At 58.8% G+C, this 55506-nt stretch carries 62 protein-coding genes and 1 tRNA gene (2 of these 63 only partly in view); 47 read left to right on the top strand and 16 right to left on the bottom strand.

The window, feature by feature from the left end; all coding sequences use genetic code 11:
• From I9185_RS06260 to I9185_RS06130, 28 genes are all read left to right on the top strand, one after another.
• A protein-coding gene (locus I9185_RS06260) for a hydroxymethylglutaryl-CoA lyase (RefSeq protein WP_171631130.1) crosses the window boundary here: on the top strand, positions 1-821 show its 3' portion. The gene continues 31 nt to the left of window position 1, outside the view; the window shows 821 of its 852 coding nt (coding positions 32-852); the start codon falls outside the window, past its left edge; it ends in the stop codon at positions 819-821.
• Position 822: 1 nt separating this feature from the next.
• Positions 823-1605: a crotonase/enoyl-CoA hydratase family protein gene (locus tag I9185_RS06255; protein ID WP_210092587.1), complete on the top strand. Its 783-nt coding sequence runs from the start codon at positions 823-825 to the stop codon at positions 1603-1605.
• 194 nt (positions 1606-1799) lie between these two features.
• A complete protein-coding gene (locus I9185_RS06250; protein WP_210092586.1) occupies positions 1800-2165 on the top strand; it encodes an NADH-quinone oxidoreductase subunit A in 366 nt (121 codons plus the stop codon).
• Entirely contained in the window at positions 2156-2689 is a 534-nt protein-coding gene (locus tag I9185_RS06245) for an NADH-quinone oxidoreductase subunit B (protein ID WP_010442777.1), read from the top strand. The genes I9185_RS06250 and I9185_RS06245 overlap by 10 nt, the downstream gene beginning before the upstream one ends.
• An 11-nt stretch (positions 2690-2700) precedes the next feature.
• The gene (locus tag I9185_RS06240; RefSeq protein WP_210092585.1) at positions 2701-3306 is read left to right on the top strand and encodes an NADH-quinone oxidoreductase subunit C; all 606 of its coding nucleotides are present in this window, start codon (positions 2701-2703) and stop codon (positions 3304-3306) included.
• Positions 3306-3479 carry a hypothetical protein gene (locus tag I9185_RS06235; protein ID WP_010442775.1) on the top strand — a complete coding sequence of 58 codons (174 nt, stop codon included), beginning with the start codon at positions 3306-3308 and terminating at the stop codon, positions 3477-3479. The genes I9185_RS06240 and I9185_RS06235 overlap by 1 nt, the downstream gene beginning before the upstream one ends.
• On the top strand, positions 3479-3604 hold the full coding sequence (locus I9185_RS20535; RefSeq protein ID WP_256368965.1) for a hypothetical protein: 126 nt from the start codon (positions 3479-3481) through the stop codon (positions 3602-3604). Before I9185_RS06235 ends, I9185_RS20535 begins: the two co-directional genes overlap by 1 nt.
• Entirely contained in the window at positions 3604-4827 is a 1224-nt protein-coding gene (locus I9185_RS06230; protein WP_210092584.1) for an NADH-quinone oxidoreductase subunit D, read from the top strand. Before I9185_RS20535 ends, I9185_RS06230 begins: the two co-directional genes overlap by 1 nt.
• Entirely contained in the window at positions 4824-5300 is a 477-nt protein-coding gene (locus I9185_RS06225; protein WP_171631143.1) for a hypothetical protein, read from the top strand. Before I9185_RS06230 ends, I9185_RS06225 begins: the two co-directional genes overlap by 4 nt.
• Positions 5300-6457, top strand: a complete 1158-nt coding sequence (locus tag I9185_RS06220) for an NADH-quinone oxidoreductase subunit E (protein WP_209832593.1) — start codon at positions 5300-5302, stop codon at positions 6455-6457. Before I9185_RS06225 ends, I9185_RS06220 begins: the two co-directional genes overlap by 1 nt.
• A 30-nt stretch (positions 6458-6487) precedes the next feature.
• On the top strand, positions 6488-6709 hold the full coding sequence (locus I9185_RS06215; RefSeq protein WP_171115038.1) for a DUF5337 domain-containing protein: 222 nt from the start codon (positions 6488-6490) through the stop codon (positions 6707-6709).
• A 12-nt stretch (positions 6710-6721) separates the two neighbouring features.
• On the top strand, positions 6722-8020 hold the full coding sequence (gene nuoF, locus I9185_RS06210) for an NADH-quinone oxidoreductase subunit NuoF (RefSeq protein ID WP_171631150.1): 1299 nt from the start codon (positions 6722-6724) through the stop codon (positions 8018-8020).
• 5 nt (positions 8021-8025) lie between these two features.
• On the top strand, positions 8026-8442 hold the full coding sequence (locus I9185_RS06205; protein ID WP_210092583.1) for an MAPEG family protein: 417 nt from the start codon (positions 8026-8028) through the stop codon (positions 8440-8442).
• Positions 8443-8479: 37 nt separating this feature from the next.
• A complete protein-coding gene (locus I9185_RS06200) occupies positions 8480-8830 on the top strand; it encodes a hypothetical protein (protein ID WP_171631153.1) in 351 nt (116 codons plus the stop codon).
• A gap of 98 nt (positions 8831-8928) precedes the next feature.
• Positions 8929-9333 carry a DUF5333 domain-containing protein gene (locus I9185_RS06195; protein WP_210092582.1) on the top strand — a complete coding sequence of 135 codons (405 nt, stop codon included), beginning with the start codon at positions 8929-8931 and terminating at the stop codon, positions 9331-9333.
• A 5-nt stretch (positions 9334-9338) separates the two neighbouring features.
• Positions 9339-11360, top strand: a complete 2022-nt coding sequence (gene nuoG / locus I9185_RS06190; RefSeq protein ID WP_210092581.1) for an NADH-quinone oxidoreductase subunit NuoG — start codon at positions 9339-9341, stop codon at positions 11358-11360.
• The gene (locus I9185_RS06185) at positions 11357-11575 is read left to right on the top strand and encodes a hypothetical protein (RefSeq protein ID WP_171631160.1); all 219 of its coding nucleotides are present in this window, start codon (positions 11357-11359) and stop codon (positions 11573-11575) included. The genes nuoG and I9185_RS06185 overlap by 4 nt, the downstream gene beginning before the upstream one ends.
• Positions 11568-12605, top strand: coding sequence for an NADH-quinone oxidoreductase subunit NuoH (gene nuoH / locus I9185_RS06180; RefSeq protein ID WP_152458581.1), 1038 nt, complete (start codon positions 11568-11570; stop codon positions 12603-12605). The genes I9185_RS06185 and nuoH overlap by 8 nt, the downstream gene beginning before the upstream one ends.
• Before the next feature lies 1 nt (position 12606).
• A complete protein-coding gene (gene nuoI / locus I9185_RS06175) occupies positions 12607-13101 on the top strand; it encodes an NADH-quinone oxidoreductase subunit NuoI (protein WP_210092580.1) in 495 nt (164 codons plus the stop codon).
• Positions 13098-13508: a carboxymuconolactone decarboxylase family protein gene (locus I9185_RS06170; RefSeq protein WP_210092579.1), complete on the top strand. Its 411-nt coding sequence runs from the start codon at positions 13098-13100 to the stop codon at positions 13506-13508. Before nuoI ends, I9185_RS06170 begins: the two co-directional genes overlap by 4 nt.
• Positions 13505-14107: an NADH-quinone oxidoreductase subunit J gene (locus I9185_RS06165; protein ID WP_209832599.1), complete on the top strand. Its 603-nt coding sequence runs from the start codon at positions 13505-13507 to the stop codon at positions 14105-14107. Before I9185_RS06170 ends, I9185_RS06165 begins: the two co-directional genes overlap by 4 nt.
• 4 nt (positions 14108-14111) lie before the next feature.
• On the top strand, positions 14112-14417 hold the full coding sequence (gene nuoK / locus I9185_RS06160; RefSeq protein ID WP_005984024.1) for an NADH-quinone oxidoreductase subunit NuoK: 306 nt from the start codon (positions 14112-14114) through the stop codon (positions 14415-14417).
• A gap of 6 nt (positions 14418-14423) precedes the next feature.
• Entirely contained in the window at positions 14424-16574 is a 2151-nt protein-coding gene (nuoL, locus tag I9185_RS06155; RefSeq protein WP_210092578.1) for an NADH-quinone oxidoreductase subunit L, read from the top strand.
• Positions 16574-18118 carry an NADH-quinone oxidoreductase subunit M gene (locus I9185_RS06150; RefSeq protein ID WP_171167325.1) on the top strand — a complete coding sequence of 515 codons (1545 nt, stop codon included), beginning with the start codon at positions 16574-16576 and terminating at the stop codon, positions 18116-18118. The genes nuoL and I9185_RS06150 overlap by 1 nt, the downstream gene beginning before the upstream one ends.
• A 15-nt stretch (positions 18119-18133) precedes the next feature.
• The gene (nuoN, locus tag I9185_RS06145) at positions 18134-19576 is read left to right on the top strand and encodes an NADH-quinone oxidoreductase subunit NuoN (protein WP_210092577.1); all 1443 of its coding nucleotides are present in this window, start codon (positions 18134-18136) and stop codon (positions 19574-19576) included.
• A gap of 54 nt (positions 19577-19630) precedes the next feature.
• Positions 19631-20380, top strand: a complete 750-nt coding sequence (locus I9185_RS06140) for a biotin--[acetyl-CoA-carboxylase] ligase (RefSeq protein ID WP_171631171.1) — start codon at positions 19631-19633, stop codon at positions 20378-20380.
• A gap of 11 nt (positions 20381-20391) precedes the next feature.
• Positions 20392-21171 carry a type III pantothenate kinase gene (locus I9185_RS06135; RefSeq protein ID WP_171631173.1) on the top strand — a complete coding sequence of 260 codons (780 nt, stop codon included), beginning with the start codon at positions 20392-20394 and terminating at the stop codon, positions 21169-21171.
• On the top strand, positions 21168-22835 hold the full coding sequence (locus I9185_RS06130) for a ribonuclease J (RefSeq protein ID WP_210092576.1): 1668 nt from the start codon (positions 21168-21170) through the stop codon (positions 22833-22835). The genes I9185_RS06135 and I9185_RS06130 overlap by 4 nt, the downstream gene beginning before the upstream one ends.
• 10 nt (positions 22836-22845) lie before the next feature.
• Here the strand turns inward: I9185_RS06130 and I9185_RS06125 are convergent, their stop codons facing one another.
• Together I9185_RS06125 and I9185_RS06120 are read right to left on the bottom strand one after the other, a co-directional pair.
• The gene (locus tag I9185_RS06125) at positions 22846-23547 is read right to left on the bottom strand and encodes an NUDIX hydrolase (RefSeq protein ID WP_210092812.1); all 702 of its coding nucleotides are present in this window, start codon (positions 23545-23547) and stop codon (positions 22846-22848) included.
• A gap of 25 nt (positions 23548-23572) precedes the next feature.
• Entirely contained in the window at positions 23573-23971 is a 399-nt protein-coding gene (locus tag I9185_RS06120; RefSeq protein WP_171115058.1) for a DUF983 domain-containing protein, read from the bottom strand.
• Positions 23972-24190: 219 nt separating this feature from the next.
• Here I9185_RS06120 and I9185_RS06115 point away from each other — a divergent pair, with 219 nt between their 5' ends.
• The 4 genes from I9185_RS06115 to I9185_RS06100 are packed head-to-tail and all read left to right on the top strand — an operon-like array spanning position 24191 to position 26098.
• Complete coding sequence (locus I9185_RS06115; RefSeq protein ID WP_171631177.1) at positions 24191-24661, top strand: EF-hand domain-containing protein; 471 nt, start codon at positions 24191-24193, stop codon at positions 24659-24661.
• A 6-nt stretch (positions 24662-24667) separates the two neighbouring features.
• Positions 24668-25285: an RNA polymerase sigma factor gene (locus I9185_RS06110; protein WP_171631179.1), complete on the top strand. Its 618-nt coding sequence runs from the start codon at positions 24668-24670 to the stop codon at positions 25283-25285.
• Positions 25275-25628: a hypothetical protein gene (locus tag I9185_RS06105; protein WP_171631181.1), complete on the top strand. Its 354-nt coding sequence runs from the start codon at positions 25275-25277 to the stop codon at positions 25626-25628. The genes I9185_RS06110 and I9185_RS06105 overlap by 11 nt, the downstream gene beginning before the upstream one ends.
• A complete protein-coding gene (locus I9185_RS06100) occupies positions 25625-26098 on the top strand; it encodes a periplasmic heavy metal sensor (RefSeq protein ID WP_209832609.1) in 474 nt (157 codons plus the stop codon). Before I9185_RS06105 ends, I9185_RS06100 begins: the two co-directional genes overlap by 4 nt.
• A gap of 5 nt (positions 26099-26103) precedes the next feature.
• Here I9185_RS06100 and I9185_RS06095 read toward each other — a convergent pair whose 3' ends face one another.
• On the bottom strand, positions 26104-27504 hold the full coding sequence (locus I9185_RS06095) for a diguanylate cyclase (protein ID WP_210092575.1): 1401 nt from the start codon (positions 27502-27504) through the stop codon (positions 26104-26106).
• An 88-nt stretch (positions 27505-27592) separates the two neighbouring features.
• Here I9185_RS06095 and I9185_RS06090 point away from each other — a divergent pair, with 88 nt between their 5' ends.
• From I9185_RS06090 to I9185_RS06070, 5 genes are all read left to right on the top strand, one after another.
• Positions 27593-27877, top strand: coding sequence for a DUF3572 domain-containing protein (locus I9185_RS06090; protein ID WP_171631188.1), 285 nt, complete (start codon positions 27593-27595; stop codon positions 27875-27877).
• Between the two features lie 24 nt (positions 27878-27901).
• Positions 27902-28594 (top strand): HAD family hydrolase, encoded by a 693-nt coding sequence (locus I9185_RS06085; protein WP_210092574.1) that lies wholly within the window; start codon positions 27902-27904, stop codon positions 28592-28594.
• Between the two features lie 118 nt (positions 28595-28712).
• Positions 28713-30272, top strand: coding sequence for a trimethylamine methyltransferase family protein (locus I9185_RS06080; RefSeq protein WP_210092573.1), 1560 nt, complete (start codon positions 28713-28715; stop codon positions 30270-30272).
• A 118-nt stretch (positions 30273-30390) separates the two neighbouring features.
• Positions 30391-30978, top strand: a complete 588-nt coding sequence (locus I9185_RS06075) for a heme NO-binding domain-containing protein (RefSeq protein ID WP_171631195.1) — start codon at positions 30391-30393, stop codon at positions 30976-30978.
• Positions 30975-31967 (top strand): GGDEF domain-containing protein, encoded by a 993-nt coding sequence (locus I9185_RS06070; protein ID WP_210092572.1) that lies wholly within the window; start codon positions 30975-30977, stop codon positions 31965-31967. Before I9185_RS06075 ends, I9185_RS06070 begins: the two co-directional genes overlap by 4 nt.
• A gap of 37 nt (positions 31968-32004) precedes the next feature.
• Here the strand turns inward: I9185_RS06070 and I9185_RS06065 are convergent, their stop codons facing one another.
• From I9185_RS06065 to I9185_RS06030, 8 genes are all read right to left on the bottom strand, one after another.
• On the bottom strand, positions 32005-32703 hold the full coding sequence (locus I9185_RS06065) for a CbiX/SirB N-terminal domain-containing protein (RefSeq protein WP_171631209.1): 699 nt from the start codon (positions 32701-32703) through the stop codon (positions 32005-32007).
• A gap of 61 nt (positions 32704-32764) precedes the next feature.
• Positions 32765-33697 (bottom strand): AEC family transporter, encoded by a 933-nt coding sequence (locus tag I9185_RS06060; RefSeq protein WP_171227973.1) that lies wholly within the window; start codon positions 33695-33697, stop codon positions 32765-32767.
• 54 nt (positions 33698-33751) lie between these two features.
• Positions 33752-34549 carry an MBL fold metallo-hydrolase gene (locus I9185_RS06055; protein WP_171631213.1) on the bottom strand — a complete coding sequence of 266 codons (798 nt, stop codon included), beginning with the start codon at positions 34547-34549 and terminating at the stop codon, positions 33752-33754.
• Entirely contained in the window at positions 34546-35352 is an 807-nt protein-coding gene (locus tag I9185_RS06050; RefSeq protein ID WP_171615873.1) for a TatD family hydrolase, read from the bottom strand. The genes I9185_RS06055 and I9185_RS06050 overlap by 4 nt, the downstream gene beginning before the upstream one ends.
• Positions 35349-36470 (bottom strand): DNA polymerase III subunit delta', encoded by a 1122-nt coding sequence (locus I9185_RS06045; protein WP_210092571.1) that lies wholly within the window; start codon positions 36468-36470, stop codon positions 35349-35351. Before I9185_RS06045 ends, I9185_RS06050 begins: the two co-directional genes overlap by 4 nt.
• 3 nt (positions 36471-36473) lie before the next feature.
• Positions 36474-37100 (bottom strand): dTMP kinase, encoded by a 627-nt coding sequence (tmk, locus tag I9185_RS06040; RefSeq protein ID WP_210092570.1) that lies wholly within the window; start codon positions 37098-37100, stop codon positions 36474-36476.
• Positions 37097-38263, bottom strand: coding sequence for a D-alanyl-D-alanine carboxypeptidase family protein (locus I9185_RS06035; RefSeq protein WP_171631222.1), 1167 nt, complete (start codon positions 38261-38263; stop codon positions 37097-37099). Before I9185_RS06035 ends, tmk begins: the two co-directional genes overlap by 4 nt.
• Before the next feature lie 16 nt (positions 38264-38279).
• Positions 38280-39578 carry an SPOR domain-containing protein gene (locus tag I9185_RS06030; RefSeq protein ID WP_210092569.1) on the bottom strand — a complete coding sequence of 433 codons (1299 nt, stop codon included), beginning with the start codon at positions 39576-39578 and terminating at the stop codon, positions 38280-38282.
• A 202-nt stretch (positions 39579-39780) separates the two neighbouring features.
• On the opposite strand from I9185_RS06030, the gene I9185_RS06025 reads away from it, so the two are divergent.
• Together I9185_RS06025 and I9185_RS20530 are read left to right on the top strand one after the other, a co-directional pair.
• A tRNA-Ser gene (locus I9185_RS06025) sits at positions 39781-39870 on the top strand.
• Positions 39871-40032: 162 nt separating this feature from the next.
• On the top strand, positions 40033-40158 hold the full coding sequence (locus I9185_RS20530) for a hypothetical protein (protein WP_280922458.1): 126 nt from the start codon (positions 40033-40035) through the stop codon (positions 40156-40158).
• Between the two features lie 87 nt (positions 40159-40245).
• Here I9185_RS20530 and I9185_RS06020 read toward each other — a convergent pair whose 3' ends face one another.
• The 3 genes from I9185_RS06020 to I9185_RS06010 all read right to left on the bottom strand — a co-directional run bounded on the left by I9185_RS06020 (position 40246) and on the right by I9185_RS06010 (position 42639).
• Positions 40246-40812, bottom strand: coding sequence for a TetR/AcrR family transcriptional regulator (locus I9185_RS06020; RefSeq protein WP_210092568.1), 567 nt, complete (start codon positions 40810-40812; stop codon positions 40246-40248).
• On the bottom strand, positions 40803-41879 hold the full coding sequence (locus I9185_RS06015) for an NAD(P)/FAD-dependent oxidoreductase (protein WP_210092567.1): 1077 nt from the start codon (positions 41877-41879) through the stop codon (positions 40803-40805). The genes I9185_RS06020 and I9185_RS06015 overlap by 10 nt, the downstream gene beginning before the upstream one ends.
• 91 nt (positions 41880-41970) lie before the next feature.
• Positions 41971-42639: a cupin domain-containing protein gene (locus I9185_RS06010; RefSeq protein ID WP_171722980.1), complete on the bottom strand. Its 669-nt coding sequence runs from the start codon at positions 42637-42639 to the stop codon at positions 41971-41973.
• A gap of 599 nt (positions 42640-43238) precedes the next feature.
• Between I9185_RS06010 and I9185_RS06005 the strand changes: the two genes are divergently transcribed.
• From I9185_RS06005 to I9185_RS05990, 4 genes are all read left to right on the top strand, one after another.
• Positions 43239-44189, top strand: a complete 951-nt coding sequence (locus I9185_RS06005) for a glycine betaine ABC transporter substrate-binding protein (protein ID WP_245223418.1) — start codon at positions 43239-43241, stop codon at positions 44187-44189.
• Between the two features lie 78 nt (positions 44190-44267).
• Positions 44268-45305, top strand: coding sequence for a glycine betaine/L-proline ABC transporter ATP-binding protein (locus tag I9185_RS06000; protein ID WP_210092566.1), 1038 nt, complete (start codon positions 44268-44270; stop codon positions 45303-45305).
• Complete coding sequence (locus tag I9185_RS05995; protein ID WP_210092565.1) at positions 45298-46887, top strand: ABC transporter permease subunit; 1590 nt, start codon at positions 45298-45300, stop codon at positions 46885-46887. Before I9185_RS06000 ends, I9185_RS05995 begins: the two co-directional genes overlap by 8 nt.
• A gap of 54 nt (positions 46888-46941) precedes the next feature.
• Positions 46942-47922, top strand: a complete 981-nt coding sequence (locus I9185_RS05990; protein ID WP_210092564.1) for an arginase family protein — start codon at positions 46942-46944, stop codon at positions 47920-47922.
• Here the strand turns inward: I9185_RS05990 and I9185_RS05985 are convergent.
• Together I9185_RS05985 and I9185_RS05980 are read right to left on the bottom strand one after the other, a co-directional pair.
• Positions 47919-48887 carry an agmatinase gene (locus I9185_RS05985; RefSeq protein ID WP_210092563.1) on the bottom strand — a complete coding sequence of 323 codons (969 nt, stop codon included), beginning with the start codon at positions 48885-48887 and terminating at the stop codon, positions 47919-47921. The two genes, I9185_RS05990 and I9185_RS05985, sit on opposite strands and share 4 nt — an antisense overlap.
• Positions 48888-48960: 73 nt before the next feature.
• A complete protein-coding gene (locus I9185_RS05980) occupies positions 48961-50481 on the bottom strand; it encodes a trimethylamine methyltransferase family protein (protein WP_210092562.1) in 1521 nt (506 codons plus the stop codon).
• Between the two features lie 181 nt (positions 50482-50662).
• On the opposite strand from I9185_RS05980, the gene I9185_RS05975 reads away from it, so the two are divergent.
• From I9185_RS05975 to ppk2, 4 genes are all read left to right on the top strand, one after another.
• Positions 50663-53098, top strand: coding sequence for an FAD-dependent oxidoreductase (locus I9185_RS05975; RefSeq protein WP_210092561.1), 2436 nt, complete (start codon positions 50663-50665; stop codon positions 53096-53098).
• 90 nt (positions 53099-53188) lie between these two features.
• A complete protein-coding gene (locus I9185_RS05970; protein WP_171631246.1) occupies positions 53189-54160 on the top strand; it encodes a LysR family transcriptional regulator in 972 nt (323 codons plus the stop codon).
• Between the two features lie 222 nt (positions 54161-54382).
• Positions 54383-54991: a peroxidase-related enzyme gene (locus I9185_RS05965; protein ID WP_171631249.1), complete on the top strand. Its 609-nt coding sequence runs from the start codon at positions 54383-54385 to the stop codon at positions 54989-54991.
• Between the two features lie 261 nt (positions 54992-55252).
• Positions 55253-55506 carry the 5' end (the start) of a polyphosphate kinase 2 gene (ppk2, locus tag I9185_RS05960; protein ID WP_210092560.1) on the top strand. 670 nt of this gene lie beyond the right edge of the window, so only the first 254 of its 924 coding nucleotides appear in the window; it begins with the start codon at positions 55253-55255; the stop codon falls past the right edge of the window.

Raw genomic sequence — 55506 nt, 5'->3', positions numbered from 1 at the left:
GGCCGCGCGACGGGCTGCAAAACGAAAAACGCGAAATACCGGTCGCGGACAAGATCGCCTTGATCGACTGTCTCAGCCGGGCGGGGTTTCGCCGGATCGAGGTTGCAAGCTTCGTGTCCCCGAAATGGGTGCCGCAGATGGCGGGTTCCGCTCAGGTGCTGGGGGGGATCACGCGTGCGAATGGGGTGCGCTATGCCGCGCTGACGCCGAACATGCATGGCTATGGCGACGCGCTGGCGGCCAGGGCGGACGAGATTGCCGTGTTTGCCTCGGCCTCCGAAGGATTCTCGAAGGCCAATATCAATGCCTCCATCGCCGAGTCGATCGAGCGGTTCACGCCGATTCTGGAGGCGGCGCGCCATATCGACCTGCCGGTTCGTGGCTATGTCTCATGCGTTACGGATTGCCCATATGACGGTCCGACGCCGCCCGAAAAAGTGGCTGAGGTTGCTGATCGGCTTTTCGCGCTGGGCTGTTACGAGGTTTCGCTGGGCGACACGATAGGGCAGGGGACTCCGGACAAGGTTGCACATATGCTTCTGGCAGTGCGCGAGAGGGTTCCAGTGACGCGGCTGGCGGGGCATTTCCATGACACCAACGGGCGCGCGATCGACAACATCGATGCGGCATTGGCGCTGGGCGTGCGGGTGTTCGATGCAGCAGTGGGAGGGTTGGGCGGTTGCCCCTACGCCCCGGGTGCGGCCGGTAACGTGGCGACCGAGGAGGTTGCGGCACATTTGCATCGGCTGGGATACGAAACTGGCCTGGATATCGACGTTGTTGAAGAGGCCGCGCAGATGGCCAGGGCTTTGAGGGGCTGACATGTTTGAAACGATCACGATCTCGACGGATAGGCGTGGTGTCGCGACGCTCACCCTGAATCGGCCGGAAAAACACAATGCCATGTCGGGGCAGATGATCACGGAATTGACCGACGCCGCATCGCAACTTGGTCAGGATGACGCGGTCCGGGCGGTCGTTCTGGCCGCGGCGGGCAGGACGTTTTGTGCCGGCGGTGATCTGGGGTGGATGCAGGACCAGATGGCGGCTGACAAAAAGACGCGTTTTGTCGAGGCGCGCAAACTGGCCGAGATGTTGCAGGCTCTGAACACGATGCCAAAGCCTCTGATCGGGGCGTTGCAGGGCAATGCCTTTGGGGGCGGGGTGGGCATGGCGGCCGTGTGCGATGTCGCGATCGGGGTCGACAGTCTGATGATGGGGTTGACCGAAACGCGCCTGGGGCTGATCCCCGCGACAATTGGCCCCTATGTCATCGCCCGCATGGGCGAAGCCCGCGCGCGCCGGGTCTTCATGTCGGCCCGTCTGTTCGATGCGTCCGAGGCCGTTGATCTGGGCCTGCTGGCGAAAACCGTGTCGGCAGATCGGCTTTCGGAGGCCGTTGAGGACGAAATTCGCCCCTATTTGTCTTGCGCGCCCGGGGCGGTTGCCTCTGCCAAGGCGCTGGTGCGCGCTTTGGGGCCGCGCATCGACGATGCCGTGATCGATCAGACCATAGGCGAGTTGGTCGAGCGGTGGGAAACACACGAGGCACGCGAAGGGATCGCGGCGTTTTTTGAAAAACGAAAACCTGCATGGAATAAGTAGGTTTTACAAGGTTCCGCCATGCCAATGCCAAACGCCGGTGCTGCGATTCTATGCCGCGCTGTCAAGCGCAGGTTTGATCGCGAAGGGGGCTGTGTTCGGTTGACCCTCTGACCCCGCGGGGATAGAGAATGTCCAGTCAACACGCCAATTGACGGCGCACCCGGATCGGGGCATGCGCAGGAAAGGAGCTATTCGTGGAAGACCTGCTGCGGGAGTACCTCCCGATTCTGGTGTTTCTGGCCGTTGCCGTTGGCCTTGGGATCGTCTTGATTCTGGCCGCCGTCGTACTGGCCGTCCGCAATCCCGACCCCGAAAAGGTCAGCGCATATGAATGTGGTTTCAATGCCTTCGACGATGCGCGGATGAAATTCGACGTCCGATTCTATCTGGTTTCGATTCTGTTCATCATCTTCGATCTTGAAATTGCCTTCCTGTTTCCCTGGGCCGTCGGCTTCAAGGACATCAGCGATGCCGGGTTCTGGTCCATGATGGTGTTCCTGGGTGTTCTGACCATCGGCTTTGCCTATGAATGGAAGAAAGGGGCGCTGGAATGGGAGTGATGACAGGTGCAAACACCGCTGGCGTCGACAAAGAAGTCGCCACCCAGGCCCTGAATGCCGAGCTGCAGGACAAAGGGTTCCTGCTGACCTCGACCGAAGACATCATCAACTGGGCCCGTACCGGCTCGCTGCACTGGATGACCTTTGGTCTGGCCTGCTGCGCAGTTGAGATGATGCATACCTCGATGCCGCGTTATGATGCGGAACGGTTTGGCATTGCCCCCCGAGCGTCTCCGCGTCAGTCGGATGTGATGATCGTGGCCGGAACCCTGACCAACAAGATGGCGCCCGCGCTGCGCAAGGTCTATGACCAGATGCCCGAGCCGCGCTATGTGATCTCGATGGGGTCTTGCGCGAATGGCGGTGGGTATTACCACTATTCCTATTCCGTCGTACGTGGCTGTGACCGGGTTGTTCCGGTGGACATCTACGTGCCCGGATGCCCTCCGACTGCTGAGGCGCTGCTTTACGGTCTGATGCAGTTGCAACGCAAAATCCGCCGTACCGGCACAATTGTCCGCTGAGGAGAGAGCTGATGAGCGAAGCACTCAAGGAACTCGGCGCGCAGCTGGAAATCAAACGATCTGATTGCGTTCTGTCATGGGACGTGACCCATGGCGAACTGAACGTGGATGTGGCGCCGTCAAACCTTGTGGAATTCGTCGAATTCCTGAAATCCGACCAGAGCAGCAAATTCTCGTCGCTGGTAGATATCACGGGTGTGGATTACCCCGAACGCGCCAAACGGTTCGATGTCGTCTATCACTTCCTGTCGATGTACCAGAACCAGCGCATCCGGCTGCGGGTGTCGATCCGCGAGGATGACATGGTGCCCTCGATCGTCGATGTTCACCCCTCGGCCAACTGGTTCGAGCGTGAGGTGTACGACATGTTCGGCATCCTGTTCTCGGGCCACCCAGATCTGCGCCGCATCCTGACCGACTATGGCTTTCGCGGTCATCCGCTGCGCAAGGATTTTCCGACCACTGGCTATACCGAGGTCCGCTATGACGAGGCGCAGAAACGCGTCGTCTACGAGCCGGTCAGTCTCGTGCAGGAGTACCGTCAGTTTGATTTCATGTCCCCATGGGAAGGTGCGAACTACATTCTGCCGGGGGATGAGAAACAGGAGACCGAATAATGGGTGGCATCTGGTGGCTGATCCTGTCTGCGCTGACCATCATTCCGATGGTGAAGATATTGCCGTTCTTCGGGATCAACAAATACTGGTGCCTGCTGTGTCTGGTTCCCTTTGGCACGATCGCCCTGCTGTGGTGGGTCGGGCTTAAACTGCAAGAGCTGGAGCGCCGCTGATGGGTCTGGGGGAACTGATCGCGTTGGGGGCGCTGGGGGTTCTGCTGGCCGGGGCTGCTGCCAAAGCGGCCGAGGCGGAAAAGGTTCGGGTTCGGGCCGATGCGAAAAAGAAACGAGGGCGTTGATGGACGGCTCAAGATACGATGACGGCAGCACGGACGCGCTGAGCGGAGAACAGAAGATCCGCAACTTTAACATTAACTTCGGCCCGCAACACCCTGCGGCGCACGGGGTTCTGCGTTTGGTGCTTGAACTGGACGGCGAGATTGTCGAGCGCTGCGACCCGCATATCGGCCTGCTGCACCGCGGCACCGAAAAGCTGATGGAAAGCCGGACGTATCTGCAAAACCTGCCCTATTTCGACCGTCTGGATTACGTGGCGCCGATGAACCAGGAACATGCCTGGTGTCTGGCCATCGAAAAGCTGACCGGGGTTGACGTACCGCGTAGGGGTTCGCTGATCCGGGTTCTGTATTCCGAGATCGGGCGCATCCTGAACCACTTGCTAAACGTGACCACGCAGGCGATGGACGTGGGCGCGCTGACGCCGCCGCTGTGGGGTTTTGAAGAGCGCGAAAAGCTGATGGTGTTCTATGAGCGTGCCTGCGGTGCCCGTCTGCACGCCGCCTATTTCCGCCCCGGTGGCGTCCATCAGGACCTGCCGCCGGAACTGCTGGACGATATCGAGGCGTGGAGCCACGAGTTCCCCGCCGTTCTCGATGATATTGACGGTCTGCTGACCGAAAACCGCATCTTCAAACAGCGCAACGCCGATATTGGCGTCGTGACCGAGGATGACATCCAGAAATACGGCTTCTCGGGCGTGATGGTGCGTGGATCAGGTCTGGCCTGGGACCTGCGTCGCGCGCAGCCCTATGAATGCTATGACGAGTTCGAGTTCCAAATCCCCGTCGGCAAGAACGGCGATTGCTATGACCGCTACCTTGTCCGCATGGAGGAAATGCGCCAGTCGCTGCTGATCATCCGTCAGGCCATCGCCAAAATCCGCGAGTGCCCCGGTGACGTTCTGGCGCGCGGCAAGATCACCCCGCCAAAACGCTCGGACATGAAGACCTCGATGGAAAGCCTGATCCATCACTTCAAACTGTATACCGAAGGCTTCCACGTGCCGGCTGGTGAGGTCTATGCCGCCGTCGAGGCCCCCAAGGGCGAGTTCGGCGTCTATCTGGTCGCCGACGGCACCAACAAGCCTTATCGCGCCAAACTGCGCGCGCCCGGTTTCCTGCACCTGCAAGCCATGGACCACGTTGCCAAAGGCCACCAACTGGCCGACGTCGCCGCCATCATCGGCACCATGGACGTTGTGTTTGGGGAGATTGATCGGTGAGATGCTTTGCCCTGATTCTGGCCCTCGTGGCTGCCCTACCGGCGCAGGCCGCATCGACTCACCCGACGGCAAAAGTGCTGGAGGTTATGCGGGAAAACGGCTGTCGGCTGGATATTTCGCAAACCGAGGAGGCTTTTTCTGCGCGTGACCTGCGCCCCGAGGATGTCAGCGCCGTGATCAATTCCTGGGCCGAACGGGGGTTGGCTGGTCTGGACGGTCCCGTATTCGAGATTGCGCCTGCGATTTGCGGTGCGCATGGACTTGCGCCCGAGGATACGGCAAGGCGTGCCGACGCCTTATTTGACTTCGTGCGTTTGAATGGGTGCCGTATGGTCGAAGAAGAAGCCGAGATAAAATTGCGCCCCGCCGGTTTTACACAGGCCGAAACGCCTGATCTGATTGCCTTCCTTGTCGAACAAGGTCGCGCGCATCAGGACGCCCCCTATATCATCGTGATCGGAGATGCCTGCTAATGCTGCGCCGTCTGCACCCCGAACAACCCGAAAGCTTTGCCTTCACCGCTGCCAACCAGCAATGGGCCAAAGCGCAGATTACCAAATACCCCGAGGGGCGTCAGGCCAGCGCGGTGATCCCGCTACTCTGGCGTGCGCAGGAACAAGAGGGATGGCTGAGCCGTCCGGCGATTGAATCGGTCGCGGATATGCTGGGCATGGCCTATATCCGCGTGCTCGAGGTCGCCTCGTTCTACTTCATGTTCCAGCTGCAACCAGTAGGATCTGTGGCGCATATTCAGGTCTGCGGCACGACGTCCTGCATGATCTGCGGGGCCGAGGATCTGATCGCGGTCTGCAAGGAAAAGATCGCTGCCAAGCCGCATGAACTTTCTGCCGATGGCAAGCTGAGCTGGGAAGAGGTCGAGTGCCTGGGATCGTGCACCAATGCGCCGATGGCGCAGATCGGCAAGGATTACTATGAGGACCTGACCGCCGAGAGCTTTGGCAGGATCCTCGACGATCTGGTGGCGGGCAAGGTGCCGACGCCCGGTCCTCAGAATGGGCGTTACGCGGCCGAGCCGTTGAAAGGGCTTTCCAGCCTGTCCGAATATGAAGCCGGCAAGCCGAAATACAACGCGAGTGTTGAACTGGCGACAGAGCTTGGGGACACGGTCAAGCGTATCGACGGAACCGAAGTTCCGATCCTGACTCCTTGGCTTGGTAAGGATGGCAAAGCCGAAGCTTCCGGTTCCGCTCCTCAACCGCCGAAAAAGCCGGAGCCCGGCAAGACGGCGGCACAACAGAGTGGAACCAAAAAATCTACCCATACCGAACCGGCATCTCCCGAGGGCGCTGCGGCAAAGACGGATGGCCCAGACGTTCAGGAGACCCAGCCTAACACTCTAACCGCGGCACGTGACGGCAAGGCGGATGACCTTAAATTGTTGAAAGGCGTCGGCCCCAAGCTGGAAGAAACGCTAAACGAGCTGGGTTTCTATCACTATGACCAGATCGCGGCCTGGACGCCCGAACATGTGGCCTGGGTCGATGCGCGATTGAAATTCAAAGGCCGGATCGAACGCGATGGCTGGATCGAGCAGGCGACCAAGCTTGCTGCCGGTGAGGAAACCGAATTCGCCAAACGTGCCAAATCCGAGGGCACATACGAAGACTAGACGGATGCCCGTTCCGGGCTTCGGGGGAAGATGGACAAGGACAAGGAACAGGCCATAGCCCGCAAGGGCCGACATATCGGGGTGGTCATCGCCGTGACCATGCTGATCTGGCTTGCGATGAACCTGTTCATTGGCCCCGCGCTGGGTTTGACAACCCGGCATGCGCTGCTGTTTGATTTCGCCGCTCTGGCGGGATTCATCTATGCGGGCGTCAACATTTTTCAACTCTGGCGCATGCGTCAGGACAGCTGAAGGTAACACGCGATGCTGAAGGATCAGGACCGGATCTTTACCAACATCTACGGGATGCATGAACGCACGCTGAAAGGTGCGCAGGCCCGCGGGCATTGGGACGGCACTGCTGGCCTGATTGATAAAGGGCGCGACTGGATCATCCAGACGATGAAGGATTCCGGGCTGCGCGGACGCGGCGGCGCGGGTTTCCCGACCGGTCTCAAATGGTCGTTCATGCCCAAGGAAAGCGACGGGCGCCCGTCCTATCTGGTGGTCAACGCGGACGAATCCGAACCCGGCACCTGCAAAGACCGCGAGATCATGCGCCATGATCCGCATACGCTGATCGAGGGCTGCCTGATCGCGTCTTTCGCCATGAATGCCCACACCTGCTACATCTACCTGCGTGGTGAGTACATCCGCGAACGCGAGGCGTTGCAGGCCGCGATTGACGAGGCCTATGACGCGGGTCTGCTGGGCAAGAATGCCGCGGGCTCGGGCTGGGATTTCGACCTATTTCTGCACCACGGGGCGGGCGCCTATATCTGTGGCGAGGAAACCGCGCTGATTGAAAGCCTCGAAGGTAAAAAGGGCATGCCGCGGATGAAGCCGCCGTTCCCGGCAGGTGCGGGTTTGTATGGCTGCCCGACGACCGTGAACAACGTCGAATCCATCGCCGTCGTACCTACGATCCTGCGCCGTGGGGCGGATTGGTTCGCAGGTTTCGGCCGCCAGAACAACGCGGGCACCAAGCTGTTTGCGATCTCGGGTCACGTCAACAACCCCTGCGTCGTGGAAGAGGCGATGTCAATTTCCTTCGAGGAGCTGATCGAGACCCATTGCGGCGGCATTCGCGGTGGCTGGGACAATCTGCTGGCCGTGATCCCCGGAGGATCCTCGGTTCCGTGTGTGCGCGGTGAGAACATGCGCGACGCGATCATGGATTTCGATTATCTGCGCAACGATCTCGGCTCTGGGCTTGGAACGGCGGCGGTGATCGTGATGGACAGGTCCACCGACATCATCAAGGCGATCTGGCGCCTGTCAAAATTCTACAAACACGAAAGCTGCGGCCAGTGCACGCCCTGCCGCGAAGGCACTGGCTGGATGATGCGGGTCATGGACCGCCTGGTGCGCGGCGAGGCCGAGCTGGAAGAGATTGACATGCTGTTTGATGTGACCAAACAGGTGGAAGGTCACACGATCTGCGCGCTCGGCGATGCGGCCGCCTGGCCGATCCAGGGCCTGATCCGGAATTTCCGTGAAGAAATCGAAGACCGCATCAAGGCTCAGAAATCGGGCCGTATGGGTGCGATGGCGGCGGAGTGATCGGGATGGACATGTTTGCAGAATACAGCCACGCGATTTCATCGGTTGTGCTTTTCACGCTGGTGGTTCTGTTCCTGGCCCCGTTTTCAGCGCTGGCCAAGCAGGGCAAAGGCCTCGCGCCTGGGGCGACCCCTGAGCAGGACTATTCCGACCAGGCCTATCGACTGAACCGGGCCTATCTGAACGGAACGGAAACGCTTCCGGCGTTTGTGGCTGTTGTGACTGCGGCGGTATTGCTGGGCGTCAGCCCGGTCTGGGTCAATCTGCTGGCGTCTGTCGCATTGGTTGCGCGGTTGGTGATGCTGGTGGTGCACATCAAAGGCATAGGCAAGCCGAACAGTGGCCTTCGGTCCGTGCTGTATGTATTGGGCTGGGCCTGCATGTTTGTGATTGGGCTTATGGCATTGGTGGCGGCTTTCTGATGGCGTCCCGGCAGATGAGAACACGAAGAGGGATAGTATGAAGGCCTCAAGAACCCTTGTAGTCCTGCTGGCACTGGCAAGCGTGTCCGCCTGCGGCATCATCAAGCCGTCGGAAGATCGTATTCTGTTCGATGGAAAAGCGTTCAAGGCAAAGGCGAAGGCGGTCGACAAGAAAGCATCGCCAACGGACTTTACCGTTGTGGTAAAGGGTGCGTCCGCATCGCTGGACGGCGCACGTGAGGCCGGCCGTCATGAAGGAACCAAGTTTTGCGTGCAGAATTTCGGGTCTTCGCGGATCGATTGGAAAGTGGGGCCGGACACCGAACCGCAAAACCTGCGCATCAGTGATGATCAATTGACCTTTGCGGGAAAATGCCAACGGCCATGACGCGCGGTTTTGCATATCACGACACGGATTGCCGGCCGCTATTGCCTAGCAAGACCGGACCGGTTCGTTTTGGTGCGTCCAAAACGAAGGGAAAATCCATGTCTATTGCCAAATCACTTGCGCTGGCTACCTTGGTCACATTGCCTGCCGTTGCAAATGCGAAGCCGCCCTTGAGGGATGTCAAAGAGATCGACGACGAACTCTATTACATCGCGATCGCAAATGAAATTTCGGAATATTGCCCCTCGATCAGCGGGCGTCGATTGAAAGCGATCAGTGTGATGTGGGGGCTGCGCTCCAAGGCGAACAAACTGGGGTATACGGACACCGAAATCCGCTCTTACGTCGAATCGGATGCTGAAAAAGACCGGATGCGCGCCAAGGGCGAGGCGTATCTGGCTTCGAATGGCGTGACCTATGACAACCCCAACACATTCTGCACTCTGGGGCAGAAAGAAATCCAAAGAAACAGCGCCATTGGCGTTTATTTGAGGGCGAATTGAAAGCCATGTCTGACCTCCGCAAGATCAATATCGACGGACAGGAAATCGAAGTCGATGGCGCGATGACCCTGATCCAGGCTTGTGAACAAGCCGGGGTCGAAGTGCCGCGCTTTTGTTATCACGAGCGTCTGTCGATCGCTGGCAATTGCCGGATGTGCCTGGTCGAGGTCGTCGGCGGGCCGCCGAAACCTGCGGCCTCCTGCGCGATGCAGGTGCGTGACCTGCGTCCGGGGCCTGAAGGTCAACCCCCGGTGGTCAAGACGAACTCGCCCATGGTCAAAAAGGCCCGCGAAGGCGTGATGGAGTTCCTGCTGATCAACCATCCGCTGGATTGCCCGATCTGCGATCAGGGTGGCGAATGCGACCTTCAGGATCAGGCGATGGCCTATGGCATGTCCGGATCCCGCTTCAAGGAAGCAAAGCGGGCGGTCGATGATCTGGATCTTGGCCCGCTGGTTGGCACCGCAATGACCCGCTGCATCAGCTGCACGCGCTGCGTGCGCTTCACCACCGAAGTTGCCGGGATAACTCAGATGGGTCAGACCGGGCGCGGTGAGGATGCCGAGATCACCTCGTATCTGAACCAGACGCTGGATTCGAATTTGCAGGGCAACATCATCGATCTGTGCCCTGTCGGGGCGCTGACCTCCAAGCCCTACGCCTTTACTGCACGTCCGTGGGAATTGACCAAAACCGAAAGCATCGATGTGATGGATGCGTTGGGATCGAACATACGCGTCGATACCAAAGGCCGTGAAGTCATGCGTTTCCTGCCGCGCAATCATGACGGCGTGAACGAGGAATGGATCAGCGACAAGACCCGCTTTGTCTGGGATGGCCTGCGCCGTCAGCGTTTGGACAAGCCCTATGTCCGTAAAAACGGCAAGCTGCGCCCGGCCTCATGGTCCGAGGCGCTGACCAAGGCAGCAGAGGCGCTGAAAGGCGCCGAGAAACCCGCCGGTATCGTGGGCGATCTGGCTCCGGTCGAGGCGGCGTTTGCGCTGAAACAGATGATCGAAGGGCAGGGTGGTGTTGTCGAATGCCGTACCGATGGCGTAAAGCTTCCGGCGGGCAATCGTGGCGCTTACGCTGGCACCGCCGCGATTGAAGATATCGACACCGCGGAACGTATCCTGCTGATCGGTACCAACCCACGTGACGAAGCGCCTGTCCTGAACGCGCGCATCCGCAAGGCGTGGGCGCATGGGGCCGAAGTCGCTTTGGTCGGTCCTGCGGTCGATCTGACATATGAGTATCAGCATGTTGGCGATGATCGAACAGCGCTGCAAAAAGTTGTCGACATGGGCGGAGATGATGAGATCAAGGGAAAACGGTCGTTGGTCATCATCGGTCAGGGCGCTTTGCAGGAAGCGGACGGCGCCGCCGTGCTGGCTGCTGCGCAAGCCATCGCGGCCAATACAGAAAGTGGTCTGATCGTTTTGCACACTGCGGCATCGCGCGTTGGTGCGATGGATGTGGGTGCCACGAACGAAGGCGGAATGGACGCGATCAGCGCCGCCGACGTGATCTACAACCTTGGTGCGGATGAGGTCGAGATCGGCGAAGGCGCCTTTGTGATCTATCAGGGCAGCCATGGTGACCGGGGTGCACACCGCGCCGATGTGATCCTGCCAGGCGCGGCCTATACCGAGGAAAACGGCGTGTTCGTAAACACCGAAGGTCGCCCTCAACTGGCGATGCGGGCCGGTTTTGCGCCGGGTGAGGCGAAGGAAAACTGGGCCATCCTGCGCGCCTTGTCGGCCGAACTGGGCGCAACACTGCCCTACGACTCTCTGGCACAGTTGCGCACGGCCTTGATCGAGGCGGTTCCGCATCTGGCCCGTATCGACGAAGTGATCGAGAACGATGTGAAAGCTCTCGACGCCGGTACTCTGGGCAACGCAGCTTTCCGCTATGCGATCAAGGACTTCTACCTGACCAACCCGATCGCACGGGCTTCACAGTTGATGGCCGAGCTTTCGGCACAGGCGCAGGCCCGCAAATCCGAGAAGATCGCGGCGGAATGACCCAGACCATTTTCATATCGCAGATCGGCGCATCCGGTGCCGGGCGGCAGTTGGCCGCGCCTGATTTGCGTGTGAAACCGAATATTAAGGGTGGCGCAATGGCGGCAGATGCTGTTTACACCAACGCGCCGACCCAGCCGCAGTTTGCGCAGGCTTCTGGCCTTTGCATCGCGCGCGGAAAACGGAATACCCACGGTGTGAGGACCAATGGCTGAATTCTTTAACACCCCAGGCGGAATAGCCATCATCATTCTGGCGCAAGTGCTTGCCGTTGTTGCCTTTGTGATGATTTCACTGTTGTTCCTTGTTTACGGGGACCGCAAGATCTGGGCCGCTGTCCAGATGCGCCGAGGCCCCAACGTGGTGGGCGTCTATGGCTTACTGCAATCGGTGGCGGATGCCCTGAAATATGTGGTGAAAGAGGTCGTCATTCCTGCGGGCGCCGACCGGACGGTCTTTATCCTCGCACCGCTGACATCCTTCGTTCTGGCGATGATCGCCTGGGCGGTGATCCCGTTCAACGATGGCTGGGTTCTGTCGGATATCAACGTCGCGATCCTCTATGTATTCGCGGTGTCCTCGCTCGAGGTTTATGGCGTGATCATGGGCGGTTGGGCGTCGAACTCAAAGTACCCGTTCTTGGGCTCGCTGCGCTCGGCCGCGCAGATGATTTCGTACGAGGTTTCGATCGGCCTGATCATCATCGGTGTGATCATTTCGACCGGCTCGATGAATTTTGGCGACATCGTGCGCGCTCAGGACGGCTCGTTCGGCTTCTTCAGCTGGTACTGGCTGCCGCATTTCCCGATGGTGTTCCTGTTCTTCATCTCGGCCCTGGCCGAAACCAACCGACCACCGTTTGACTTGCCCGAGGCGGAATCGGAACTGGTCGCCGGTTATCAGGTCGAATATTCGGCCACGCCTTTCCTACTGTTCATGGCAGGCGAATACATCGCCATCTTCCTGATGTGCGCGCTGACCTCTCTGCTGTTCTTCGGCGGCTGGCTGTCCCCGATCCCGGGCCTGCCGGACGGCGTTCTGTGGATGGTGGCCAAGATGGCGTTCTTCTTCTTCATCTTCGCAATGGTCAAGGCGATCACGCCCCGCTACCGCTATGACCAGCTGATGCGGCTGGGCTGGAAAGTGTTCCTGCCATTCTCGCTGGCTTGGGTGGTTTTCGTGGCCTTTGCGGCGAAATTCGACTGGTTCTGGGGCGCATTTGCCCGTTGGAGCGTAGGAGGCTGATATGACCCAAATCGACTATACCCGCGCTGCCAAATACTTCCTTCTGCAAGACTTCTGGGTAGGCATGAAACTGGGGCTGAAGTATTTCTTCGCCCCCAAGGCCACGGTGAACTATCCTCACGAAAAGGGCCCGCTATCTCCGCGCTTCCGGGGTGAACACGCCCTGCGCCGTTATCCCAATGGCGAGGAACGCTGCATCGCCTGCAAACTCTGCGAGGCGATCTGCCCGGCCCAAGCCATCACCATCGACGCTGAACCGCGTGAGGACGGCAGCCGCCGCACCACGCGCTATGACATCGACATGACCAAGTGCATCTATTGCGGCTTCTGTCAGGAAGCCTGCCCGGTCGATGCCATCGTCGAAGGCCCGAATTTCGAATTCGCAACGGAAACCCGCGAAGAGCTGTTCTATGACAAGCAGAAACTGCTGGACAACGGCGATCGCTGGGAAGCCGAGATCGCCCGCAATCTGGAACTGGACGCGCCTTACCGATGAGTGACAGCCCGACAAATCCGTTCGAGCTGATGATGAAGCAGGCTCAGGACATGGCCAAGGCGATGAACCCGGCGATGGAGAATTTCTCGCCCAAGGGGTTCGAGGCGTTGTGGCCGACCATGCCGAAAGAGGTCATGGAGATGATGTTCGGCAACACCGTCAACAAGGACGGGCTGGATGCCAAGACCCGCCTGCTGCTGACGCTGGCCGGGCTGACCTGCCAGGGCGCGCAGGCGGATTCGGCGGTGCGTCAGACCGTGCGCCACGCTTTGGAGGCGGGTGCCAAGAAACAAGAGATCGTGGAAACGATCGGTCAGATGTCGGTCTTTGCCGGCATCCCGGCCATGACCCGCGCGCTGGATCTGGCGCAAGAGGTCATGGACGACAACGAGGATGAGGATCAATGACCGTCTTTGCCTTCTACCTGTTTGCCATCAGCGCCATTACCGGCGGGCTGTTCACGGTGATCAGCCGCCAGCCAGTGCACTCGGTGCTGTGGCTGATCCTGGCGTTTCTGTCCTCTGCAGGGCTGTTCGTGCTGCTGGGGGCCGAGTTCGTGGCGATGCTGCTGGTAATCGTCTATGTCGGCGCGGTCGCGGTGCTGTTCCTGTTCGTGGTGATGATGCTGGACGTGGACTTTGCCGAGCTCAAGGCCGAAATGGCGCGCTATATGCCGCTGGCCCTGCTGATCGGTCTGGTCATCCTGATGCAGTTCGTCATGGCCTTCGGGGCATGGGATAGCGCACAGGGTGCCGCGGCCAATCTGGCACAACCAGTGCCAGCGGACCGCCACAACACTGAGGCGCTGGGCGTCATCCTTTATGATCAATACTTCCTTCTGTTCCAGCTTGCGGGTCTGATCCTGCTGGTGGCCATGATCGGCGCCATCGTTCTGACGCTGCGCCACCGTCAGGACATCAAGCGTCAGGACATCGTCGGCCAGATGATGCGCGACCCGGCCAAGGCGATGGAATTGAAGGACGTAAAACCGGGGCAGGGACTTTGAGACCATGATCGGACTTGAACACTATCTTACGGTCGCGGCGACGCTGTTCGTCATCGGCATCTTCGGTCTCTTCCTGAACCGCAAGAACGTCATCATCCTGCTGATGAGCATCGAACTGATGCTGCTGGCGGTGAATATCAACCTCGTGGCGTTTTCCAGTTTCCTCGGCGATCTGGTCGGGCAGGTGTTTACGCTGTTCGTTCTGACCGTGGCGGCGGCCGAGGCGGCGATCGGGTTGGCCATTCTGGTCTGCTTCTTCCGCAACCGCGGCACCATCGCGGTTGAAGACGTCAATATGATGAAGGGGTAAGGGAACATGGAAACCACCATCCTCTTTGCCCCGCTGGTGGGCGCGCTGCTCTGCGGGTTCGGCTGGAAGTTCATTGGCGAGAAAGCCGCCATGTGGACGGCCACGGGCCTGCTGTTTCTGGCTTGTCTGCTGTCATGGCTCGTGTTCTTCTCGTTCGACGGGCACACACAACAGATCGAGATCATGCGCTGGATCGAAAGCGGGTCGCTCTCGACCTCGTGGGCCATCCGTCTGGACCGGCTGACCGCCATCATGCTGATCGTGGTCACCACGGTTTCGGCGCTCGTGCATCTCTACAGCTTTGGCTACATGGATCACGACCCGCAATGGCGCGAAGGCGAAAGCTATAAGCCGCGTTTCTTTGCCTATCTGTCCTTCTTTACCTTCGCGATGCTGATGCTGGTGACGGCGGACAACCTTGTGCAGATGTTCTTTGGCTGGGAAGGCGTGGGTGTTGCCTCGTATCTGCTGATCGGCTTCTACTATCGCAAGCCGTCGGCAAATGCTGCGGCGATGAAAGCGTTCATCGTCAACCGTGTGGGCGATTTTGGCTTTGCTCTGGGCATCTTCGCGCTGTTCTTCCTGACCGACAGCATCAACTTTTCGGACATTTTCGCATCGGCACCCGCGCTTGCAGAAGAAAAGCTGCATTTCCTGTGGGGCGAATGGACCGCGGTCGAGGTGATCTGTGTTCTGCTGTTCATCGGTGCGATGGGTAAATCCGCGCAGCTGATCCTGCACACCTGGTTGCCGGACGCGATGGAAGGCCCGACGCCGGTGTCGGCCCTGATCCACGCGGCCACCATGGTGACAGCGGGCGTGTTCCTTGTCTGCCGCATGTCGCCGCTGATGGAGTTCGCGCCGGGTGCGACCGGGTTCATCACTTTCCTTGGGGCCTCGACAGCGTTCTTCGCGGCGACCGTGGGTCTGGTACAGACCGACATCAAGCGCGTCATTGCGTATTCGACCTGTTCCCAGCTGGGATACATGTTCGTGGCCGCGGGCGTCGGCATGTATTCGGCGGCGATGTTCCACCTGTTCACGCACGCTTTCTTCAAAGCGCTGCTGTTCCTCGGTGCCGGTTCCGTGATCCACGCCATGCATCACGAGCAGGAGATGACGGAATATGGCGGTCTGCGCAAAAAGATCCCTTACACCTTCTGGGCAATGATGATCGGAACGCTGGCCATCACAGGTGTCGGCATTCCGCTTACCACAATCGGTTTTGCCGGGTTCCTGTCTAAAGACGCGATCATCGAAAGCGCCTATGCGGGCGGAACCGGCTACGCCTTCTGGATGCTGGTGATCGCGGCGATGTTCACCTCGTTCTATAGCTGGCGTCTGATTTTCCTGACCTTCTATGGCAAACCGCGTGGCGACAAGCATACGCATGACCACGCACATGAAAGCCCGATGACCATGCTGGTGCCGCTTGGCGTTCTGTCGCTGGGTGCGGTGTTTGCCGGGATGATCTGGTATGGCAATTTCTTTGGCCATGCGGACAAGGTCGGCAAGTTCTACGGTATTCCGGTTGCCGAAGCGTCAGAACATGCCGAGGCCAGTGATCATGCGGCGGCGGATGCTTCGCACGGTGAAGACAGCCATGCGGATGAAAGCCACGCGGCTGACAGTCATGCCGATGAAGGTCATGGTGAGAAGGATGCAAAGGGTGGCGATCATCACTATGTCTTTGCGGGCCAGCCCGGCGAGGGCGCGCTTTACATGGCGCCGGACAACCATGTTCTGGACGATGCGCATGCGGCTCCGAAATGGGTCAAGGTTTCACCCTTCGTCGCCATGTTGCTTGGCTTTGTCGTGGCCTATTGGTTCTACATCGTGAATACGTCGCTGCCGGCACGTCTGGCTGCAAATCAGCGTCCGCTGTACCTGTTCCTTCTGAACAAGTGGTATTTCGACGAAATCTACGATGCGGTCTTCGTAAAACCCACTGTGGCGCTTGGCCGCTTCCTGTGGAAACGCGGTGACGGCAATACAATCGATGGCTTCCTGAACGGAGTAGCAATGGGCGTTGTTCCCTTCTTCACCCGCCTCGCCGGCAAGGCGCAGACCGGGTACATCTTTACCTATGCCTTCTGGATGGTGCTGGGCATCGCGGCCCTTGTCACCTGGATGTCGATCGGCGGAGGGGCCCAGTAATGGATTATATCCTTTCGATCGTCACGTTTATCCCCGCCATCGCCGCAGGCATTCTGGCCTTGTTCCTGCAAGGTGACGATGCGGCGGCACAGCGGAACGCCAAGTGGATTGCTCTGCTGGCCACCACTGTGACCTTCCTGGTTTCCATCGGCATCTATACAGGCTTTGACCCGTCGAACCCCGGTTTCCAGATGGTGGAAGAGGGTGAGTGGCTGATGGGCCTCAAATACAAGATGGGTGTTGATGGCATCAGTGTCCTGTTCGTTCTGCTGACGACCTTCATCATGCCGCTGACCATTCTGGCCAGCTGGAATGTCACGGACCGTGTCAAGGAATACATGGTTGCCTTCCTGCTGCTGGAAACGCTGATGCTGGGCGTCTTCATGGCGCTTGATCTGGTACTGTTCTACCTGTTCTTCGAAGCGGGTCTTATTCCGATGTTCCTGATCATCGGGATATGGGGCGGCAAGGATCGGATCTACGCCAGCTTCAAGTTCTTCCTCTACACCTTCCTCGGCTCGGTCTTGATGCTGGTCGCCATGGTTGCAATGTATGCGGATGCGGGCACCACGGACATTGCCGCGCTGATGACGCACCAGTTCTCGTCCGAGGGCTTCAGCGTGCTGGGCATCTATGTTGTCGGTGGCATGCAGACCCTGATGTTCCTGGCCTTCTTTGCCTCGTTCGCGGTGAAAATGCCGATGTGGCCGGTGCATACCTGGTTGCCGGACGCCCACGTTCAGGCGCCCACGGCGGGATCGGTCGTACTGGCCGCGATCCTTCTGAAGATGGGCGGCTATGGCTTCCTGCGGTTCAGCCTGCCGATGTTCCCGGTGGGTTCGGCCGTGATGACCGATCTGGTGCTGTGGATGTCTGCCATCGCGGTTGTCTATACCTCTTTGGTGGCGCTGGTGCAGGAGGATATGAAGAAACTGATCGCCTATTCCTCGGTCGCGCATATGGGCTTTGTGACCATGGGTATTTTCGCGGCAAACCAGCAGGGCATCGATGGCGCGATCTTCCAGATGCTCAGCCACGGGTTCATCTCGGCCGCGCTGTTCCTGTGCGTTGGCGTGATCTATGACCGGATGCACACCCGCGATATCGAGGCTTATGGCGGTCTGGTGATCCGGATGCCAGCCTACGCGCTGGTCTTTATGTTGTTTACAATGGCCAATGTGGGCCTGCCGGGCACCAGTGGCTTCATCGGTGAATTCCTGACCCTGATGGGCGCGTTCCAGGTCAACACCTGGGTAACGGCGGTGGCAGCGACCGGTGTGATCTTCTCGGCGGCTTATGCGCTGTGGCTCTACCGCCGGGTCGTGTTTGGCGATCTGATCAAGGAAAGCCTTAAGGCGATGACCGACATGAGCTCGCGCGAGCGATTGATCTTCGCCCCGCTGATCGTGATGACCATCCTGCTGGGTGTCTACCCGTCGCTGGTGACCGATGTAATCGGGCAATCCACAGCGGCTCTGATTTCGAACTATGACACGGCTCTGGCCGCGGCTGAGGCTGCGACCCAGACAGCCGCTTCGCATTAAGGGAGCTTTGGAGACATGATCCAGGCTGATCTGACAATCATCCTGCCGGAAGTCGTTCTGGCGCTTTATGCGATGGCGGCGCTGCTGGGGGCTGTCTACACGACAAAGGACGGACTAGCGCCTTTGCTGGTCTGGACCACGGCAGGTCTTATGGCCCTTCTGGCAATCTGGATTGCAACTCAGGGCGGGGGTACAAACGTGGCCTTCAACGGCATGTTCGTCGATGACGGCTTTGCCCGCTTTGCCAAGGTTGCTATCCTTTTGTCGGCGGGTGCAGTACTGGTCATGAGCCAGGAATACATGGCGCGCCGCGATCTGCTGCGTTTTGAATATCCTTTGCTGGTGGCACTGGCCGCCGTGGGGATGATGATGATGGTCAGCGCAGGCGATCTGATGTCGCTTTACATGGGGCTCGAGCTGCAATCGCTGTCGCTCTATGTCGTGGCCGCTCTGCGTCGTGACAGCGCGAAATCGACCGAGGCAGGTCTGAAGTATTTTGTGCTGGGTGCGCTGAGCTCGGGTCTGCTGCTTTATGGCGCGTCGCTGGTCTATGGCTTCACCGGCACCACGTTGTTCTCGGGCATCATCCAGACAGTTCACCATGGCGATGTTTCGTTGGGGCTGCTGTTTGGCCTGATCTTCCTGATCTCAGGTCTGGCCTTCAAGGTCTCGGCCGTACCGTTCCATATGTGGACGCCGGACGTTTACGAGGGGTCTCCGACACCGATCACGGCTTTCTTTGCCACGGCGCCCAAGGTTGCGGCGATGGCGTTGTTCGCGCGCCTGTTGCATGACGCGTTCGGCGGCATTGTCAAAGACTGGCAGCAAGTGATTGTCCTGCTGTCCGTGCTGTCGATGTTGCTGGGGGCCGTGGCCGCGATCGGGCAGCGCGACATCAAGCGACTGATGGCGTTTTCGTCGATTGCCCATATGGGCTATGCGCTGATTGGCCTGGCCGCTGGTACCGAGCTGGGTATCAAGGCCATGCTCATGTATCTGGCCATCTACGTGACCATGAATATCGGCACCTTCGCCTTCATTCTGATGATGGAACGTGACGGCAAACCCATCACCGATATTGACGCTCTGCGGCAATACTCCAAGCGTGATCCGGGCAAGGCGCTGGCGGTGCTGATCCTGATGTTCAGCCTGGCGGGCGTGCCTCCGATGCTTGGTTTCTTTGCGAAATTCGGCGTCTGGCAGGCGGGCGTCAGTGCGGGTCTGACCGGTCTGGTCGTCGTCTCGGCCATCGCTTCGGTCATCGGTGCCTTCTATTACCTGCGGATCGTGTTCTACATGTATTTCGGGGCCGAGAACGAAGAGCCGATCGAAACCCGGTCGACCCCTGTTCTGTGGGTGGCATTGATGGGGTCTGCGGCCCTAATGCTGGTCGGCATCTTCTATCAGTTCGGCGTCGAGGGCGCGGCAGCTGCCGCGGCGGCCACGCTTGTCAATTGATCGTTTCACACATCCGGAAAGAGGGGCTCGGTCGCGCGACCGGGCCTTTTTGATATGACAAAATGGCCCCAAGGCTATGGCCTGCACGAGGTGCAGGAAGTCGACAGCACGCTGAATGAAGCGGCGCGGATTGCTCCGAATGCGCGTGGTCCCGTCTGGATCATGGCGCATCACCAGACGGCGGCGCGCGGGCGGCGCGGACGAAGCTGGGCCAACCCGATGGGCAACCTGGCGGCGACCTTGCTGATGCGTCCTCAGGGCGCGCCGGAACAGGCGGCTTTGCGCAGTTTCGTGGCGGCGCTGGCCCTTTTTGACGCGTGTGTCGCCGTTACCGGGCGGGCTGCCGGACTGTCGCTGAAATGGCCCAATGACGTGCTGCTGAACGGCGGCAAGCTTGCCGGTATCCTGCTGGAAAGCACGGGGCAGGGGCATGGCGTGGCGCATCTGTCCATCGGCATCGGAGTGAATCTGGCCAATGCCCCGGATGCGGACGCGGTAGAGCCCGGCGCGGTTCGTCCCGTCTCACTTCTTTCGGAAACCGGGGCACATGTCTCGCCCGAGGATTTTCTGACCGAACTGGCCGCGGCCTATGCCGGGTATGAAACCCAATTCGTCACCTATGGGTTCGAACCGATCCGCACTGCCTGGCTGTCCCGCGCGGCCCGGTTGGGCGAGGTCATCACCGCGCGGACCGGTACGTCAGAAACGGTTGGTACCTTCGAAACGGTGGACGCAGGTGGTAACCTTGTCTTAAACACCGCCAAAGGCCGCGTGAGCATTCCTGCGGCGGATGTCTATTTCTGAGAGGGGCGCGGATGCTTCTGGCCATCGATTGCGGCAATACCAATACCGTCTTCTCGATCTGGGACGGTGAAGAATTTCTGTGCACCCTGCGCACCTCGACCCACCATGCGCGCACGGCAGACGCGTATTTCACCTGGTATTCGACGCTGGTGAAACATTATGGGATCGAGGCGAATATCTCGGATGTCATCATTGCCTCGACCGTGCCACGTGTCGTGTTCAACCTGCGCATCTTTGCCGATCGCTTTTTTGGTTGCAGACCATTGGTTGTGGGCAAGCCCGATTGCCTGTTGCCTGTCCCGCCGCGTGTGGATGAAGGCACGGTGCCCGGCCCGGATCGACTGGCCAATGCCGTGGGCGCTTTTGACCGCCATGGTGGCAATGTGGTTGTCGTGGACTTTGGTACCGCAACAAATTTCGACGTTGTCGCCGCGGACGGTGCCTATGTGGGGGGCGTTATCGCTCCGGGTGTGAACCTCAGCCTTGAGGCTTTGCATCAGGGCGCAGCCGCACTGCCGCATATCGACATCACGCGTCCCGAGAAGGTGATCGGTACAAATACGGTTGGTTGTATTCAATCGGGCGTGTATTGGGGATATTCCGGTTTGATCGAGGGGCTGATCGCCCGGATCAAGGCCGAGTATGGAATGCCGATGAAAGTCGTTGGAACCGGAGGGCTGGCCCCCTTGTTCGATCAGGCCGACGTGGGGTTCGACGCAATCGAAGATGATCTGACGATGCACGGCCTGACCGTGATCCATCGCTACAACAAGGATAATGGCTCCGTATGAGCAGTGAAAGATTGATCTACCTGCCGCTGGGTGGCGCGGGCGAAATTGGCATGAACGCCTATGCGTACGGCTACGGTGAACCGGGAAAGGAACGCCTGATCCTTGTGGATCTGGGCGTCACTTTTCCTGATATGGACACAACGCCGGGCGTTGACCTTATCCATGCCGATATCTTTTGGCTGAAAGAGCGTGCCGACCGGCTGGATGGTGTTTTCATCACGCACGCCCATGAAGACCACGTCGGTGCCGTGGCCCATTGTTATGAAGCTTTGGGCGCGCCGGTCTATGCGCGCGCCTTCACGGCCAATATCGCGCGCCGTAAGATGGAAGAACACGCGCACCCGACCGAGGCGGTCACGACTGTTTCCGCCTGGCCTGAACAGGTGTCCGTCGGGCCGTTCACGGTTGGCTTCCTTCCTGTTTCGCACTCGATTCCCGAAAGTGCCGCACTGGTCATCGACACACCCGCAGGGCGTGTCGTGCATTCGGGCGACTTCAAGCTGGATGCTGCACCCGTCGTTGGAGAGGCCTTTGACCCTGACCTGTGGGCCGAGGTTGCCAAGCCCGGCATCAAGGCGCTGGTCTGTGACAGTACGAATGTGTTTTCGACCCATCCGGGGCGTTCAGAATCCGAAGTTGGCCCCGAGATTGTCAAGCTGGTCGAAAGCGCGGAAGGTATGGTCGTGGCGACCACCTTTGCGTCAAACGTCGCGCGGGTCAAAACGCTGGCCGAAGCAGGTGCGCGGGCCGGGCGTTCCGTCGTTCTGCTGGGGCGCGCGATGCGTCGGATGATCGAAGCCGCGACCGAAACCGGTATTCTTGCGGATTTTCCAAAGGTGATCAGCGCCGAAGAGGCTCTGGACCTTCCGCGCCAGAACCTGATGCTGATCGTGACCGGCAGCCAGGGGGAACGACGGGCCGCAAGCGCCCAACTGGCCCGTGGCAAGTACCGTGGTCTGGAGCTGGCCGAAGGCGATCTGTTCCTGTTTTCCTCGAAAACCATTCCCGGGAACGAGCGGGGCGTGATCTTTATCATGAACCAGCTCAGCGAAAAGGGCGTGGATGTCGTCGATGACAGTTCGGGCCTCTATCATGTCTCGGGCCATGCGAACCGGCCGGACCTCGAGAAAGTGCATGCACTGACCGATCCGCAATTCGTGATCCCGATGCATGGCGAACACCGGCACCTGCGCGAGCATGTCAAACTGGCAGAGCAGGGCGGCAGAACCGGAGTGCTGGCGGTGAACGGAACCATGCTGGATCTCAGCGGCAATGCGCCTGTAGTCGTCGATTATGTTGAAACCGGTCGCACATATCTGGACGGTACAGTGAAGATCGGTGCCCTTGACGGCGTGGTGCGGGATCGTATCCGCATGGCTTTGAACGGCCATGTTACGGTGACGGTGGTTCTGGACGAAGAAGACGAACCGCTGGGCGAGCCGTGGTGCGATACCATGGGGCTGCCCGAAACCGGCACGTCCCGTGCCGCGTTGGTCGAAGTTCTGGAAGAGGACCTGAACCAGTTCCTGATGCGGGCCGCCGCCAAGACCCTGCGCGATGACGACAAGCTGGAAGAAGAAATGCGCCGCATCGTGCGGCAGACAGCCAAAGCCGAAATTGGCAAAAAGCCCGAAGTGACGGTGGTGGTCAGCCGGATGCGGTGAAACCGATCCGTCAGTCGTGGGTTGGCATCGGATAGCCCCTGAGACGCAGGAACAGGTTGGCTTCTTCGTTGTTTTTGTAGAATGGAACCGACGATGGCGGCTCGGGGGACGTAACCCGGGCCGCTATTTCCGCCAGAACGACCTCGGTGATAAACGGCAGATCCAGATCCCGTGCCCGATCCAGTGGCACCCATTGCAGGTGCGACAGCTCATCCGAGGCGTGACTGAAATCATCCACATCACCTTGCAGAGCGTCGGCGTCGACCAGAAAGAACCGCGCATCAAACCGGCGGGGCCGGCCAGGCGGAGTTACCGCGCGAAAGACGAACTGAAGCGCAGCGGCAGTTGGCAGGTAACCCAACGCGGCAAAGCTCTGCCAATCGTCAGGGACATGACCGGGCCATGTGCCCGGCTGGCCAAGAACAAGACCGGTTTCTTCCCAAAGCTCGCGTATGGCGGCCGCGGCGAGGGCGCGTTGAATCCCCGGCTCGGCCTGTTCGCCCAAACGTTCAAAGCACAGATCCGGCAAATCCGTTGCCAATGGAACATCCGCGTCAGCCGGATCAACCGCGCCACCGGGAAAGACGAACTTGTTCGGCATGAAGGCCGCTTTGGACCCGCGCTGCCCCATAAGGATCGAGGGGTTTGTCCATCTGTCCCGCAGCACGATAACCGTTGCTGCGTCCCGGATGGCGGTTTTGTCGGGTGTCATGTCCAAACTGGTCAACTGGGTCGGGTCACGCGGTTTTTCCAAAGCCATGCATGCGGCGTGCCCACTGATACGCCACCACTGCACCTTTCAGGCGTGGCAACAGGTACAGGGACAGGGCGACGCAGGCGACGGAAAAGCCGATGGCCATCGTCCACGGATCGGGCCGCCAATGCACGTACGACACGTGCAGAGCAGGCGCCAGCAGGTGGCCGACCAGCAGGATTGTCAGGTAGGCGGGCCCATCATCTGCGCGATGGTGAAACAACTCCTGCCCGCAGTTCGAGCAGGAGTCATTGACCTTGAGATAGCTGTGCAACAGCTTGCCTTCCCCGCAGTTGGGGCATTTGCAGCGAAACCCCTTGACCAGGGCTGGCCATGTCTCACGCTCATCTTCAGAGGTCGTCTCGATCGTCTGATCCGTCATAATGTAACTCGCGCAGTAATCTTTTGCGGATAATGGGCCTGATCGTGGAAATTTAAAAGGGGGGTGCGTCGCTTTGCAACGTCTGCCCGGCACCTCGTCTTGGGGCGGTCCCGAACCTTTCAAAAATAATATCGAATTCAGCGACGGAATTCCTGGCGCGGCCCGTTTGAATGGGTATGAGCGGCGGCACTCGGGCCGCGTCAACAAAAGGAAACGGAAATGAAAAACGTTACATTCATCTCGGCCATTGTCATGTCGGCGGTTGCGATTACCGGTACTTCTGTTTTGGCCGCTGGCTCGGGTGGCCGCGAGCCGGTGTCTTTTCAGGAACTGGACGCCGATGGCGATGGTCAGGTGACGCAACAAGAGATGGAGGCGCACCGAACCGCTCGTTTCACCGAGGCGGACACCAATGGGGATGGAAAGCTGAGCCAGGAAGAAATGCAGGCTGCCGCCCAGAAGAAAGCCAGTGATCGGGTTGCCAGGATGTTCGAAAACAACGACGCGAACAAAGATGGCTTCCTCAGCCAGGATGAGTTGCCGAAACCGCGCCGGGCTGACAAGATGTTTGATCGGATGGATGCGGACAACAGTGGCGGAATCTCGGAACAGGAATTTGCCGATGCCAAAGATCGGATGGGACGGCACCATAAGAAAAAGCATCAAAAATCGGATACAAGCGATAACTGATGCAGGATGGAGGATCTGACCTCCCACCCACAAGATGTTCGCGGCGCGGATTGCGCCGCGAACACACTCAGCGACGATGCGTTGCTGAGGCAATTCGCTGATGGTGAGGCGGGGGCGGCACGGATCCTGACCGATCGTTTGGGGCCACGCTGTTACTCGGTTGCTTTGCGCATGTTGGGCAATCGGGCCGAGGCGGAAGACGTGACGCAGGATGCGATGATGCGGTTGTGGCAGATGGCGCCGAATTGGGTTTCGGGTCAGGCCAAGGTATCGACCTGGCTGTATCGGGTGACGCTGAACCTGTGCGTGGACATCAGGCGCAAGAAGACACCCGACAGGTTGTCGGACGTTCCCGAACCCGAAGATGGCAAGGCCAGCGTTGTTGACCGCATGCAGGACGAGGCGCGCAAGGATGCCTTGCAGTTGGCTTTGGCTGAGCTGCCCGAGCGGCAGCGACAAGCGGTCGTGCTGCGCCATATTGAAGAGCTGCCCAACCCCGAGATTGCCGGGATAATGGGCATTTCGGTAGAAGCAGTTGAAAGCCTGACCGCAAGAGGCAAGCGCAGCCTGACCGCGATCTTGGCTGGACGACGCGAAGAACTGGGGTATGACAATGGCGGATGAAGACCTGGAACTTGATCATTTGTTTGCACAGGCACAGCGGCAGCGACCGGCACTGCCGGACGATCTTGCCGTGCGCATCCAGACGGATGCTGAAACTGTTCGCCTCGGTCGTCTTGCGCCTGCACCGCAGCCGATGCCTTCGATATGGAACAGGTTGATTAGCAATGTAGGAGGATGGCAGGGCCTTGGCGGGCTTGTTGCCGCAAGCGCTGCCGGGGTCTGGATCGGGTTTTCCGCACCGGCCTTTCTGCCGGACCCGGCCAGCCTGTTGACGTCAGAGGAGACATCCTTCCTCGTGGCTGACCTTGGATTTGACTCGAGTTTTCTGGAGAGCACGGAATGAACGCTGATCCCAAGCCCAAACGCAAGTGGGTGCCTGTCGTCCTGGCCTTGTCACTGGCGCTGAACCTGCTGGTTGTCGGTGTCGCTGTGGGCACCGTATTGCGCCTGAGAGGTGGGGATCATGCCAAATCACCGCCCGGCTTCGGCCCCGCGTTGTACCGGGCCCTGCCCAAGGATGATCGAAAGGCGATGCGGGGCGAGTTGACGGGCCTGCACAAAAAAGGATCCAAGGGTCGTGCTCAGGATTTTGAAGCGCTCAGTCAGGCATTGCGCGCAACGCCCTTCGACCCGGTCGCCGTTCAGGTTCTGTTGCAACAACAAGCTCAGGCCACCGCCGATTTGCAGCATGCCTTGCAAACGCAATGGCTGGCACGTGTGACCGCCATGAGCAATGATGAACGGCAGGCCTATGCAGACCGATTGCAGGAGGTCGTCAAACGCGGGCCGCATGGGCACAAGAAAAGAGACTGAACAGATCAGGCCGCACTTTGCCTGATACTCACCTGATTGCGCCCTGCCTTCTTCGCAGCATACAGCGCTTTATCCGCGGATTTGATCAGGTTTTCCACGCTTTCAGCCGCATAGTCTTGCCGGGCGAAACTGACCTGAGACAACTTCAACCCGATACTGACCGTCACATCAACTTGTGCCCCATGGTCCGGTAACAGGAACGGGGACTGACAGATGCTGTCACAAACGGTTTCGGCCAGGTTCAACGCCTGTTTGGGCGATACATCGGGCACGCCGATCATGAACTCTTCCCCCCCGATGCGGGCGACAAAGCCACGGGATCCCAAGGCATGTTGCATACGTTCCGCCGCTTGCGTCAAAACATAATCGCCGCTTGCATGGCCATGGCCATCATTGATTGCCTTGAAGTGATCCAGATCGGCCAGCATGATCGCAAAACTGCGCCCCGTTCTGGCGGATTGGCGCGCGATTTGATCCAGCGCGCGCATGGCGTAGCGGCGATTGTGCAGCCCAGTCAACGGATCGATCCAGGATTCCGCGATGCCTCTTTTGAGAGAGACCCGCATCTGATCCAGTCGCGCTTTGCGGGCAATCTGGTTTTCAAGCCGCAGCAGGATCTCCTGTGCGCAGAACCCGCCCAGACAGACAGCATCGGCCCCTCGGTCCAGAGCTTCCGAAGCCTGTCCGGCGTCTTCGTCTTTCAGCACCCCGATCAAAACCGTGTGCCGGGTCACGCCGCGTGATCTGAGATCGGCAAGGATATTGAGGCCGGCAGGGTTCGAGCCCAGTTCAACCACGATCGCATCGGGAACAGAGCCGGACAAAACACCTCGCAGGTTCGACTGAAGATGCCAGTTCAAATCAAATTGACGTTGATCTTCCAGAGCCTTTTGCCAAAGCGTGCCGTTTCGGGCCGTGTGGGTCAGGATATCAACCCGCGCTGCTTTGGACGGTCTGATTATGGGTTGGACCGGCTCTGCGAAGCCAATCGATTGCGATCCGTTGCTGACCTGCAAATCCTGAGTGGCCGCACGAGCACGCAAAAGGCTGCGAATGCGCGCCAATAATAAGGTGTCTTTGAACGGGTGCGTCAGAACATCATCCAGCCCGTCCTTTAACGCCCGCAGCCGGGCGTCCCGGTCATTTTGCGCGGCAATCGCCACGACCGGAACGTCGTCAAGGCCGGGTTCCTTCACAATCGCCTTCTTCACATCCGCAGCCGTTCCATCCGGCAACGTCTGAGCCGTCAGAACCAGATCCGGTTGCGTACGCCGCACGAGCGCGGGCAACCCTTCAAGCTTTTCGCCCTGCACCACGTGATACCAGGCCGCCGTCAGCTGTACCTTCAGCATGATGCGATTGGTCGATACCCCGTCGAGGACAAGGATGGTTCCCTGCACAGACATAGTTGTTCACCGTTGATTGCATGCGTGAACAAAGTGTTTATGACTCTGGTTAACAAACCCTTTCCAAGACCGGATCTGACCCAAGTTTATGCCGATATCCTCTGATTCCGCCCAAACTCTTGCGCTGACGGCCCTGGCCTGGCTGGTCAGCAATGACGAGCTTTTGCCTGTTTTTCTGGGCTCTACGGGCGCATCGATCGAGGATGTCCGCGATCGGGCAAGCGATCCCGAGTTTCTGGCGTCGGTTCTTGATTTTCTGGTGCTTGACGATTCGTGGGTCATGGCGTTTTGTGACGCCAATTCACTCGCCTATGATCTTCCCGCCCAGGCAAGGGCGGTATTGTCTGGCGGCGCTGAGATACACTGGACATAGCCATATTTTCCGCAGGAGCACCGGATGCCGATAGATGCGATCATCTTTGACAAAGATGGCACGCTGTTTGACTTTGCAAATACGTGGGGAGGGTTCGGGCGCTCCATGCTGTTGCGCCTGTCCAACGGGGACGAAGATCGCGCCACCGAGCTTGGCCGTGTCATCGGATATGATTTCGAGCAAGGGAGATATACCGAAGACAGCATTGTAATCGCCGCCACGGTCGAGGAAATCGCAGAAGTCTTGATTGCCCATGTCGATGGCGCGACCTTACATGAGATCATCGATTTGATGAACTCCGAGGCCGCCTCGGCCCCGCAGGTGCCCGCCGTGCCATTGGTTCCTTTCCTGGAAGGTCTGCAAGATGCCGGAATCAAGCTGGGCGTTGCGACGAATGACAGCGAACATCCCGCTTTGCAGCATCTCGAATCTGTCGGGATAAGGGGGCATTTCGATTTCGTCGCCGGGTATGACAGTGGTCACGGGTTCAAGCCGGGACCGGGCCAGTTGCTGGCCTTTGCCGCCCATATCGGGGTCGAGCCATCTCGTATCGCGATGGTGGGTGACAGTCTTCATGACTTGCAGGCCGGGCGCGCGGCGGGGATGACCACGATCGGTGTTTTGACCGGTTTGGCCGAGGCCGATGCTTTGGCTCCGATGGCGGATGTGATTTTGCCGGATATCGGTCATATTCCCGAATGGTTGGCCAAAATCTGATTTTCAAATCCGGGATTCGACAAAACGGAATGAAAAACCGACATATTCTGTCGCATACGGAGCGGCCATAGGCGTCTCTTCGGGGCTTGCTTGACGAAAGCAAGAACAGGAGGCACCGATGGCCGAGACCAAAACACGCAAGCGCCGCGGAGGAGGGCGCGCAGGGGCGGCTGCGCGCAGGGGCAGTGCAGCGATTGACCAGATGCCCTGGGATCCGCCGGTCAACATCGATCGACCCACAGAACCTTTGGATCAGGCCGGCATCGAAGCGATCCATGAAGGGGCGATGCGCATCCTCGAAGAGATCGGGATCGAGTTTTACAACGAAGAGGCAATAGGCATCCTGCGCGAAGCCGGTTGCACCATCGACGGCGACAATGTACGCATGGGGCGGGACTTTGTCATGGAGATGATCGCCAAGGCTCCCAGCCGGTTTTCGATCACCCCTCGCAATCCGGATCGCAAGATCGAAATCGGCGGGAAGAACATCCTGTTCGGCAACGTCTCTTCCCCGCCGAATTACTGGGACATGGAGATCGGGAAAAAAGTTCCGGGCAATCGCGAGATGTGCCGGAACCTTCTGAAGCTGACGCAATACTTCAATTGCATCCATTTCGCGGGCGGATACCCGGTCGAGCCGGTCGATATCCACGCCAGCGTTCGCCATCTGGATGTGCTGTACGACAAGCTGACCCTGACCGACAAGGCCATGCACGCCTATTCACTGGGCAAGGAACGCGTCGAAGATGTCATGGAAATGGTGCGCATCGCAGGAGGGTTGAGCCATGAGGAGTTCGAGGCCGCGCCGCGCATGTATACCAATATCAACTCTACCTCGCCGCTGAAACACGATCACCCGATGATCGACGGGTGTCTGCGCCTGGCGCGGCGCGGTCAAGCGATTGTTGTCACGCCCTTTACGCTGGCGGGTGCGATGGCCCCCGTAACCATGGCAGGCGCCGTGGCGCAATCCTTGGCCGAGGCGCTGTGCGCCATTGCGCTGTTCCAATACGTGCGCCCCGGTATTCCCTGTGTGATCGGTACATTCACGTCGAATGTGGATATGAAATCCGGCGCGCCCGCCTTTGGAACACCGGAATACATGCGTTCGACCCAGATGACCGGCCAGATGGCGCGGTTCTATGGTTTGCCCATGCGGTCTTCGGGTGTTTGTGCGGCAAATGTGCCGGACGGGCAGTCTGTGTGGGAGACTTCGAACTCGCTTTGGGCCGCCGTGCAATCGGGCACCAATATGGTCTACCACGCAGCCGGTTGGCTTGAGGGCGGTCTGATCGCCAGCCCGGAAAAGTTTATCATGGATTGCGAAATCCTACAGCAAATTCAACGCTATATGAACCCCGAGTTGACCGCCACAGGGCCGGACGAGATTGCACTGGATGCGATCCGGGCAGTCGGCAATGACGGTCATTTCTTTGGCATTCAGCATACGCAGGATCGCTATACCACGGCCTTCTATCAACCCTTCTTGAGTGATTGGAAAAACTATGAAGGATGGGAGGTCGCCGGCGGCATCTGGACGGCAGAACGCGCGCATCACATGTTCAAGGAGATTATCTCGAGCTTTGACGCCCCCCCGATCGATGAAGGCATTCGCGAGGAACTGGCCGCTTTTGTCGAACGCCGCAAAGCGGAAGGCGGCGCGCCCACGGATTTCTGATCGGACAGGTGGTCTCGAGCTGATACTCGGTTGAATTCGCTATAACTCAGGGTGGATTTTGGCTATTTGTTAAGGTTTTTCCGGCCACAGTGCACAGGACACCAAACTGGGGCATCTGATGCATGGTCTGATCAATCGGGCGATACAGTCCTTTGTCTGTGCGACCTACGGGCGATCCTGCTGGTTGCGCGTGACCGAAGCCGCGCGGCTGGGGTTTGTCGAGTTCGAGGCCATGCTCGTCTATGACGATGACATGACGTCCAAGGTAATGGAGGCGCTGAGCGCAGACCTTGATCGACCGCCAGCCGAAGTCTTTGAGGACCTGGGAACGTACCTCGTATCTCATCCGAATATGGAAGGGCTGCGCCGCCTTCTCAGGTTCGGCGGTGTCAGCTACGTGGAATTTCTTCATTCGCTCGACGATCTGGCGGACCGCGTGCGGCTGGCCGTGTCTGATTTGACCCTGCCGGCCTTGGAATTGAGAGAGCTGTCAGCCACGGAATTTCAGCTGAGTTGCTCTCCAGGCCTGCCAGGGTATTCCAATGTCATGGTTGGGGTCCTGCGCGCAATGGCGGATGACTATGGTGCGCTGGTGATGCTGTCACACGAGGGGCAGCAGCAAGGCAGTGATGTCATTTCCATCATGTTGGTTGAAAGCGCTTTTGCCGAGGGGCGGCATTTTGATCTGGGGGCTCGGAACGGATGACAGACACCCAAGAACTGGCTGGTCTACTGGAAACGCTTTGCCCGATGTTCCTGTTGGTGGACCAAAATGGGCATATTCGGCAGGCAGGTCCGACCCTGCAAAAGTTGCGACCTGAACTGCCGCTGGTGGGGCAGGGATTTCTGGATGTGTTTGAACTGATCCGCCCCAGAACGATCACCACCATTCCCGCCCTGATGTCAATGGCGGGGGCGAAGCTGCATCTGAGGTTTCATGATGAACCCCGCACAACCCTGAAAGGCTTGGTCGCTCCTTTGCCGCATTCCGGTGGTGCGGTCATCAATCTGTCATTTGGTATCTCGATTTTGGATGCGGTGCGGGACTATGCGCTGACAAGTGCTGATTTCTCGGGCACGGATCTGGCGATTGAGCTATTGTATCTGGTCGAAGCCAAATCCGCCGCGATGGAGGCATCCCGCTCTCTCAACCTTCGGCTGCAGGGTGCGATGCTTGCAGCCGAAGAGCAGGCCTTTACCGACACATTGACCGGACTGAAGAACCGCAGGGCGATGGATCACTTGCTCGAGCATTTGATTTCGGGAAATTCCACCTTCGCGCTCATGCATCTGGATCTGGATTTTTTCAAATCTGTAAATGACAAGCTGGGCCATGCCGCGGGTGATTTCGTCTTGCAGCAGGCCGCCCGCATCATGCAACAGGAGACACGAAGCAACGACACTGTGGCCCGGGTCGGCGGGGATGAATTCGTCATTGTTTTCAAGGATCTGACTCGGGAAGATACTCTGGCCTGCATTGCTGGGCGTCTGATATCAAGGTTGAATGAACCGATGACGTTTCAGAATCAGAGTTGTTCGATCTCGGCCAGTATTGGCACTGCCTTGTCCACGCAGTTCGACTGCCCCAACGCCGCCGACATTCTTCACGCAGCAGACTTGGCCCTTTATCAGGCCAAGCGCGACGGCCGGTCTTGCCATCGCATGTATTCAGCGTTGAGCAAGGCGCAAACCTGAATTCGTTCAGAAAACACGATGGGCACGTATCGGGGCTTCAGGCTGAATCGAATGCCGCATTTATCTTTTTCGCAATCTGTTGCCGGATCGGAGGCAACTCTCCCACCACCGGCAGGACCACGCCTGAAAACCCCGCGCGATCCAGCTCTTGCGGGACGTCTTCCTGCACATGCCCTCCGGCACAGGCAAAGAACGGAAGGCACAGCGCCTGATCTTCGGTACCGTTTGCAGCGTCAGATATGGAAGGTGGCTCTTCGACGAAACCGACGCGAACGGATTTGAACGCCACCAGTCCCGCAAGCTGTTTCGCAAACTGCAACGCCACGGTCGACGGGTTCCGGCTGCGCCCGGAACCATGCGCGGCAATGACCAGATCGGTGGACCGAGCAGCCCAGTGTTTGTCGGACAATTCCGATCGCAGGGCCTCTGCGGTCAGGGCCGGCAGGTCCGGGTCAATTCCAAGCGGGTCCAAAATCCGTGCCGGATGGTGCCCAAGCCGTTTGGGTAGAGCGCTGGTGACAAACCACCCTTTTGCCATGAAAAGTGGATAGATGACCGAGTTTTCGGGCGCGCGGTCAAGCTTCGACTCCAACGCACCCGGCGCTGCCAGAGTGGCCGAATCCACCGCTATGTGCCCGGTAAGCGCGTTGACCTTGGCGGCGAATGCCGCAAGTGCAGCTTCGGCCGGTTCCGGGTCTGACGGTTGGCCATGAGCGACAATTATGGCATGTGACATGCGGATCTCCTGCAGCGTTGCGCGATAGGTGTTTCACATCAACCTGAAGTCAACACCTCAGTTAGCCCAAAAGTGTCAGCCATAGCCAGACGGTCAGAATGGACGAGGCCGTTCCGATAAGTACCGCCGACGCTGCGACCCGTTTTGCGCGACCATACATGTTGGCGAAGATATAGGCGTTGAAACCCGGAGCCATGGCGGCATTCAAAACCCCCGACCGAAACAGATCCTGCGGCAGGCCCGTGGATTTGCCGAACACCCACACCAGGCTGGGATGCAGCATCAAAGAGATACAGCAAACATACGCAATGGTGCGCAGGTCGCCCTCGGGCTTGTATTTGACCAGCACACCGCCCAAGGCAAACAACGCCCCGGGCAGGGCAGCACGGGTGATCAACCCCAGTGCTTCGTCGACCACCGCAGGGATTGCCAGGCCGGACAGGTTGACTAGAAACCCAAGGGCGATACCAAGGATCAGCGCGTTCTTGAACATTGCAGACAATACAGACCGTGCCATGCGCATGCCACCATGACCGCGATTTCGCACGACCTCCATCACCGTGATCCCGACGCCGTAACAAAACGGAGAATGGAAGGCGATGATCGCGTAGTTGCCGGTCAGGTTCTCGGGCCCATATGCGCGTTCGGTTATCGGCAAACCCAACAGGACAGAGTTTGAGAACAGGCAACAAAACCCGATGGCAACGCAATCTTCCCAATCGCGCCCGAAAATGATGCGTGCGCCGAACAGACCTGCTGTGAAACACAGGGCGGCAGCGGAATAGAAACTGGCCAAAAGCCGGGGGTCGAAACTGGCGCTGAGGTCCAGATGCGCGATGGCCAGGAACAAAAGGCAGGGAATCGCAAAGCCTTGGGTGAACTTCATCAGCCCATCGACATGAGCTTCTTTGAAGTACCCCGTGCGTGTTGCCGTATACCCGGCCCCGATTACAAGGAAAACCGGAAGAATGACGTCGATCAGGCTTTGCAGCATGTGGCCCCCGTGCGACGGGCCTGCTGCGATATCATGCGGGCGACGGGCAGCGGCCTACTGCGACTGATGGATCACCATCCCGTCGAAGGCGGGGGTGATGTGGTCGGGGGTTTCAGCATCGACGGTGGCATAATCGAGATCGATATGCATGTTGGTCAGAACCGCGCGCTTCGGTTGGAGTTCTTCGATCCACCCAAGCGTCTTTTCCAGATGCGCATGCGTTGGATGAGGCGAGCGGCGCAGGGCATCGATGACAAGGCAGTCCAGCCCTTTCATTTCGGGCCAGGCGTCGTCGTAGATCTCGGCGACATCCGGAAGATAGGCGAGTTGCCCTATGCGGAATCCAAGGGAATCGATCGAACCGTGATTCACTTTGAAAGGACGCAATGGAATCGGGCCGCCGGGGCCGTCGATTTCAAATGGACCGTCGATAGACTTGAGCTCGAGTATCGGAGGATAAGGGGAGCCTTCCGGCTGAATGAACGCGTATCCAAACCGCCCCAACAAGGCGTTCTGGGTGTCGCCATCCGCCCAAACGGGAACGCGGGTTTTCATGTTGAACACGATCATGCGCAAGTCATCGATTCCATGCACATGGTCTGCGTGAGAGTGCGTATAGACGACCCCGTCCAACCGCCCTGTACCTGTATCCAGCAACTGGCTGCGCATATCTGGCGTTGTGTCGATCAGAACCGAGGTTGTCCCATCTGGCCCGTCGCGTTCGACCAGCATCGAACAGCGGCGCCGGATGTTCTTGGGGTTCGCAGGGTCACAATCGCCCCACTGACCGCCCAGCCGCGGCACGCCGCCAGAGGACCCGCAGCCCAGAATTGTAAATCGGAAGCCGGTCATGCGGCGGCCTTGTATGATGCCGCTTTGGTAAACAGCCGGTCGAAGTTCGTCTGTGTCTGATCAGCAAAGGCGGCATAGTCCATGCCAAAGATTTCGGCCCCCTTTTGGGCCGTGTGCACAGTATAGGCCGGCTCGTTTCGTTTGCCGCGATAGGGCGGCGGGGCCAGATAGGGCGCGTCAGTTTCCACCAGAATCCTGTCCACCGGGGCGTTTGCGAAGATATCGCGCAACTCCTGACTTTTGGGAAAGGCTGCGATGCCGGACATGGACAGATAAAACCCCAGCTCCAGCGCGGCCTTGGCCAATTGAGCAGACGATGAGAAGCAGTGCATCACGCAGGAATAGGGTGCGTTGCGATATTCTTCAGCCAGAATGCGGGCCATATCTTCATCAGCTGCGCGGGCGTGAATGATCAGGGGCAACCCGGTGCGCTGGGCCGCTTCGATATGGATGCGAAGTGACTGTTTCTGCACTTCGGCACTGTCGGCGGTATAGTGGTAGTCCAAGCCGGTTTCACCGATACCGACGAATTTAGGATGCCGTGTCAGGGCGACCAGATCATCGACCGAGGCCAATGGCTCGTCCGCGGCGCTCATCGGGTGTGTGCCGGCGGCATAGAAGACCGGCGCGTGGGCTTCGGCAATCGCACGGACGGCGGGTTCGTTGCGCAGTTTAGTGCAGATCGTCACCATCCGGGTCACGCCAGCCTGGGCAGCACGCGCGATGATGTCGTCCAACTGGCCTTCGAAATCCGGGAAGTCCAGATGGCAATGGCTGTCGGTAATCTGGGGGGTGTCGCTCATCTGTTCTGACCGGCAGTTTCCTGTATCTTGAACACCGTATCTAGGACCAGAGCGGCAGGGTCAAGGTTGACTGCCTGACCATGTCGCGCTCGGGCTGTGATCGTTGCGGCGACCTCGGCCCAGCGACGGGCTTGATTTGGCGATGCTGACAGTCGCGCCAGTGTTTCACCCTCGTTGGGGGCGGCTTCAGGCAGCGGGGGCGTGCCCGTTGCCCCGGTCAGTGCCAGCCGTGACAGAGCGATGTCGATCAGGGTAAGCAAAAGTTCGAACCGGTCCGCCGCACCACGCTGTGCTGCCGCTTCGGCCAGGGCCAGCGCGCGCTGGCGGTCCATACGGGGCAGGGTTCCCAGAATGGCGATCAGTTCGGCATAGATGTCCAGACCACCCAGATTGATCAAACGCACGGCGTCTCCGACTGAACCCGCTGCAAGCGCGGCAAGGTGTTCTGTCTGCGCGGGAATTTCGGTTTCCGTTTGTGACAGGGCGGCTTGCACGTCTTGCGCGTTCAGCGGGCCGAGGCGCAGCGTGCGGCAGCGTGAACGGATGGTTGGCAACAGGCGCGAGGGTTGATGCGATACCAGCAAAAGGGTGGTGCGGGCAGGCGGCTCTTCCAGCATTTTCAGCAACGCGTTGGCGGCGCTGACGTTCATTTCGTCTGCTGAATCCACGATCACGACGCGGCGGCCGCCGTCCGCGGAGGACAGGCCAAAAAACTTTCCAAGCTTGCGGATGTCATCCACGACGATCTCACCGCGCAGCCGTCCCTGATCGTTCAGTGACCGGGTTATTGCCGCCAAACCCGGTTCCGCCCCGGCCTGAATGCGATGGGCCACCGGGTGATCGGGATCGATATCGAGCGTCTCGGGCGGAGGCGGCGCGCCGAACAACCCGCCATCCTCGGTCGGCGGAGTGGAAAGCAGAAACCTTGCAATTCGCCAGGCGAGGGTCGCCTTGCCGACACCGCGTGGCCCAGTCAGCAGCCAACCGTGATGCAAACGGTCCGAGGTGTAGGCGGTCAGGAATGCCTGTTCAGCCGCGTCCTGGCCAAAAAGCCGAACGGTTTCGCGCGGATGTGGTGCGCCCTGCACCTGATCCGGAGAAGGGATATCGTCGCTCATCGTCTACCGCAGTGCTGCCTGGACAATTTCTGTCACATCCTGCGCAACGCTGTCCATGTCCCTGTTGCCATCCACGATGTGAAACCTGTCGGGGAACTCATCGGCCAGCGCCAGAAAACCGGCACGCATTTTCTTTTGTAAATCCGGGCCAAAGTCCTCGAAACGTTCTTCGGTGCCTTGTCGCCCCTTGGCGCGTGCCAGGCCCGTTTCGGGGTCCATGTCGATCAGCAGCGTCATGTCCGGTTCGCGCCCGATCATCAGGCTGTGCAACTGATCCACCAGATTTCGCAGGTCACCCCGGGACAAGCCCTGATACATACGTGTGCTGTCAGCAAAGCGGTCGCAGATCACAACCTTCCCTGCCGCCAGAGCCGGCTCGATTGTACGCTCCAAATGGTCGCGGCGGGCTGCTGTGAACAGCAGAATCTCGGTCTCGGCCGACCAGCGATCCGGGTCGCCCTCCAAAACCAATCTGCGAATTTCCTCAGCCCCCGCGGAACCGCCGGGTTCGCGCGTCAGTACCACCTCGTGACCCTGCGCGCGCAGATGTTCCGCCAGCATCCGCGCCTGTGTTGACTTGCCTGAACCGTCAATGCCTTCGAAGGTCAGAAATAACCCCGCTTTCGTCACATCGACTCCAGCGGGTTGTTGATCACGTCTTTCAATACGATACCGCCGACGGTCAGCATGCGCACCACAAACCCGCCAATCGCAACATCTTCGGCTGCCACCAGCGGGCGCCGGATTTCCGGCAGCCCTTCGGGCTTGATAACCAGTTCGGCCAGTTGCTGACCTTTCTTGACGGGCGCGTTGATCGGGCCCTCATAGACCACTTCGGCCTCGACATTCTGTGTGCCCAGAACCGGGAACAGCACATTCAGATCACCTTCGGGAACAAGGCCCACTGTCTTTTTCTCGCCCATCCACAGTTTGGCTTCGGCTATCGGCGTTTCCGCAGTGGCAACTGTCCTCTCGACAAAATTTCGAAACGACCAGTTAACCACGGCCTCAGCCTCCTCTGCCCGTTGGCCGGTGCTGTCGAGCCCCGTCAGCACAAAGATCACACGCCTGTCGCCTTGTTTGGCGGACCCGACAAGGCCATAGCCCGCTTCTTGCGTGTGGCCGGTTTTCAGGCCATCTGCGCCGATATCCAGCCGCAGCAACGGGTTGCGGTTGCGGGCGTTCGAGGGCGCGCGGCCATCGAATTCGAAAACTTCTTCGGCGAAAAGGGGATAGTATTCCGGAAAGTCAGTGATCAGCCGGTCTGCAAGAACGGCCAGATCATGAACTGACATCATGTGCCCGGCGGCGGGCCAGCCGTTTGAATTTGCGAAGTTCGAATTGTTCATGCCCATCTGCTTGGCCCGCTGGGTCATGTATCGCGCAAACCCTGCTTCGGTGCCATCCGGGCTGAGCGCTTCGGCAATGACGACGCAGGCGTCATTGCCCGACAAAACGATAATGCCGCGCAGCAGATCTTCGACACGTACGCGATCCTGCGTATTCAGGAACATCGTCGAGCCGCCATAGCTCATCGCGTGTTCCGAAACAGGCAGAGTTTCGTCCAGCGTCAAGCGCCCGTCCCGCAATGCTTCGAACGCAACATAAAGCGTCATGAGCTTGGACATCGACGCAGGCGGCAACGGTTGGTCGGCTTCTTTCGACAGCAGCACGGTACCGGTGGTTTGGTCGATCACGTAAGCCGCGCGGGCGGATGTATCAAAAGCCTGGGCCGGTATCGCCAGAACGGCAAGCCCAAGAGCCAGAACAGATGTTCGTATTGAGGACAGCATGTTAAGCCTCCCTGAATTAGTCGGTTACCGTGAACGCATCTTTGAAGCCAAGGTCTTTCACGTCCTTTTGAAAGGCTTTGCGCTCGGCCCTTGTTGCGGCGGGGCCTACCAGCACGCGCCACACTGTACTATTCGCTGTTTTCAGTTCCCGAACAACCGTGGGCATTCCGTTGCGACGCGCCTTTTGGGCTGCTGACTTGGCGTTTGCCTCAACGCTGAAGGTTCCAATCTGAACATACGGCTTACTCAAAGATGTCGCCGACGTTGTGGCTGCTGCAACAGGCGTGGCGTCTGACGCATCAATTGCTGCTGTGGCCCCTTCTACCGGGTCCAGCGGTGTTTCGGTGATCGCGGCAGGGTCTTTCTTTTGCCACCATTTCCGCTTGGCAGGTTTTTCGGCAGGGGGCGTGACCGGTGCATCCGACAAAGAGGGCGACGCCACGGCCGCAGCGGCTTCGGCGGCTACGTCTGCGCTGTCGGTCGCTGTATCTGCCGCGGCCACGGCAGTTCCCGCAGCCGCAGCTGTGGGGGCTTTCTTCTGCCACCATTTCCGCTTGGCGGGTTTATCGGCAGGTGCTTCGACCTGATCGTCGGCTGATGTAGGCGTCTCGGCATCTTCGCTTGCGGGCTCGACGTCTTCAGCCGTTTCATCGGATGAACTGGCTGCACCGGCTGCAACCGCAGTCGTACCAGCCGCGGCGGCGGCTGGTTCCTTTTTCTGCCACCACTTCCGTTTGACCGGTTTTTCCGGCTCTGCGGACGCTTGCGTGTCGGAAGCTCCATCAGCAACCGCAGCCGTGGTTTCGGCGGCCGATTCTTCTGCTTCTGGCGCATCTTCCGACGACGGTTCTTCCAGCTTCTCCCGGCGCAGTGCGACGACACTGACTTTTGTCGGCGCCCCCGCAAGCATTCCCAGCTCTTTCGCGGCAGCGGACGAGACCTGAAGCGCAGGCCCGGGCAGGTTGCGCTCGCGCCGGAACAGGGCGCCGGTCACCGATTTGTTGTTGGACGTGTTTTTGATCACGACACGTTCAGGTTGGGACGCATCCGGGTGCGCAACCCATATCCCGCCAAGAGACGGCCGGCCATCCCAAAGCCCTGCTTCGGTTGTCTGAAAAACCTCAGGGGCCTCGATATCACGCTGAGAGCCGGTGGCCACCTCGGGCAGGAGTTCCGTCTTGCCCGAATTGTCTTCCGGTTTTTCAGCCGAGTCAGAAGTTGACAAAACCTCTTCGCATCCGGCCAGTATCGTCAAAGTCAACGCCAGATACGCCAGCCGTTTAGGCCCCGGGCGTGTCTCGATCGCTCGCTTCATCTGCTTTTCCCTTGCCTGAAGGGGTTTCGTTTTCCGAACCCCACTGCCGGTCTGCTGGTTCTGGATGCCAGCCTGTTGCGGTCTTTCCTGCGGATCATAACGTGGCTGAAGTGTCATGGAAAGACCGCTGCACAGGCTTCGGCAAGATTTCCCGATTTCGACTTGCCTCTGGTCGAACTTCGCCTTAGACCCTGCTTTCGACGGGGAGGTGGCAGAGTGGTCGAATGCGGCGGTCTTGAAAACCGTTGGGCGTGAGAGCGTCCCCAGGGTTCGAATCCCTGTCTCCCCGCCATAAAAATGGCAAATCCGACCACACGCTGACCACGTCCCGTATTTTACGAACCTACGGTTTCTTCAGAAAATTCCCATGTCTGGTTCGTGTTCTAGTCCCCGCTTGGTCTGAGCATGCTTTGCGAGTCGCTTTTCGCCGGCACCTTTCGAGTGTTCTTGAGCCATGGAGAAATTTCTTTGTGACCTGTGGTGGACGCAATCTGGTGGTCAGTACATCCAGCCTCGGCCAATTCGCTTGCTGCGCTGTATCGCAGGCAATATCGACATCTACAAAGACCGCCCCGAATGATCACCCGAAATGGGGCTGGGGCAGGGGAGGCGGGCAGGCGCCTCAACAATCGACGCGGCCATTCTGTATGCGCAAGCTTGGGCCGTGTCACAAACATCGCGCAGTTAGAACCTCCACGGCGTCGTCAAAGGTTTGGGTGCTCTTCTCGACCCGAGCCGTCAGATGAGCGCCTTCCAGCAAGGCCAATGCCGCGCGTGCTTCTGCTTTCGGATCCTCAACGCCCGTGATCGAATGATCTGTTTTGCCAAGCGCAAAGACATTCTCGATCCACCGGGTCAACATGCGCCGGAACTCGCGGATTTTGTCGGTGACCTCATTTGACAAGCTTTCCCGGCTGATGATCAGCGACACACATAAGCATAGGGTTTTTCCGCCGTTCAAAGCCGCGCGATACAGCGCGATCAGTGCACGCATGCGCGCGCCCGCCGTTTCGCAAGTTTCCTCGATCTCGACGCAGCGTCCGGTAAGCTCGGTATGGTAGCGTGTCATCAAAGCTGCAGAAAGCGCGGCTTTGGTCGGGAAGTGATAGTGGATCGATGCCTTGCGGATGCCCACATCATTGGCAAGGTCGGCATAGCTGAAGCCGTCGAAGCCTTTGCTGCGTACGGCAAATTCGGCAGAATTCAGCAAAGCGGTTTTTGTATCTATTTCCATGCCACGTTCATCCTATTTGCGCTCAACAATGCCGCGGTGTTTTCTGCCGCTTCCAATGCACCTTCCAGATATCCCCCAAATTGCGCGGCTGTTTCGGTGCCGCTGAAGATGATCCGGTCTTCCCAGATCCGCGTCATGGCCTTGGGCATGCCGTATTGCGGATGGGCATGTACGGGCTGAAGATCCAGGTTGGTTGCTGTGAAGCGATCAAACGCCCAGTCTTTTAACAAAAGCGCATTGGGGCTGGTCGCCTTGCGCCCGAACAATCGCCCCAGCTGAGCCAGAACCTGCTGCCGCAACGCCCCTTCATCCCGGCGAGCTTGCGCAGGGATGCCGATGAAACCGAACAGCGCGAAGGGACCACCGCTGGCAGGCGACGCGTCGTGGATTTCCACCATGGGACCGCGCCGGCTCATAGCATCCCCTGACAATCCGTCTTTGCGCCAGAACGGAGTGTCATAGACCGCAACTGCTTTGGCCTGACCGGCCATCCAGGTCGCGATGTGCCGCATGGCTGACAACGTGCCATCGGGCAGGGCGGGCTCATAGGTCAACTCGGCCGCGATACGTGGGGGCATGGCAAGTACCACACAGCTTGCCCAAATATGCTGTCCAGATTGCGAGGTGACCCGAACTCCGCCTTTGGTGCGGGCCAAGGCGGTGATCTGCGTGGACAGGTGAATTGCTCCATCCGGCAACCGTGCCGACAGCGCATCCGTCAAAGCAGCGAGCCCCGCGACCAGGCGATAAGACCCTTCCATGGATGAAAACCCGCGGCCCCGCACAACACGGCCCTGTTCATCTTCGAAGCTCAGCGCGCCGGAGCTGAATTGGTCAAACCGGTGCAGGCCCAGTCGGTCTGTCAGCGCTGCGATACGTGGCTGCCCGGGCCAGAACCAAGCCGGCCCCATGTCCAGATGGGCGCCCCCCTGAAGCTCGGTCAGAATGCGCCCGCCCAGACGGCTGCGCGCCTCAGCAACCAGCACCTCCTGACCCTGATCCACAAGCTGTGTCGCCAGGCCAAGCCCTGAAAGTCCGCCACCGATGATGAGCGTATCAGTGCGCATGGGTCAAACCCCCTCAGTTGAAGAACGCAGGTCCAGCTTTTGGGCCCAACTCGACCGGGGTTGTTGCGCCAGGGTTTTGTTCAGACATCGGTTACACCGCCGGCGGTTGGGCGTAAGGCAGGTGGCCTGTCTTCATCCAGATCTTGGCTCCGTCCGCCCCAGCAACGGCCGTCAGGCTGTGGCCTTCAGGCAGGCGCAGCCAATCGTTTTTGACCAGTTCGTCCCCGCCTTCGGTGACCGACCCGTCGATGATCAGAACCTCGATCCCGCCGGGGGCGTCCGAGCGCAGCGTCGCGCCCGCGTCCAGATGGGCGTAGGTCACGATCTCGCGCGCATCCTCATGCAGGACTGCGGTGGCGATACCGTTTGCGGGTGCGCGCAGCTCATCCACCATGTTTTTGCGAAACTGGGTTCGGTCGTTCAGGTCGAACTGCCAAAGCTTGACGAAGATCGTGCATCCCGGTTCCGACCCCGGTGTGTGTTGCGAGGTTGGCGGGTTGCGTACATAGGTCCCCGCCGGATAGTCACCATGTTCATCCTGAAATACACCGTCAAGGACAATGAACTCCTCGCCACCCGTATGGGTATGGGCAGAGAAATGACTGCCCGGCGCATAACGTACGATAGTGGTGGCCCGTGCGACCTCGCCTCCGATCCTGTCCAGCATCCTGCGATCCACACCCTTCATGGGTGAGGCCTGCCATTCCAGCTGGTCCGAGTGAACGACAACGCGGTCAGAGAAGTCCGAATTGATTTCCATGGGGTCAGTTCTCTTCCTTGGTTGCAGTAAGGATGACTATCTACCAATAGGTAGGCAAATGCCAACTGAAATGTTGGTATAGGCGACACCTTACACAGAGTGTTGAACGGTTTCTTGTCAGTGTGGCTTGGTTCCACGGTTAGGTGACGCAATTGCCGGGAAGAAGTACCACGCCTTTTTTGGGGGCGGGTGCGATACGCAAGATCAGGCGCATTAAGTATCTGAATGATATTAATTGCTTCGTGCGAAAGGACAGCTTCACCACCCGTTTCGAAACTGGTTGTGCCTTCTGCACGGGGCATTTCGGTGCTCAAGAAACCAGCGGGAATTTTCGGATTCTGAGGTTTCGGAGGGGCAATGTTGAATTGCAGGAAGTCGAAACAAACTTGCGAAAATACCGCATTCAAGAGGTATAAAAACGTATTCCTTGAAGGGCAGCGCATCCGCATGCTTCACTTTTGGAGCCATGTAAGCCTGTGATTTTGCTGGCCCAAAAAAAACCGAAAGGCACGGCCTTTCCACACAAAAAAAACTTAGCGCACCACTACCCAGAGGGTGAGAAAAACAAGCGCGGAAACGACCCAACACGGAGATATCAGATGAAAAAAACTGCAACGCTACTTGGAAGCGCGTCTTTCGCGATTGCCGGGCCGGTCATGGCCGCGGATATCGTGATCGGTGTGCCCAACTGGGCCTCGGTGAACGCCACGGCACATATTCTTGAGGTCGTGATCGAAGAGAACCTCGGCCTGGACGTGGAATTGCAAAACGGCACCAACCCGATTGTCTTCGAGGCCATGGACAGCGGTTCGATGCATGTCCATCCGGAAGTGTGGATGCCCAATCAGCAAAACCTTCACGATACCTATGTCAAGGAAAACGGCACCGTCGTCATGAACCAAAACCCGGTTCAGGCGGAACAGGGCATGTGCGTGCCGACCTATATCGCGGAAAAGTACGACATCAAATCGATCGATGACCTGAGCGACCCCGACAAGGTTGCGATTTTCGATACCGATGGCAACGGAACACCCGAGGTATGGATCGGTGCGCCGGGTTGGGCGTCGACCGTTGTCGAGAAGATCCGGGCCAAGTCCTATGGCTATGACCAGATCTTCGATTTGACGGAATACGAGGAAACCATCGCCTATGCCAATCTGGCAAATGCGACCAAAGCGGGCGACCCGTGGATCGGGTTTTGCTACAGCCCCCACTATATCTTCGTGACCCAGGATTTGACGGTTCTGGAAGAACCGCCTCATGATCCGGCCACCTGGACAATCGTTCAGCCCACGGATGATCCAGATTGGTTGTCCAAGTCCGAGGCGTCCTCGGCCTGGAACGGAGCAACGCTTCACTTGCACTACGCCAAGGAACTGGAAGAGAGCTATCCCGAAGTGGCCGCCCTGTTCAGCAACTACCAGATGACAGGCGACGATCTGAGCGCGATGGGTAAGGCGCTGGCCGTCGACAACATCGAAGCTGCGGATTTCGCCAAGGAATGGGTGGCTGCGAATGAAGACACCGTCATCGGCTGGCTGACCAACTAAATCACCACTCTTTGGGCCGTCGCGCAAAACCGCGGCGGCCTTTTTCTGTCGGGCAGGGCATCGCCCTGTGGGAGATAAATGGACGAACCTGTCGTAAAATTGGAAAACGTTTGGAAGATCTTCGGCTCGCGTGCCGAAGAGGCAATGGAAGCGGTCAGAAACGAAGGCATAGGCAAGCCGGAGGTTCTGGAGCGGTTCAACTGTGTTGTCGGCGTTCAGGGCGCCACGTTCGAAGTGCCGAGGGGTGAGATTTTCTGTATCATGGGGCTGTCCGGCTCGGGCAAGTCCACATTGGTGCGACATGTGAATCGATTGATCGAACCCACGGCGGGTCGGATCGAGATTCTGGGTCACGATGTTTCGAAACTGTCGGAATCCGAGTTGCGCCGCATTCGCGCCCAGCAAATCGGGATGGTCTTTCAGCACATGGCGCTGATGCCGCATCGTTCCGTGCGCGATAATGTGGCCTATCCATTGGAGATCCGAAAGGTGTCCAAGTCAAAGCGCTGGGCCGTCTCGGATCACGCGCTGAGCCTGGTGAATCTGACAGGTTACGAGGACCGCCTGCCCAAAGAGCTTTCGGGCGGGATGCAGCAACGCGTGGGGATCGCGCGGGCGCTGGCCTCGGACCCGGAAATCCTGTTGATGGATGAACCATTTTCTGCGCTCGATCCGCTGATCCGCCTGCAGTTGCAGGACCAGTTCAAAGCACTTGTGGCGCAGCTCAAAAAGACCACGCTGTTCATCACCCACGATCTGGACGAAGCCATTCGGATCGGCCACCGGATTGCGATCATGAAGGATGGCGTCATCGTACAGATCGGAACCCCCGAAGACATCGTCATGAACCCGTCCGACGATTACGTGCGCGAATTTGTTCAGGGCATCTCAAAACTCAAACTGGTCAAGGCGCATTCCATCATGGAGCCTTTGGACAGTTATTCAGGGCCACTTGACGGTGCGCCCCGAGCCGACGAGGGCGCGGATCTGGATCAGCTGATCGACCTGGCCGTGAATTCTGATCTGCCGGTCGTCATCACGGATGCGGGTATCGATGTGGGTGTCGTGACCAAGCCGCGCCTGTTGCGCGGTATCCAGGGGGGCAAAAATGACTGATGCAGCAACAGAGATGAAAGTAACGGCCGCCTCTGATATCGAGGTCGATCGCGAGGCCCTGGACCTTTCCATCAAAGAGTTCGCGGGTCCGAACGGTGACTACTATGTCAGCGCGTTCCACAGGATTCATGATGCGACCAGCGCGATTCCCAACACGTTCAACACGTGGGCCGCGGTGCTGGGGCCATTCTGGTCTGCGTCACGCGCCATTTGGGGCATGTTCTGGACCTTTCTGATCCTTGAAATCATCGCGTGGGTCCAGATCGGCAGGGGCGCGTGGGGCAATCCCGGCGCGGATTTCGCCGAGCGCGCCGCACGTCAGCAGGAACGCGCGGCCGAACTGTTGGCGCGCGCAGCGGATGCCACGGAACAGGCCGATATCGACCGTTTCACCAAACTGGCCGAGAACATACAAAAAGCAGCGGCCACAAGTCTGGAAAGGGCTGCCGCTGCCCAGTCCGAGGCGGCAGGAATCCTGATTACCGGGTTGTTGATGTTGCTGGTGTTCAAGTTGGTTCAAGGGTTCTACGCTGACCGCGTCTACGAAAAACAGTATTCGAACTGGCGCATCGATCCGGACAGCACTGAAAGCGGGCGTTCGACCCGTAATATCGTCATGGGTGCGATCCTTGTCGCAGCAATCGGACCTTTGATTGTGTACAAGTTCACCGTGAACGCATCCCTTCCATTGTTGGACGCGTTCCCGGAACAGCAAGTGTCTGCGATGTTTCTTGGCGAAGGCAACGGCACGCTGTTCTCGAGCCTGGCAAACTGGATGGAGGCCAGGATTGATGCGGCCGCTGCGGCGGGCGGCGACATCTTTGACGGGATCGTGGCGGGCGTGCGATCGGTGCTTGATGCGCTGACGATTGCACTGATCGGGTCGCCCTGGCCGGTGGTCATGCTGGTCATCTGTGTGACGGCCTGGCGTGCGGCGGGACCAAGGGTTGCCATCTTCACCGCGTCTTCCCTGGCCTATATCGCGTTGCTGGGGTATTGGGACGTGGCGATGGAAACGGTTGCTCTGGTCGGTGCGGCGGTGTTGCTGTGCGTCGTCTTCGGCATTCCGCTGGGTATCTGGTTCGGAAAGTCGCAGCGCGCTTATCGCGCGGCGGAACCGGTTCTGGACCTGATGCAGACGCTTCCCGCCTTCGTCTACCTGATCCCGATCATCGCCTTCTTCGGCACCGGCAACCCGCCGGGGATTCTGGCCACCATCATCTTTGGCATGCCGCCGGTGATCCGCCTTACGGCACTGGGAATGCGGGGGGTGCCTGAAAGCATCAAAGAAGCTGCCGTCGCCTTTGGCGCGTCGAAATGGCAACTGTTGAAGGATGTTGAAATCCCGCTGGCGCTGCCATCGATCATGACCGGTGTGAACCAGACGATCCTGATGTGCCTGTCCATGGTCGTGATCATCTCACTGATCGGCGGGGGCGGTTTGGGCAAGGAAATCCTCGAGGCGCTGCAATACGCGGCCAAGGGGCCGGGCCTGCTGGGGGGCTTTGCGATCCTGTTCCTTGCCATGGTCATGGACCGGATCGTGCAGGGCGCGTTCCGACGAGAAGACGAAAAACTCTGAACGCAAACGCCCCCGGTTCTGATCGGGGGCGCTTTTCTTTGATCCGAGGAAACCATGACAGACCCGTATGAACAATCGATGATGGACAACCTGTATTGGTGGGGCGTGCCCACACTGTTCCGGTGTCCCAATGTCGGACCCGAAGGGCAGGATATCGCACTGGCGGGCGTGCCGCATTCGACGGGCAACGGCACGACCGAAAGGGACCAGCACCTGGGACCACGCGCGTTGCGGCATGTCTCGGCCGTACAACGCAGAGTGCATTCGGTCTTTGAAATTGATCCCTGGCAGAGTGCGCGGATCGCCGATGTGGGTGATGTGCCTTTTCCAAAGGCCAACGACAACGAAGACTGCATCGAACGCATCACTGAATTCTACAAGACCATAGACGCGGCCGGAGCGCGCCCCGTTTCCGTCGGTGGCGACCATTCCATCACCGGTGGCATTGTTCAGGCTTTGGGTAACGGCAAGCTTGCAGGCGGGCAGCCGGTCAGCTTTCTGCATCTGGACGCGCATACGGATGTCTTCACCAAGGTTGATCACTTTCTTGGCGCTAAGAAATCCGCGGCCCACTGGGGGGCCTATCTGGCCGATCAGGGGCAGGTGGATCCAACCCGGTCGATGCAGATCGGTCTGCGGGGCCATCCACGCAGCCTGGACTGGCTGCAACCGTCTTATGACTACGGGTACAATATCGTCACCATGCGAGAGTTCCGACAGCGCGGGTTGGCCGATGTGGTCGCGCAGACCAAAGAGGTTTTGGGTGACCGCCCGGTTTACATCACCTTCGATCTGGACTGTCTGGACCCAACCGTCGCGCCGGCCGTGTCCAATCTGGAACCGGGTGAGAAGGGGTTTGACATAGATGAGGCGGTCGGCATCCTGCGCGCGACGCGCGGATTGAACATCATCGGCGGCGATGTGGTCTGCATGATGCCCACCAAGGACAGCCCCAACAACATCACCGCGCTGACGGCGGCGGCGGTGATGTTCGAGATGATTTCGATGATCGCCGAGAACGTCGCGCGGGCCTAGCGCCGCGCGTCGATCGCCTGTGCCAGAACACACAGCAACTCGAACATCAGCGAGATGCCAAGCCACGCCGTCCCGCCTTGGGGGTCGAATGGCGGTGACACTTCGACAAGATCGGCGCCAACAAGGTTCAGGCCGGACATCCTGCGAATGACCTGCTGGGCCTGAAAGCTGTTGGGCCCGCCGATTTCAGGTGTTCCTGTGCCGGGGGCGTAAGTTGGATCGACAAAGTCGATGTCATAGGTGCAATAGGTCGGCTGCATGCCAACGATATCGCGTACCTCGTTCATAACGTCGTCCATGCCCCTGTCGAACAGTTCTTCGATACGGATGATGCGGATGCCCTGCGCCTCGCCCCATTCGATATCTTCAGTGTTGTAGGCCGTGCCGCGAATCCCGACTTGTACAAAACGCTTCGGGTCCACCAACCCTTCCTCGACCGCTCGGCGGAACGGGGTGCCGTGGGTGAATTTGTGACCTCCGAAATAAGTGTCGAACAAGTCCGTGTGACTGTCGAACTGGATCAGGCCAACCGGACCCGAAGCGGCCAAGGCACGAAGGACGGGCAGGGTGGTCAGGTGATCCCCTCCGGCGGTCAATGGTGTGATGTTGCGGGTTTGAAGATCCGTGTAGAAACGCGTGACCCGATCCAGCGTGTCTTCTATGTCGACGGGATTGGGGGCGACGTCTCCTAGATCTGCGCAGTTCACCATTGAAAACGGTGCCACACCCGTAACCGGGTTCATCGCCCTGATCATGGTGGAATAATCTCTTAATTGCCGCGGACCATGCCGGGCGCCGGGGCGATTGGTGGTTCCGCCGTCCCAAGGGATACCGACGATGCCCAGTTCGACCTCCGAGATCCGTTCGTGCGCCAGATCCAGCATGGGCAGGCGCATGAATGCGGGAATGCCGGCAAATCGGGCCAGTTCCATGGCGGATACCGGTTGAAAAAATGAATCGGCCATGATGCCCCATCCTCTGCAAGTTTCCTCAGTGACCCTAACGGTTCAGGACCGGGCTGGAAATGCCCGCCGCTCTTCAAGACAGGATATGAAAACGCTGGCGGATTTCGGCGTCTTGTTCAGGGGTGAGGTATTTGGGGTAATGCGTGCTCAACACCTCTTGAGCGACGCGCCGTGCGGATGACCACGCATCCATCGCACCATCGGTTTGCCAGGTGCGGGGCTCCTGACGATCGGCGAGTTTCGGATAGAAATAGTCTCGTTCCATGGCTTCATAGGTTTGCTCGCTGCCCAGAAAATGCCCATCGCCCAGAACCGAATGGCATATGGCGTCAAAGCCAAGATTCGCTTCGGTGACCTCGATCCCGCGCAAGACACGATACGTGTGCGAGTGCATTTCGTTGTCCAGAACGAAGGCCTCGAAGCTGACCCCGAGCAGAGATGCCGTCATGCCCGAGCTTTCATAGATCAGATTGCCTCCTGCCAGCGCTGCCGCCAGCGATGTGATGCCTTTTTCTGCGCCATGCTGGGCGTCGATGGCCTTGGCATCCGCCATCGAGGCGGCCACACCCGACGGCAAACCCAGCCAGTTCGTGATTTGCGCCGACGCCGCATTCAGGATTGCGGTCTCACCGCTGCCCCCTGCGAAAGAGCCGGTCCTGAGATCCACGATGAAGGGCCAGTTGGAAAAGATCATCGGAAAGCCGGGTTTGATCGCATTGACCATCACGAGACTGGCCAGCGTTTCGGCCAGTGACTGCGCCAGAAATCCGGCCAGAGTTGCCGGGGCGGTTGCGCCCGCCTGCGCGGCCGTGATGCAGGACATCGGAATGTTATGGGCGATGCATTCATAAACCACATCCACTGCATCCTCGCCGTATCGCATTGGCGAAATGATCGGACTTATATGCGCTTTGAGGAAGGGGCGTTTGGCGAATTCCCCGGCCCCTCCGGCGACGATGTCCAGCATCTCGACGATCGGGCCGACATGTTCCGCCAACGTGAAAGACGTTGCCATTGGCTTGGTTGTGTTGCGTACCAAAGCGTAAACGGTGTTGACGTCCAGATCGAACACATCCGAGACATCGGTTGCCACGCAGCATCGGGTGAACCAACTGACATTGGCCAGCGTGTCCTGTAGCCGGGTGAAATCATGCAGATCGGCCAGGGTGGAGGGGCGATAAAGCCCACTGTTGATATCAAGGGTCTGAACCGCAGCACCGCCGGTGCCAAAATACACGCGGTCGCCACCCACCTCGATGGATCGTTTTTCATCCCGGCCATGAAAGGTAAAGCTCTTCGCGGCCGAGGCGATGGCCTGTTTGACCATTGAACGGGGAAAAACCAGCCGGTTCTGTTCCCGATCCTGGGCACCCGCCGCCCTGAGGTCGAAGGCCAGCCTGTCCGGCACGTCTCCCATCCCCAGCTTTTCCAGCAAACGCAGCGCCGTGTCATAGATCTTCTCGATTTCCGATATGCTCAAGGGCTTGAATGCCCCGCCTTTCTGACCGGGAGGGCAAGGATCAATGACGGGCTTGGCCGCACGCTGTGCATGCCGTGCTTTGCGTCCGCTTCGTTTGATGCTGTCGGATGGCATGTGTTTTCGTCACCTAGCGTTTTCCTGCACCGTAGGACCCAAGTTGTCCCGGTATCAAAGAAGAAGTGCCGTTTTCAGAATCCGAAATCGCGGTTTCGATTTTCCGGCACCCGTATCTGCCCTGTTGTCTGCGCATCCCGTTATTCAGCAAGACTGGTGCCGAAGTTGAAGGAGCAATGCCATGAAGTCGCGTACCAGAGCCGTTGTGATAGGGGGCGGGATCGCCGGATGTTCGACGCTCTACCACCTGACCCGGGAAGGGTGGACCGACGTGGTTTTGGTCGAACGGAATGAACTGACCTCGGGCACGACTTGGCATTCGGCGGCGCAGGTCACCAATTTCGGCATGAACCAGACGATGGTCGGCCTGAAATCGCATTCGATCCGTCTGTACAAGGAGCTGGCTGACGATCCGGATTACCCGATCAACTATCATCACGCAGACGGTGGGATCCGTCTGGCCAACACCGAAGGGCAGATGCAGGGCTATCGTCACTTTGCGTCCATGGCGCGGGGGATGGACGTACATTTCGAGGTGATAGACGCGGATGAATGTGCCCGGAGACACCCGTTGATTTCGACCGACAATCTCATCGGTGGGCTTTGGGATCCGCTGGACGGCGACATCGATCCGGCGCAATTGTGCCAGTCCCTTGCGCGCCGGGCACGCAAGGCGGGCGCCGAGGTGTATCGAAATACGCCGGTGACCGCGCTGACACAGCACAGCGATGACACCTGGACCGTGCATACCGAGCACGGGGATATCGACTGTGATGTCGTCGTCAACGCCTGCGGCTACAGGGTCAACGAGGTCGGCGCCATGATGGGTGTTCATCATCCCGTGTCGTCCATGGAACATCAGTATTTCCTGACCGAAGAAATCGAGGCCATCCGGGATGCCGGACACCGGATGCCGCTGCTGCGCTGCCCGATCAGCGATTACTATTGCCGGCAGGAAAAGAACGGCCTGTTGCTAGGGTTCTACGAGCAGGGGTGCAAAACCTGGGGTATGGACGGGATTGATCCGAACTTCGTGAACGCATTGTGCCCGGATGATCTGGACCGCGTGACCGATGTGCTGGAAGGGGCCTTTGCGCGCATGCCCGCCTTGATGGAAGTTGGTATTCACACCGTGGTCAACGGACCGATCACCTATACCATTGATGGTGCCCCATTGGTCGGTCCGATTCCGGGCAAGCGCAACGCGTACTGCATCATTGGACTGCGGGCCGGGCTGGGTGAAGGTGGCGGTCACGGGTGGTTGCTGGCACAGCAGATCGTGCATGGCGATGCATGTTATGACACGTGGTGCCTCGACCCGCGGAGGTTTTCGGGTCATGCCAATGTGGAACTCACCGCGCTCAAGGCGATTGAAGATTATCAGAACGAATTCAGGTTCCACTTTCCGCATGAACATCGCCCCGCGGGCCGACCCGCCAAAACGACCCCTCTGACGCCTGTTCTGGCATCCGAAGGGGCCGAGTTCACTGTGGTCAACGGATGGGAAAGGGTGGACTATTTCAAACCCGATCCCGATTTCTCGCCAACGCTCAGTTTCGATTTTGACGAAACCTTCGATTTGGTGGCCGCCGAAGTCGAAAGCATTCGAACCGGCGTCGGGCTTGCAGAGGTAAACGGGTTCAACCGTATCGAGATCACGGGACCGGACAGGCACGCATTCCTGGATCGGTTGTTTTGCGGGCTTGTTCCTCGGCGTGAGGGGCGTGTCGGGTTGGGATACCTGTTGAACGACCAGGGTATGATCAAGGCAGAGGCGACGATTGCCAATCTGCCCGCCAGCCACAGGGGGGCGGCCCGCGTTTGGTATGGTTCCGCCGCGGCAAGCGAGTTTCACGACATGGATTGGTTGCGCCTGCATCTGCGCAGCGATGAGGACGTTCAGTTGCGCAGCCTGACAAATGATCAAACAAATCTGGTTCTGGCTGGCCCGAAGTCGCGTTCTGTCTTGTCAGCCTGCGCCAGAGGAGATTGGTCGGCAGATGCGTTCCCGTGGCTCAGCGTGCGCGAGTGCTTTGTCGGTATTGCTCCGGCGACGGTCATGAACCTGAGTTACTCGGGCGAGCTGGCCTATGAAATCCATGTTCCAAATGCCTCGCTCTATGCGGCCTATCTTGCCTTGCGCGAGGTCGGCGAAACGTACGGGTTGAAACTGTTCGGTGCCAGGGCCGTTGAATCCATGCGCATGGAGAAGAGCTTTTTGCACTGGAAAGCCGATCTGATCACCGAATTTGATCCTTTTGAAACCGGGCTGGATCGGTTTGTCCGACTGGACAAGGTCGTCTTCGTGGGGCGTGATGCCCTGTTGAGACGGAAGTCCGAAGGACAACGACGCAAGCTGGTCCCCTTGCGCATCGATTCAACCCTTGGCCCGGCGCATCCCGGCGCATCACTGATGCAGGATGACACTGTCGTTGGCACCATCACGTCGGGCGAATGGGGGTATCGCACGGGGCTGAATCTGGCGCACGCTTTCATTCATCCGTCCCTGGCGCAGCTTGGCCGCGAAATGGAGCTGGACAGCTGCGGGAAACGGATTGGTGCGACGGTTATCAGCCCAAGCCCGTACGACCCGGATTTTATGCGGATGAAAGCCTAGAATCGACCGTTTCGATCAACTTCTTCATTGCCGCATGGGCAAAACTTTGCTTCGCTAGTTTCGAACAAATCGAAACAATGGTCGGTTGCCGTGTCCAAATCTCTGAGTCTTCGATGGCTGGAAGTGTTTCAGTTGATCGCCAAATCCGGATCGATTCAGCAAGTCGCATCAGAAACAGACTTGTCGATCAGCACGGTTTCGAACCACCTGCGCAGCCTTGAACGCGCGTTGGGGATTGAATTGGTCGACCATGGGCGTCGCCCGATGGGCCTGACGCCGGCGGGCGAGGTGTTTGCCCGCTATGTGCGTGAGGGTCTGACTGTGCTGAAGCGCGGTGAGGCTGAGATACGAACGGGAAACTGGCAGCATGCGACGGATCTGCGGCTGGCTTTGATCGATGACTTCGACAACCAGATCGCGCCCGACCTTGTTCGTTTTCTGGCGCAGGCTCTGCCGCGGTGCAATTTCCGCCATTTCACGCGCCCAAGCCACGAAATTCTTGCCAAACTTCAGGAACACAAGCTTGACGTGGGCGTCGCCACACGACCGCTGGGTCGTACCGAGGGGCTGATCGAATACCCGTTGATGAGAGACCCCTTCATCGTCGTGGTTCCCAACAAGTTCGAAGGATCCCCGGACGAGCTGTTCAACCCGGATGCCGATTTGCCATTGTTGAGGTATTCGCGTGACTATGTGATCGGCAAGCAGATTGAAACTCAACTGGCCCGAAGCAAGTTCAGCCTGCCCAACCGGTTTGAACTGGAGTGCAACCAATCCATCATCGGCCTGGTCGCGCAGGGCAGTGGCTGGGCAATCACTACCGCGGCGTGCTTTCACCGAACGCAGAGGTTTCACAACAGCGTAAAGGCCATGCCCTTTCCCGGCAGCAACTTCGTTCGCACAGTGTCGCTGTTTACAACCGAAGTATACCCGGCAACGACGTCGGAGCTGATCCAGAAGGCCATGAGCAAATTGATACGTCAGCATTTCACAAGACCGATGTGTGCCCGGCACAATTGGCTGAAGAATGAGTTCCGCACCATGGAGATAGAGGGCGTCTAGCCCAATCTGACCGGGTTGCCGAACAGCTGGTGGTTGAGGACGAATGCTCGCAGGGCTTTGACTGGACAGGCCGTGCAGGTGTTTCGGAAAACCGGGCCGATGTTCAAATTGCGGTCTGCTCTGGTTCGGGTTCTTTCTGACGGGGTGTCGAATTCGTCTCGCCTCGGGCTCAAAGCGCTTTTAGTCTCTGAACGACAGGCAATCACGTCAACAGGAAGCCAAATGAGCTGGATCAGAACCATCCCCTTCGAGCAAGCCACAGGCAGGCTGAAGAAACTCTATGACCGCGTCACGGGCCCGGGCAACAATGTGGACAATATCATGATGGCGCATTCGTTGCGCCCGCATTCGATGGAAGGGCACATGGCGATCTACAAGGCGGTGCTGCATCACTCGGGCAACAAGACACCGAAATGGTTTCTTGAGGTGCTGGGCGTGTGGGTCAGCTCTCTGAACCGATGCGGATATTGCGTCGAACACCATTTCGCAGGGTTGCAGCGGTTGCTGGCCAACGAAGAACGGGGAAACGCGATCCGGGCGGCGATCGAAGCCCGCGATCCGGCGGCCGCGCCATTGGATGCAGCGCAGGTGGCGGCCATGACCTATGCGCGCAAACTGACCGAGGATCCGGGCGATCTGGTCGAAGCGGATGTGATCGCGCTGCGCACGGCAGGGTGGGATGATGGAGAAATCCTCGAGATCAATCAGGTCTGTTCCTACTTCTCTTATGCGAACCGCACGGTTCTGGGGCTGGGATGCTCGACGGAAGGCGACGAATTGGGTCTGTCGCCCAACAACTCTGACAACCCTGACGATTGGGGGCATAGATGAAACCTGAAACAAGGGGATCAGCGATCCGGTGCGCCAAACGGGCGCCAGCTTTGGCCATGTTGGCCGAGGTCGATTAGACGATCCTATTGAGGTTTCAGGCAAGGGCCGCTCGGGCATAGCTTGAAAAACGACGTTTGTATCGGACCCTTGTATCCAGTGCGGAATTTGTGGGTTTTTGAGGCATCAATTTGACCCCAATCAAAGCGCATCCATGGCCTCTCTGCTAGCTCCTTTCCGGCACAACAGAAAAGGAAAGATTTCATGGAAGCCATTGCTCGGGTCGAAACAAATTCAACTCAGGTCAAGACCGGGCCGACGCCGGTTGCAGACGTCGCAGAGCCCAGCCCTGAAAAGATCCGGCAGGCGTTTGAAAGCGGCAAGTACCCCTATGGCCGCAAGATGGCGCGGTCGGTGTACGAAGAACAGAAGGCCAAGCTTCAGGCAGAGTTGCTGAAGGTTCAGTTGTGGGCGCAGGAAACCGGGCAGCGTTTCGTTCTGCTGTTCGAAGGGCGCGA

The sequence above is a fragment of the Ruegeria sp. HKCCSP346 genome (genome assembly GCF_017872595.1).
Taxonomy (GTDB): domain Bacteria; phylum Pseudomonadota; class Alphaproteobacteria; order Rhodobacterales; family Rhodobacteraceae; genus Ruegeria.
Note: the sequence above shows the minus strand (reverse complement) of the source record. Positions and strands in the feature narration are given on the sequence as shown.

Coding starts and splice junctions, on each gene's coding strand:
- I9185_RS06255 (WP_210092587.1), top strand. CDS start 823: ATGTTTGAAACGATCACGATCTCGACGGATAGGCGTGGTGTCGCGACG.
- I9185_RS06245 (WP_010442777.1), top strand. CDS start 2,156: ATGGGAGTGATGACAGGTGCAAACACCGCTGGCGTCGACAAAGAAGTC.
- I9185_RS06240 (WP_210092585.1), top strand. CDS start 2,701: ATGAGCGAAGCACTCAAGGAACTCGGCGCGCAGCTGGAAATCAAACGA.
- I9185_RS06235 (WP_010442775.1), top strand. CDS start 3,306: ATGGGTGGCATCTGGTGGCTGATCCTGTCTGCGCTGACCATCATTCCG.
- I9185_RS20535 (WP_256368965.1), top strand. CDS start 3,479: ATGGGTCTGGGGGAACTGATCGCGTTGGGGGCGCTGGGGGTTCTGCTG.
- I9185_RS06230 (WP_210092584.1), top strand. CDS start 3,604: ATGGACGGCTCAAGATACGATGACGGCAGCACGGACGCGCTGAGCGGA.
- I9185_RS06220 (WP_209832593.1), top strand. CDS start 5,300: ATGCTGCGCCGTCTGCACCCCGAACAACCCGAAAGCTTTGCCTTCACC.
- I9185_RS06215 (WP_171115038.1), top strand. CDS start 6,488: ATGGACAAGGACAAGGAACAGGCCATAGCCCGCAAGGGCCGACATATC.
- nuoF (WP_171631150.1), top strand. CDS start 6,722: ATGCTGAAGGATCAGGACCGGATCTTTACCAACATCTACGGGATGCAT.
- I9185_RS06205 (WP_210092583.1), top strand. CDS start 8,026: ATGGACATGTTTGCAGAATACAGCCACGCGATTTCATCGGTTGTGCTT.
- I9185_RS06200 (WP_171631153.1), top strand. CDS start 8,480: ATGAAGGCCTCAAGAACCCTTGTAGTCCTGCTGGCACTGGCAAGCGTG.
- I9185_RS06195 (WP_210092582.1), top strand. CDS start 8,929: ATGTCTATTGCCAAATCACTTGCGCTGGCTACCTTGGTCACATTGCCT.
- nuoG (WP_210092581.1), top strand. CDS start 9,339: ATGTCTGACCTCCGCAAGATCAATATCGACGGACAGGAAATCGAAGTC.
- I9185_RS06185 (WP_171631160.1), top strand. CDS start 11,357: ATGACCCAGACCATTTTCATATCGCAGATCGGCGCATCCGGTGCCGGG.
- nuoH (WP_152458581.1), top strand. CDS start 11,568: ATGGCTGAATTCTTTAACACCCCAGGCGGAATAGCCATCATCATTCTG.
- nuoI (WP_210092580.1), top strand. CDS start 12,607: ATGACCCAAATCGACTATACCCGCGCTGCCAAATACTTCCTTCTGCAA.
- I9185_RS06170 (WP_210092579.1), top strand. CDS start 13,098: ATGAGTGACAGCCCGACAAATCCGTTCGAGCTGATGATGAAGCAGGCT.
- I9185_RS06165 (WP_209832599.1), top strand. CDS start 13,505: ATGACCGTCTTTGCCTTCTACCTGTTTGCCATCAGCGCCATTACCGGC.
- nuoK (WP_005984024.1), top strand. CDS start 14,112: ATGATCGGACTTGAACACTATCTTACGGTCGCGGCGACGCTGTTCGTC.
- nuoL (WP_210092578.1), top strand. CDS start 14,424: ATGGAAACCACCATCCTCTTTGCCCCGCTGGTGGGCGCGCTGCTCTGC.
- I9185_RS06150 (WP_171167325.1), top strand. CDS start 16,574: ATGGATTATATCCTTTCGATCGTCACGTTTATCCCCGCCATCGCCGCA.
- nuoN (WP_210092577.1), top strand. CDS start 18,134: ATGATCCAGGCTGATCTGACAATCATCCTGCCGGAAGTCGTTCTGGCG.
- I9185_RS06140 (WP_171631171.1), top strand. CDS start 19,631: ATGACAAAATGGCCCCAAGGCTATGGCCTGCACGAGGTGCAGGAAGTC.
- I9185_RS06135 (WP_171631173.1), top strand. CDS start 20,392: ATGCTTCTGGCCATCGATTGCGGCAATACCAATACCGTCTTCTCGATC.
- I9185_RS06130 (WP_210092576.1), top strand. CDS start 21,168: ATGAGCAGTGAAAGATTGATCTACCTGCCGCTGGGTGGCGCGGGCGAA.
- I9185_RS06125 (WP_210092812.1), bottom strand. CDS start 23,547: ATGACACCCGACAAAACCGCCATCCGGGACGCAGCAACGGTTATCGTG.
- I9185_RS06120 (WP_171115058.1), bottom strand. CDS start 23,971: ATGACGGATCAGACGATCGAGACGACCTCTGAAGATGAGCGTGAGACA.
- I9185_RS06115 (WP_171631177.1), top strand. CDS start 24,191: ATGAAAAACGTTACATTCATCTCGGCCATTGTCATGTCGGCGGTTGCG.
- I9185_RS06110 (WP_171631179.1), top strand. CDS start 24,668: ATGGAGGATCTGACCTCCCACCCACAAGATGTTCGCGGCGCGGATTGC.
- I9185_RS06105 (WP_171631181.1), top strand. CDS start 25,275: ATGGCGGATGAAGACCTGGAACTTGATCATTTGTTTGCACAGGCACAG.
- I9185_RS06100 (WP_209832609.1), top strand. CDS start 25,625: ATGAACGCTGATCCCAAGCCCAAACGCAAGTGGGTGCCTGTCGTCCTG.
- I9185_RS06095 (WP_210092575.1), bottom strand. CDS start 27,504: ATGTCTGTGCAGGGAACCATCCTTGTCCTCGACGGGGTATCGACCAAT.
- I9185_RS06090 (WP_171631188.1), top strand. CDS start 27,593: ATGCCGATATCCTCTGATTCCGCCCAAACTCTTGCGCTGACGGCCCTG.
- I9185_RS06085 (WP_210092574.1), top strand. CDS start 27,902: ATGCCGATAGATGCGATCATCTTTGACAAAGATGGCACGCTGTTTGAC.
- I9185_RS06080 (WP_210092573.1), top strand. CDS start 28,713: ATGGCCGAGACCAAAACACGCAAGCGCCGCGGAGGAGGGCGCGCAGGG.
- I9185_RS06075 (WP_171631195.1), top strand. CDS start 30,391: ATGCATGGTCTGATCAATCGGGCGATACAGTCCTTTGTCTGTGCGACC.
- I9185_RS06070 (WP_210092572.1), top strand. CDS start 30,975: ATGACAGACACCCAAGAACTGGCTGGTCTACTGGAAACGCTTTGCCCG.
- I9185_RS06065 (WP_171631209.1), bottom strand. CDS start 32,703: ATGTCACATGCCATAATTGTCGCTCATGGCCAACCGTCAGACCCGGAA.
- I9185_RS06060 (WP_171227973.1), bottom strand. CDS start 33,697: ATGCTGCAAAGCCTGATCGACGTCATTCTTCCGGTTTTCCTTGTAATC.
- I9185_RS06055 (WP_171631213.1), bottom strand. CDS start 34,549: ATGACCGGCTTCCGATTTACAATTCTGGGCTGCGGGTCCTCTGGCGGC.
- I9185_RS06050 (WP_171615873.1), bottom strand. CDS start 35,352: ATGAGCGACACCCCCCAGATTACCGACAGCCATTGCCATCTGGACTTC.
- I9185_RS06045 (WP_210092571.1), bottom strand. CDS start 36,470: ATGAGCGACGATATCCCTTCTCCGGATCAGGTGCAGGGCGCACCACAT.
- I9185_RS06035 (WP_171631222.1), bottom strand. CDS start 38,263: ATGCTGTCCTCAATACGAACATCTGTTCTGGCTCTTGGGCTTGCCGTT.
- I9185_RS06030 (WP_210092569.1), bottom strand. CDS start 39,578: ATGAAGCGAGCGATCGAGACACGCCCGGGGCCTAAACGGCTGGCGTAT.
- I9185_RS20530 (WP_280922458.1), top strand. CDS start 40,033: ATGGAGAAATTTCTTTGTGACCTGTGGTGGACGCAATCTGGTGGTCAG.
- I9185_RS06020 (WP_210092568.1), bottom strand. CDS start 40,812: ATGGAAATAGATACAAAAACCGCTTTGCTGAATTCTGCCGAATTTGCC.
- I9185_RS06015 (WP_210092567.1), bottom strand. CDS start 41,879: ATGCGCACTGATACGCTCATCATCGGTGGCGGACTTTCAGGGCTTGGC.
- I9185_RS06010 (WP_171722980.1), bottom strand. CDS start 42,639: ATGGAAATCAATTCGGACTTCTCTGACCGCGTTGTCGTTCACTCGGAC.
- I9185_RS06005 (WP_245223418.1), top strand. CDS start 43,239: ATGAAAAAAACTGCAACGCTACTTGGAAGCGCGTCTTTCGCGATTGCC.
- I9185_RS06000 (WP_210092566.1), top strand. CDS start 44,268: ATGGACGAACCTGTCGTAAAATTGGAAAACGTTTGGAAGATCTTCGGC.
- I9185_RS05995 (WP_210092565.1), top strand. CDS start 45,298: ATGACTGATGCAGCAACAGAGATGAAAGTAACGGCCGCCTCTGATATC.
- I9185_RS05990 (WP_210092564.1), top strand. CDS start 46,942: ATGACAGACCCGTATGAACAATCGATGATGGACAACCTGTATTGGTGG.
- I9185_RS05985 (WP_210092563.1), bottom strand. CDS start 48,887: ATGGCCGATTCATTTTTTCAACCGGTATCCGCCATGGAACTGGCCCGA.
- I9185_RS05980 (WP_210092562.1), bottom strand. CDS start 50,481: ATGCCATCCGACAGCATCAAACGAAGCGGACGCAAAGCACGGCATGCA.
- I9185_RS05975 (WP_210092561.1), top strand. CDS start 50,663: ATGAAGTCGCGTACCAGAGCCGTTGTGATAGGGGGCGGGATCGCCGGA.
- I9185_RS05965 (WP_171631249.1), top strand. CDS start 54,383: ATGAGCTGGATCAGAACCATCCCCTTCGAGCAAGCCACAGGCAGGCTG.